Origin of the sequence: Allocatenococcus thiocycli (assembly GCF_921292965.1) — a bacterium.
Lineage (GTDB): Bacteria > Pseudomonadota > Gammaproteobacteria > Enterobacterales > Vibrionaceae > Vibrio > Vibrio natriegens.
In genome coordinates this window covers 1-51724 of the sequence record NZ_CAKLCK010000038.1, presented here as the reverse complement: position 1 = coordinate 51724, position 51724 = coordinate 1, and the positions used below count along the sequence as shown (strand labels likewise).

Genomic DNA, 51724 nt, shown 5'->3' with positions numbered 1-51724 from the left:
TGCGGTCTTAATCGATGCCGAAAATGCTCAATACTCCGTGTTAGATGCAGTATTAAAGGAGCTATCTAAACATGGGCACATACTCGTTAAAAAGGCTTATGGGGATTGGAGTTCTGAGTGCTTGAAAAATTGGAAGCAACCTTTAAATGAGCTGGCGATAAATCCGGTACAACAGTTTTCCTACACTCAAGGTAAAAACTCGTCTGATGCAGCAATGATTATTGATGCAATGGATCTCCTTTACTCCAACAAATATGACGCCTTTGCTTTAGTAAGTAGTGATAGTGATTTTACTAAACTGGCTTCAAGGCTAAAGGAGTCAGAGATATATGTTTTTGGCGTTGGTAAAAAAATGACGCCTGTGGCATTTCGCAATGCTTGTGATGATTTCATGTATACGGAGGTGCTCAAAGAAAGATATGCCCCTAAAGAAGAGCAGCCTTCAACCAATAGCACGAATGAAAAATCATCCCAGAATGACAGTAAATCCATTCGTAGGAAATTACGCCAAGACACTAAACTTCTCAATATCTTGCGAGGTGCTGCTAGTGAGTACCAAGATGAAGATGGTTGGTCGTTTTTAGGGCATTGTGGCAGTTTAATAAAGCGTCAGTATCCAGACTTCAGCTCAAAGAACTATGGTTTCACTACATTAAGTCAACTAGTTGAGGCAACTGAGTTGTTTGACATTTTGCGTAAGGAAACAGAGTCGGGGGCAGTGCATATCTTTATTAAAGATGCTCGAAAAAATGCCTAACAAACTGCTCAAGAGGGATTCACAACGCGTGGCATTTTTACTATGCGTTGCGTTTAGTTTAAGGTGGTATGCGGTGGCCTTTGTATTGCGTTGCTCTCACCTTAACAGGGCTATATGTACGAGGTAAGTATTGAGTTCAATTAATCATCACTATGTCCCACAGTTGTATTTACGAGGCTTTGTTGCTGAGTCTGGTCGTATTCAAGTGTTCGATAAGCAGTTGAATTTATTCAAGAAAGATAAGCAAACGCCTCGAACAATATTATTCGAAAAGCATAGGAATACAATCACACATCGAGGTGTACGAACGGATGCACTAGAAAAGCTCTACGGGACAATTGAAGCACCATTGGGGCAATTTTTCGATTTAGTTCGCAAGGGCTTGTCGGCGAATGAACTAATATCTAAAGAAGGCATTTATCTACTAAAGGTATTTGTAGCGTTTCAATTTTGGCGAATGCCTTTGTTAGATCCCTTTGTAGAACAGTACATTAAAACTCTAGACTTAAAACGGTTTGGAAACAGAATTACACTGAATGGTGTCAACATTGGCGATTGTGATCAAATCAAAAGCGCACTAGAAAATGACTCTGGGTTCAGACATTACTTTCGTAGCTTTATGCTACCTCTATTAACGTTTGATTTTAGGGTGCATGACAGTGATTACGAATCATGGAAAGTCCATCATGTTTCGCCAGAATACGGAGGTTGGAACAACTTTTTAACGGGAGATAACCCGCTACTTTTTGACGATTTGACCGAGATGTTCGCATTTAAGTCTAAGTTTATTATGCCTTTATCAAATAATCAGTTGATCACCTTTTCGCCAATACAAAATCTCGCTATGGATCTAGGGCCGCTTTTTACAACTTACTTAGCAATGGCTACATATAATCAGTGCCATCGATATGTAGTAGGGACTAATAAAGACTATATTGAGCAAATAAAGTTATTTTTGGGGTCGGAGGTAGAGCCTTCAGATTTGAGGGCGGAGTTATTTAAATACATATAACAAGCGTTTAAGGTTTCAAGATACTTTTACTAATCGGATATAAGCGATCTACCAAATTTCGCGTAACTCGCTTTTGTCCAGAAAGGTGTTTGAATGGGGCCGATCAATCTGTGGATGCTCAAGACAACCAGTATGAAACTTTATTCCTCTCCTACATTAGACACTTAACGTACAATATTTACCGAATCGTCGTGTGCCCCCTAGTAGTAGCCTTGACACTTAATAGAAAAAGAATCAAATTAGAATAGATAAATAATTTATTCTAAATGGTATAACAATGACAACAAGTGACAATGATAACGAAGAAAACATCGAGTTAGTGAGAGCGTTCATCGGCAGAATCAATAATCGAATAACTCACTTACTTGAAGAGAACAAGCCAATCCATCGCTACGCCGAAGAAAAGTGTTCTGGCGGCCATTACGCGCCTTATGTTCGCGCCACTTATAAGCCCAAAAGCGAATTAGAATACAATGAGTTAAAAGAAGAATTTAGGGAGCTAGAACTAGAATATTTTGATTTACTCGAAAAGCACGATAGAGAGCAAAAAGCGTATAAAAATTTTCCGATTTTCATCGATTCACCTGTTAGTAGCGTTTCGCTAAAGTCGAACACAGCTTACAAATCACGTCGATATAAGCCAGATGCGGGGATTGAAGTCGAGGTTGTAACTATTCGATATAGCGATCATAAAGAAGAGTTGTTGACGAAATCTCAAGCAGAGCAAGAAGCGCTTGATGTGCTTTCGAAGCTAAGTAAGTACATAGAGAGTGCAAGCATCGAAGACTCAGGTTATAACACGATTTATGTCACTGTGAAGCTGTCAGATTTAAGTGAATACGCAAAAGCTCAAGGTTTAGAACATTCTTCGATCACTTTAAGGACCGTTTCTGGCGTTAAGTACAACGCGAGAATTTTGACAGAGGCAGGAGAGTCTAGCGAGCATAAGTACGGTTTTATCATTGTTCACCCAGATTCTTCACTCAGTAAAAGTGGATTCTTCACCCCAACTCCACGGGCAAAATCTCACCGATCACTAGAGAGAACCTCTACACGACTAAATAAAATTGGGGAAGTTGAATTGGGGGAACAATTAGAGATTTGGCTCATTCCATGAAAGAATAGTTATTTTATCTATTCTAATATGGGGCGAAAAAATCCAAAAATCCTTCAGAATCGCGGGTAATCACCGTCGTTTCTTCAGCGCAGCTGAAAGCAATAAGCTCAAGCGTTTTTACGGCAAACTTGCCAACATCTAGGCAGAATAGTTACAGTTTGCTATAACAACAGAGTCACGAGTCGAGGGCTTAGGCTATGGAATTGAAAACCCAAGTTACAAAAGCGAAAGCCGCTAAGGTTGAGGCAATGAAGAAAATCAAGGCAGCTTACACGCAGGCTAAAAATGAAGGTAAGGTAAAAGCCTACCATATTTCATTTCGCCTGCCTCATAATATCATTCGAGATTAGTAGCCATGCGGCTTTAAGTCTAGAGTTGGCGAGACATAAAACGGGCCCAACTCCCTTTGTCTCTCTCTCTCGATTTCTAATCGCGTTTTTTGTAGCGGCTTGTTTTTAACCTCTTCAGTTATTGGCGACTCAGTTAACTCTTCCGCAACCACCACTTCTTTTGCCTCGGCTGACGGAGATGCTGTATCGCTTTGTTCAAGCTCGACTTGTCTAACGTGGCCTTTGGCCGCAGCTTGTTTTGCTTGTTGTATAAAATTATCAATGGTAGGGACGCTATCCAAGTGAGCCAACATCTCAATTTGAGCATCTTGATATGACAATTCACCTTCGTTTTGCGCCTGCTCTTGCTTTATTAGCATTAAACTAAATTGATCTTCTATCCATGCAAAGCCAGCCTCTTTTTCTGCATCAGACTCAAACAAGCTTCCAAACTTTTCTTTGATATAATTCGTTACATCGTCACGATTTGCTCTGTGTGTGAAGAGTATTGCAAACTGATTATATTGTTTGAAAAACCGCTCTCTTTGCATTAATGCTTGCTTAAATTTGTCGTGAATTTTTTTTTTGATTCGTCTGTTTTTCCAGTTTGTGCGACAGGTTTTACTATCTCGTTAACTGTTATGTCGTACAGAATTTTAGAAATAATTGCTTGATCCCGCTCTTTCGCAGGCTTGTCTTTGTGAAGCTTTCGCAGCCCATCTAGATAAATATTCTTTTGAGATTTTTCAGCCTTTTCAAACGGCGGGGTGAGAATTTGTCGGAGTTCATCTGGTGTTACCTCTTTTGATTTTTGGAGCTCTCGCTTGCTCAAATCCACAACTTTGTCGAGAGACATACCTTGTTTCTTCAATAAAAAATCAACGACGTTTAAAGCTTTCGAGCTTTCCCCTTCGACCTGAATAACGACATGGTCTTTGCTATTTCTAGAGAATTGAAGGTTGTTGATGTTGATATTGAGCTTCGTAGAAACAATAAGCCGCTTAACTCTGTCCTCGTTCAGATTTTCCTTAACCCTTTTCAGAATATCTTTGTTGTGTATGTTGCCCTTGTTTCTTCTGTTGATGCGAGCTCTAGCGCGAGTTTCAGTTCCAAATGTTCCAGAACAAACTCCATAACTTTTACTAGCAACAAGCCAATCGCTTTCATTCGTTAAGCTTGAAAAAGAAGACTCTTGAATATTTAATGTTGAAGCAATTTTCTCAACCTTCTCTTGCGCCATTTGGGCTCGGACTCTCTCAACGTTTTCTTTGAAATCATCTGTTCCAGATATATCGATATCCTCCAAAGCCCAACCTTTAGCTTGTGCAGTTTCAAGCATCAATCTGATCGCTGAATCTTTGTCATTAACTTTCTGATAAGAGCGCATACTTAAACAGTCTTCATCAGCATGATCTAGGATAGTTAAAGCAAGCTCTTTGGAGTGAATAACCTTTGTTCTCGGGTCATAGCGATCATCAAAAACCTTAGTATCTTTAATGATAGATTGGTTAATATTAGTTCTGTAGACTGCGAAGAAATTTCTTTGGCTTCTTGTGAGCTCTTCAAATGTTTGACCATATTTACTTGACCCCTTGTAGCTCTGCTTAAACTCCTGAAATTCTTCAAAATCCTGTTGCCTAGATAGCCTTTTTTGCTGGCGGTAAGTTTCGCTTTTTTCATCAAAAACTACTGACTCATCATCAATGAATTTAGATTTAGCATCTGTATAAATCTCTTCTCGCAATTTATAGTCAGATGCAATCTGAAAGCGACCAATTTGAGTTAGAGAAAGTATGTGTTTTTTGTTGTATTTTTTAATTAATTTATCTCTTAGCGCCTTCTCAGTAGCTGGGTCGTAGATGCTTTCTTTTTCCGTGATATCAAAGAATGATGCCTTGATTGCGCTCCTATCGTCTTTATGTGCATTTTGAAACAGGTCATAATATTTATCGTAGATTGGCTTTAATAGCTCGTCGAATCTCTCACCTCTTAGGTTTACAACTTTGCCATTTTTGTATCTTTGGTTTTTGTTGATAGCTGCTACAGCGTACACGCCGTTCTTCTTGCTAAAACGAACCGAAATGTCATCAACCAACCCGCTGTCTATCAGTGCTGACTTCAACTCACTTGGTGATTCAACCCGATTTTGAACAATAACTTTAGCGAGTTTATCTCCCAAAGAAAGGCCCTTTTTAGGGCCTTGAATGTTGGCGACAAACGCTGGATCATGGAGATTAAACGTAGTGCAAATATCACTTTGAATAGCATTAAGAACATCCTCATTTGATGAGATTTGTTCAAGCTTGTTTTGGGTAACTGGGTCCAGATTTGAAACAATCAAATGAATATGTAATAACCTTGCTTCCATTTTTTTTGTCCTAACCGAGTAGGCTTTATGATTGCCAATCGGCTCATGAGCTTCAGCTTGATAAATGAGATCAGCCGGATCTCGGTGAGGGAAGTATTTTTGAAGCATCAGTTGGCACATTTGGGCCATTTTTTGTTGCCTTTTTTCGAGCGGCATACTGAGCAAATCTTTATGCTCGTCAGCCGAAAAACTCAAGGTGAAGTGCCTGTAACTAGACTCCCACCCTTTATTTTCTTTAATGAAGTTGGTTGCGTCTAAAAGCGTGTTGTTGTCGCCCCCGAGATGGACTCTTCTATCGTATTCATCTCGATGCATCCCCATACTAGCTTTGCCGTTTACGAGGTACTCAGCTGCCCCCTCTTCAGCTTTATTGATTCTTATTATTGCCATCTTATTTCACCTGATTATTTTGTTGTTTTTGTTTTAAAAAGTCTTCGTAACGCTCCGACCTATCATCGACATACTCTTTGTCTGCACTAACTAATTTAAAGATGGGTGATGACAGATTGGCTTTGTAAATCCACTCGATATCACGCAGATTGCTGAGCAACTGGTAGTAGACGTCTAGGTTGATAATCGCCTTTATAAGTCTTAAATCTTCAGTTAATTGGGTAAGCTGATTTAAGTTATTCATTAGCTTTGAAATCAACAAAACCTCTTTGCACATAAACGAGTTTGATGTGTATCGAATCGGGCAATCGTTTTCAAAAATATCTCGTGCAAACTGACCGACTGAAGCATGACCAGCCAGTTGAGCGCTAAGAGAATCAACTGATGATTCAGGTAGTCTGAAACAGACCAATTTTGTTCTGAGTACACCCATATCTAGTTGCTCTTTTTCACCCATTCTCTTTCTTGTTTCTAAGAGCTCTTTTTTGTTATCTGATTCATTTATAGAGTTACTTGTAAGTGAGCTTAATTTGAACTTAAAGAAGCTCATTTCACCCTCTATATCAAGCTTGAAGTTCCGAAGATAAAGTAATAAATCTCTCACTTCTGATGAGTTTAATCTGCCATCAAATTTCATCTTTATATTACAAGCTTTGGTGAGTTGATTTATCTCTTTAGACTTATTTAATAGATACTTATATTTGATAACAGAAAACTTATCTATTTCCTTTATATCAACTTCCGCATTAATAAGTAATCTTCTAGCTAAAGAGTTAACACTATCACCGCCGTACTGGCGTAATCTATCTTCTGAAATTTCTGGGTAAGTATAAAACGAAATCACTCGTGATTTTGGTTTGTTCTTAGTCATAAATTAATTGTTGTTTTTAATCTTAGCGAAATTTATTTTGCATAAGATTCCGGATTTTTAAGGTGGAGACCTTAAAGCACTAGCAGACTTACAAAATTTTTAGCCGGATGGCGTTAAGAAAATTATGTAAAGGATGCGGTTCGTGCCTTACTATTATAATCTCGGATATTTTTGCCCCTTTTGCAAATTTAATGCTTTTGTCGGTTGAATGGGATTGGACGGAGCTTGCGAATTGTTGTGTAGAACCACCGAATAAGTTTTTCAGAAGTTTTAATTGAACTTGAATAGAAATGAAATTAGATTTGATATGAGAAAAATAAAAAACTAACTTATAGATATAGAAAAAATTAAATATAAAAATTTGTATATGAACCACTTAGATATTAGAATGAGAGATGAAGTCGAGCCCGAATATCAAACGGATAATTGGGATGAGGAACTTACTAAAGCTGAGGAAAGAGCCGCGCATGAGAACCTAGAAAAAAGTCAGCCAGTAACTAATACACAGATTTCGGCAGAAACGTACGTTGCCGAGTACAAAAAACTCGCGAAAGAAGGTGCGTTTGACGCAAAGACAAAGGCTGAGAGAACCCAAGAGAAGATTGGTGAGTATCATGAAATCATAGAAGACTTAGTTTTGAAACGAGGATATACGGTCCCTCAGGTGGCAAAAGTGTTTAAAGAAGGATTGAAACTTGGAGCGTTAACTTTGACATTAGATTTTAGCGAACAAAACTTCAGAACTTACGTTCAGAAGAATGTTAAAAAACCTAGAAGTAAAAAAATAAGTAAATAAAAATAATAACCATGTTTAAGAAGACAGATAGCACAGAAGAGGAGTTAACTTTAGTTGAAGAGCTAGGCTCAGTTAGCGATAAATTTGATAGTGAATTTGAAGACTTTGATGACTTCGATTTTGAAAGTAGCGATAGCGATGATGTAGATGAAGATTCTTTATCAGATATTGTAATCAACATTGATGAAGTTGAAAATATATCTATAAAAAAAACACCACAAGAATTGTTTGACTCATTAATTAAATCAACTAATTATGATGAAATAATTAGCCAATCAGATTTTAATCTATGTATAAAATCATATATAGACTTTGATTTTTATCATGATTTTGATTTTGACAAGTTGATAAGTAAAATCATAGAGAGTTTATATTTGTCAAGCAATCAAGATGAATACTTGAAAATAATTTTAGCCATTTACAAACTAAAAGAAAACTTACTTAAGGCTAAAATAATAAAATATTTAGATGAAAGTATTGATTATTTCTCTGAACAAGTGGATGAATGTATTAATTGTACAACTAGTATGAACAATGCTAGCAGAGAAACCGTTAAGCAATCATCAGAAATATTCTACAAGTTAGCTAAACTTAACCACAAGGATTTACTAACTACTCTCAAAGAATCTCTAAGACATTAGAATATAACTTTCTGATAACCGCCGTATGGCGGTTTTTTATTTTAAATAAAAAATAAAAATTTAATTAATTCACACAAATATTGTAAAGTATAAATAAAATTATATGAAAAAAGAAATAACAAAAGAGATGGTTGATTCAGAGAAACTTACTAAGTTTCATGATGAATTATCTAAAAAGGTTATCAATATAAATAAAAAGCACACTAAAGCTGAGTTGCTTATGTTTTTAAAACCGCTCCTTTTGAGGCTGAGGTATGAAAACAAAATGACTTATCGCCAGATCATCGAGTTCTTCGAGTCCGGCGCTGAAGTTGATGGAGATATTTACACACTTAACATTCAAATCACTGAGTTATCGAGATTCTACAGTGCTCACAAAAACAACGAAACGGAGAATGCTGTATAAATTCGTAAACGTAATCAAAAAAGGCACACTGTCACTTCTAGTGCTTTTTACCGCTTTTCATGCGCACGCTGAAACCAACAAGGTTTCAGTAGACTCTTGTGGCTATGACGGCGAAGGAAAGGTCGTCATTTCATCAACGATCTGTCCACAAAACAATAACATCAAACTTCTTTATCAAATTTTTCCTGACCTGACTCTTCGTGCACTAGATACCTTTGGCCTTGATTACTCAAAAGAGATGGTGTCCCGCCTATACGGAAAGAACGAAAAGATAACAAGGGAGGAGCGTAAGCTTCAGATAGTCTCTTATTATCTTCGTCAAATGGCCGTGTACATTTCAGCAGCCCTGATTATCTATGCGGCCTTCGCAGCAATTGGTCATGTTATGAAAATCGGCACGAACCCGAACAGACATGGTCGAGTGAGAGTGCCTGAGACTATTTTAGGCTTTTTAGTTGGTTCGATACTTATAGCTCAGATAAATGGGTTCTACGGCTTTCAGTGGCTAATCATGGGCGTTTCGTTCATGGGCATTGGCTTGTCTCAGATGGTGATCACATCAATTGCATGGATGTTCCAAGTGAACACATCGCCGAATTTGCTTGGTGATGAAGTTACTTTCGAATATGACGCAACAGATGAAGCAACGATGATGACTACACAAGAGGTTGAGATTGCGGTATGCATCTCTCAGCTCAATGCTAATGCTTTGCTGTTGAACAACGGTCAGGATTACATGACAAGGAATACTTCTCCGAGTTTTACTAATATAGATTGGTCTATGGATCAGGATGATCGTGTTAGCCCTATGGAGGTTTTTGACGATTCTGACAACCTTATCATTGCGTATGGATCGGGTGTTGCTTCTTCAAAAGCAACAAGTAGGGACTTAAATCCAAAACTTTGCGGGAAAGAGAGAGTTAATCAAGACAAGCAATTAACTGATGTTGTTGATGAAGTGGATGTTGATTACTCGAATGCAGTTGAAGTCTTTCAGAGGTACGCAGCTGAGCAATTGGGCAAGGATGAATTAACTACTGATAATGAGCTTGAAGTCACCAAAGTAGATCTGTTGAGAGCTCGTTTTTTTAGAGAGTTGATGTCTCGTTACAGAAACCCTTCAATGTCAGATGACAGAGCAGAATCATTTTTGATGAGTATGAGGATTGCGGAGAAAATTAGATCTTATAACTGCTTGGCTGGGGACCCACGTAGCAAATTTAGGAAAGGGAAATCGGCGGTTAGACTGATGAAAGATGGGGCAAACATCGGTGAAACCTCTCTTGCTTGTGTAACCAATCTTGATTCTGATAGGGATGGGTTTTCAGTGGGGATACCTAGAGTGTACTTTGATGATGAAGTCCTGAAGACCGCTGAAGAGACTCAGAAGGGAATTGAGGAAGAAATTATCACTGATATTCAAGATCTCATTGACTTCCACAGAGAAATGATTACGCCTATATACGAGGCATTCTTTGACGCTGGTCGATACAAGTCATCTGATACCCAAGATAGCTTAATCAAGAACATGATTCAGCAAGGCTTGATTAATGCAGCTGCGAACTACATCAAGCTTGCGATGTACACTGACGGGAAAGTGGTGGGTTCAACGCTGGTTAGTGAGATTAAACCGGATATTCAATCATTCCCCTTGGACAACTATTACTTACCAATTCGTAATGCTCTGCCAATCGGCGAAGTGCTTGTAAGTAAGATTAAATCTATTCCTAACTCGTATAACGAGAGCGTTAAAAAGGCTTATTCAGCGGTAGGCTTTGAGAATGATTTATCGCAAGTGCTGAATGCAAAAAGCCCACTTAACAAGTCTAATGACATCGTTTCGAAAATTGGTCATAAGATCAACAGTGTGATCGATGATGCAATCATGAGCGTTCAAACGGCTGTGGGCTTCGGATATACGCTTTCAGCTATGGAAGGCTCAAGATATCTCACAGAAGCTGTCGCAAAAGGCTGGAACGAACAGGCTATTGTTGAGCAATACATTTTGCGTTGCATTGGTTATGAATTGGAGACGTTTAATCTTGAGATGGCAAGCGAATGTCGAAATATGCAAAGAAACCCAGTGTCTTTGATGAGAGACATTGGTACACAAGTGTTCCAAGCTGGGGCTACTACAATGCAGTTTACGCTGGCTTCAAGTTTAACTCTAAGTTTGTTTCAAAACACAAGCGGGGCTTACGGGGGAATATCTACATCGAATAGTTCCGGGTTAAAAATAGGTAGTAGTTACGTTGACAAGGTTGGGGTTTTATTTAGTGCTATCAGGCCAACTCTATTTGCCATTTCAATTGGTATGATGGTTGTTGGGGCGATCTTTGCTCTTGTGTTGCCATTTATTCCCGTCTTCTACATGTTGATACTAAACACTGAGTTCGTCATTTTTGTTGCGATTGCTTTGGTTGCTGGTTCGTTGTTGATTCCGGTACTGTTTAAGCCTCGTATCGAAGATGGTCATGAAGAGATCGGTGAGTATGCGATTTTCAAAATGTGTCTACACATACTAATTAGACCTTTTGCAATGTTCACGGGTCTTGTGATGGCGTTCATTATGACTTCAGTAACCCTTAAGCTGGCTCTTTATATGACAGCTGGGCTCAATGAGCAAATGTTAACTCATGCATCAGGTGCGAACGTTATGTTCGTTGCGTTGTTACTGATGGCTATGACGATGTATGTGTACTACAAGTTGATTATGTCTTCGTTCAGTAAGATTCCTGAGCTTGCAAATATGATTACACGCCTTCTAAGAACCAGTGGTTTTGCTATTGCTAGTTCGTTCTCTGATAAAGCTGTGGCAGCTGTTGGGGCCTCAATATTGGGCGTAGATAAAGCTGGAGAGCAAGGGGCTCGTAAGATTGAAAACTTGGAGCGAGGCGCTAAGAGACTACTTAAAAAGCATAAGGCAAACAAAGCAGCTCGCGAAGGCGGTTCACCGCTTAGCAGAAAAGGCTCTCAAAACAGAGTTTCTAAAGGCAATAGTATTAGCCTTAAGAAAAAGCCTGAAGCTGAAGCTGGAACTGATGCAGAACCAAGCTCAGAAATGAATCCGCACCAACCACCAAAGAGTGAGTAAAAAATACCCACCAAACCTAAGCCCTGCATGAAATTTCGGGGCTTTTTATTAAGTAAAAAATTTCGGATTTGAGGGAAAAATTATTAAAATATAGATATAAAACAAAATTGAATCATGAAGATAGACAGAGATTTTAAAGAAAAATACCCGGAGTCAGTTAGAAACAAACTTAAAGATTTATTTAGAAAGCCAGAAGGCCGTGATCTGCTTATGAAACGGTATGGTAATAATGGTTTTGAAGAACTAAAGACGTTTCTAAAGGAAATTCTGACTGAAGAGCTCGGAGCAAAACAAAGAGAGATTGCAGAGATGTCTTCCAAGGCATCTGAGTTACTTAATAACAAGCAAACGATGGATGCGCTAGAGCTCTTAGAGACCATTGCTGACAGTAAGCGAGTCGAAGATGACTACAAAACTATTTTGAAAGACTCTGGTATTGAACTTGATGAAGCCGAAGTAGTGAAAGCGGCCAATCGTAACCCGAATGCTGATTTCGTTGAGCGATTAACGAATGCAATAGCTAAAAATGCAGGCGAAAGAGCTACTGTAGAACCAGAAACTAAGGTTGAGCAATCAGTAGAGGGAGTTAGCCCTGATGCGGATAAGAAGAAACCAGCGCACAAAGTTGGCTTCAAGATGTAGTTGAATTCAGATTCAAAAAAACCTGCTTTTGAGCAGGTTTTTTTTAATGTAATTAAGGTTAGTACCCTTGAATTTGTCTTTTTAGGTTTTCACGATAAGCTTTTTGCATCGCTACGAAATTTGTACTTTCTTCCATAGCTAAAGCTTTCGCTTCTTTTGTTCTGATAGAGCTATAGTACCTAACCAGTCTTCCGTAAGACTCGCCTGTGATATCCATATCCGCAGCTCTTTTGTAATACTTTTCTGCATCAGGGTCGATGCCGTGAGCCTTAACGCACTTCCAATTACCATCGCAAGTGAACTTCATTGATAAGCTGTAGTATTGAGCTAAAGCATAAGTTGCGGCCAAATCACCCTTATCAGAGAGAGCCTCAAGACCTTTTCTAGATTCACTGAAGTCTGTCTTTCCATCAGCTTGATACCAGCGCTCAATATCACCAATGTAGTATCTTTTTTTATCTTCTTCTGTTTTTAGATCGGACAGTTTGATTTTATCCAACTCTTCCAAACTAAAACCTTTATCAGTTTTAACCTGTCTCGGTCCGCTCTCGATGCTACGGTAATCGATATCTGGGTTGTACCCGTATGGATTTGATTTTACTGCTGCGAAAGCAACAGTGCTTGATAACAAGGTAGTTGCGATAGCGATTTTGATAGTTTTAGTTTTCATTCTGTACCTCATTATCATTAATTTTGTTTGAATTTGTTGAGCGCTGCTTGCTTATATTTTTCGTTTTTAGTTAGCGTGTTGTAATAAGCGTTTTGCAGACTATTTATTGTTGAATTCACTTTTGAGCCGCTGTCTAAATGCTGAATTGACTCTAGGCTATTCACAATATTTACGAACTTTTGTTTATTTGCTTCGAAGCAAGAAATATCGCCCTTACACTGCTCAGTTAATTCGCGGTATTCAGCTCTATTTAGGATATATGTCGATAGAGCGTCATGACGCTGAAGGTTAATGCCTTCAATCTCGTGTTTTACTCTTTTGTATTCATCACTTGAGTTAGAGCTGTGGCGATAACGATAAAGAGCAATATTTAACTTTGTTAGCTTGTCTTCGAAAGCAGTTCTGTTTATTGGTTCGCGTTGTATTGCGGCCCAGTCAACTGCATCGAAGTCGTATTTTTCTTTGAAAGAGAAATCAAACTCGTAAGCAAATTGAATCTCTTGGCTCTTAGCGCCGTTTTGCATCTCCTGAACCACTTCTATTGAAGAAGGTCCGGAGATGGCTTCAGCTGCTTGAACTTCTATCCAAGTACCCACGGCCAGAATGCTTAGTGCAACTACTGTTGCTCTGATTGTGCCCTTGTTTAACGTTACAGTATCACTCATAAATTATGTTAGTTTTTATAGTTTTTTTCGCTGACTTCGCTATTGTGATTGCCCTATATGCTAGTGCTCTATTTAAGCAAGCTAGAGGGAACCTGTCGTCGAAATCAGCTGAGTTTCTATAAGAGTCATCAGAAAGATATGTGTTGATAACTGAAGCGCTCTGACTAAGCTTTTCTGCTTCTTTCTGAAGTTCTTCATCTATGAGCGTTAATACATCCATAACCTTTTGAGACGGCTTGTACTCTCCAGTAAACCAATACTGAGCTGTGCGCTTGGTTACACTGAATAACTTTGATAACTCTTTCACATCGAGAAAAAGCCTCTCAAACAAAACCACTAATTCAACATTCTTGCTCATTTGCTGTTCTCTTTATTATAATTTACTTCGTTTTTGCGAAGTTTGCAACTTTTTTTCTTATTTTTCAGACTTATACAGAAATCGATATCTAGGATTTACCAAAGCTCACCGCTCTCGATTTTTTGCTCAAATTCCTCATCGGTCAATTCGTTTTTAATCTCCGCCTCCGATAAGAACTTACTGAAATCTTTACTTGCGTCATCCGTAGATGAGCTACCCTTAGTTGCCTTTGCTCCTTTTATGTCAGGAGGGCTCTGCAAATCCACAGATCCTTTACTCCCCATTGTTTCGACTTTAAACTTAAGGGCGAATATTGATTTGCCTCTCTTTACCCGTTCCTCTTTAATCTCTTCAATTTTTATCCCGCTATCAGCCTTATTAATTTCCTCGATTGATTTTTGAATGATTCGCTGATTAAACTTCTTAAACTCAAGTTCTGGATAACCACATAATGTCATTAGTTCTTCAACTTTGAAATCAACATAATCACTTCTTGATTTGATATATCTTCTTAGAATTACAGTTAGAAAAGTTGTTGCAATATCACTCTTGCCAAGCAACATACTTACAGGAATACTAGAGAACCCTTTTCTTTTAAAAATAGAGCTGTAATAAACAAAGAATTGCATCATCTGTGGGTTAATATCTACTCTTAACACCTGATTAGTTTGCGCTATGCCATCAACCTCAACATTAGTAGATATAACTGCTATATCAGCAAACAAGGGTTTGACGCCTTTTTTGATTGATCCGCTTGGCGTGATATATTCATAGCCATGAGTAGGAATTTTATTTCTGACCATAGGAACATATTTATCAACGGCCCTTTGAGCTTCTTTTCTCTTTTCCCAATCTTTTTTGTTTGTCTTTTTATCACGCCAAAATTCGAAGAAATCGACAATATCAAATTCAAACCTGCAATACTCCGAGTGCATTCCAAAGTACGCTGATATGCTATCTAGCCAGAGATCTTCTTTTTCATCACCATTTTCTGGCTTTGTTGCGTAATTCAGACGAGAAACCAAACCTCCTAAAGTTGAGCGACTTTTATACAATATACTGAGTTTCAGGCATACCAAGCCCTGTAAGTTTGTTCAGTGCTTTGATCATGGCGTAAGTCTCGCCAACCTGAGCGTTGTAATTTCTTAGACTTAATTTCCCACCTAGCAACTGTTTTACTCGGTACATTGCGGTCTCTGACAGAGAGCGCTTATGATAGCCATACCGCTTTTTCCACTTCTTGTTGGAGCCGTAGAGCTTCTGGCAACCTACCGCTAAGTTACGAGGATGCCCTTGTTCCCAGAAGGCTGCTCCTTCTCTTGGCGGGATGAGCGGAACAGCTCGCTTGATCCGTATGGCATCATGGCAATTCCTTGTGTCATAAGCGCCATCGCCTGATATCTCAATGATTTTACGACGTGTTTGCTTGAGTAAGTTGGGGAGCACTTCGGCATCAGTGACGTTAGATAAGCTCAGCTCTGCTGCGACTATTTCGTGGGTGCTTGTATCTACCGCGATATGCAGCTTACGCCAGACTCTTCGCTTCCCATCAGTTCCATGCTTCTTGACCTTCCATTCACCTTCGCCATAAACCTTGAGGCCAGTGGCATCAATGGCCAGATGTTGTATTGCTCCTCTGGTTTTGGTTTTAAATGAAACTTCAACTTCCTTAGCTCGGCGGCTTATACAGGTGTAGTGCGGGCAAACAAGCGGGATGTTAGCCAGCTTAAATACGGAGTCTAGAAAACCTTGCAGCGCTCTCAAGGGCATAGAGAAAACGCGTTTCACCATCAGTGCGGTAGTAATGGCTAAGTCGCTGAATCGGCGAGGTCTACCACGCTTGCCTTGTTTGTTTTGCTTCCACTCAGCTATCGCTTCCTCATCAATCCAAAAGGTCAGAGAACCACGGTTGATTAAGGATTTATTGTACTGCTTCCAGTTAGTTGTTTTGTAACGAGGTTTAGGCATGAGGCTACGACGATTGATGGGCGTAGCCGCTCAGATCGTAGTTTCTTGATTTAGTTCCATCGAATTACGCAACAAAGCCCCATTTTCTAGAAGTATTTGATTTGCTTTTTCTTTACCTTTTGCTTTTAGCTTTTCATAAAAGACTTTATTGCATCCGCTCTGAAACGCCTCGTTGTCAGCCTTCATGTTTGATAAAACACTCATCAAAATTCTTCTAGTTATAACTTGTCCGTCGTGATGTAAAACCGTCAAAGTGTTAGATAGGTTTGCTTTATTGTCTTTGTTTAGCTTCATTACTTTTAAATTTTCACTCATAACCGTTGTGTTTTTTATCAACCTAAGAATTCAGGTGACAAAAAGCAAATATAAAATGTCACCCAAAGATCAAAAAATAAGCAAGATTAATGCACGACACTGCTTTGGAAGGGAATATTTTTTTGGATATTTTTCTTAATGTTCTAACCGGATTACGGGGCCCTGAGAAGCTTACTCATTTATCAATTATAGCTAACCAATTGATACTAGGCGGGTATTTTGTGTCACCTGAAAATACTTTCCGTAAGTCATTGAATTAGGAAGTGGATTGATTAAAAACTGACCACTCTCAGATTTGAAGCAGTACAAAAATTAAACACCTCATTGCAACTTACTGATACTAGGCGGGTATTTTGTGTCACCTGAAAAGTTTAATATTTTGTAAAATTTATGCTTCAAAAATGTGGCAGTGGAGATTAAAATTCAACCAAAAAATCTAACAATTTGAAAGTAAAGAATATTATAGGTGACAAATGCGGACGGGAAATGTCACTTTTACGGGTTTTTTGTGTCACCTGAACGGGTTTTTTGTGTCACCTGAACGGGTTTTTTGTGTCACCTATGTTCTTCTAAATTGCTGAAATAGAATGTTTATTCAGGGCTACAATAAAAGATAACAATAAAACATAACAATACTATTATTAAAAATTGAATTTTTTAAAAACAAAAGAGCAAGATCTGTTCTAACAAACGATCTGAGGTAAATCTCTCCAACAGGTAGTGAAACGTGGAGACAAGAACAAACGCTTCATTTCCCACTCCCTCTCTCGACCACAACTTCCAAACTTCAGTGTATTTGAGCCGAACCTCAGGTTCGTCTTGTCGATAATGGACATGAGGTTAGATTTGTCAGGATTGGGTTCAAGAAGGTCCAGCTGTAAACCCTTTTCCGACAAAATATCTACAAGGCCAACCCCAACCTTGCTAAATGCGACTTTGTCGCTAAAAAGTTGATCAATGTTCTGATTAATGACTTTTGTGATTTTAGTTAGATCAGCTGTTGGTGATTCAAAACGATGAATAAATTTAGCGCTGTAAGCATCTGTGTCGTACAAAGAGCTGCTAGCAAAGACTATCATCGTCTTACACCTGCTTTGTTGCTCCCTGAGCTTTCTAGATGCTATATGAGCATGTTTAGATAGAGCTTCGCATAGAGAATCTTTCGAAAAGATCTTTTCGCCTAAAGTCCTTGAGCTAAAGATCTGTTTTTTGTCTGCTCTGATTTCATCATAAGATCTACAGCGCTCCCCATTCAATTCTCGCGCAATTCGTTCAATTTCGATGTTATACGTGCGTCTGAGTTCGGAAAATGAAGCTTCGGATAGCTGTAATGCATTCGTAATACCCTCAAATTTCAAACGTTGAGTGTATTTGCTACCGATCCCCCAGATTTGATCACAATTGCTCTCTATGAGCGTTTTACGCATGTTTTCTGATTTGCCGATCCTAAAAACACCACTGGGTTCGTTTTTGGCCCATCTGTTAGCAAGCTTCGCCAACGTCAAAGTGTCACCAAAACCGACCGACACGGGGATGCGACATTCACGCCAAACTGTTTTACGAATTTCCTCCCCGACCCTTTGCGGGTCTAGGTTAGGGAAAGAGTCAAAGCAGAGAAATTGCTCGTCAATTGAGTAAATATGGTGGTCAGGACTGAAGCGGCCAATGGTCTGCATCATGCGCTCAGATATGCTCGCGTAGAGCTCGTAGTTGCTCGAAAAAACGTTGATTCCGAGAGTTTCGATGGCTTTCTGGTGTTTAAAGAACGGGTCAAACTTCTTGATCCCGAATTTTTCTCCAAGCCGTTTGGCGCTGTTATTCATCGCAACAATACAGCCATCGTTATTCGACAAAACAACAATCGGGGCCAACTGCCCTTTTTGGCGCAAATCAGGTCTGAATACGGCTTCACACGATGCGTAAAACGCATTAGCATCAACTAAGCAATACATCTACAAATACCCCATCAGGTTCATGGATCTATGAGCTCTGATGCTAGAGATAACCACACCTTCAATAGCGAACGTATCAGCTTCAGAAATCTCTATATCATCTTGCTCACTGCACGACAGTAAACGCCGCCCTTTTTTGTCCAATTTTTTGCACACGAACTGGCCGTTGTAGTTGGCAACAATGACGTCCATGTGAGCAGCTGTGGTCCCTCGGTCAACAATGAGTATATCCCCGTCAAATATGCCTTCAGCAACCATAGACTCCCCTTTCGCTTGCCCCAAAAACGTTGAACTTGGCCGAGGAATTAGAAGCTGATCGAGGCTTAATTCGAGTTCTTTGTATTCTTGAGCTGGGCTTTCAAAGCCACCGATTCCACATTCTGCAAATATAGGTATTACTTTCATACACTTACCAAAAACATACTGTATGTGCATACAGTATAGAAAAAGGGGAATTGTTGTCAATTGGGTTTTGCGAAAAATAGATGTACAGAGATTGATACCCTATAATACGGAAAGCAAATATTTAGTTTCCATATTCTAGATTATACTTTCCAAAGATTATAATTAATGATTTTCTAGTGTTGAATATTTTATTTCCTTATTTATTCTATTTAAATTTAGGAAAGCACAATTTTGTATTTCAAATTGTTATGGGGTGAATTCCCTTTTTGGCAACCAATCTTTGTCATCCTCTTTGTGCAAATCGAATTACTGAGATCAACCATAAATATGTATTACTCGTGTAATACATATCTCCGTTGATCACCCGATTGCTAGGTTGGCTTTGAGGATCTTTGTCACGCCATCTGTGCAAATTAAAAAAGCCGGATTTTATGGTGATAGCTTATGGTCACATGAGGTGTTTTTCTGATGTGTCGTTAATAAATTTGAGGCTGGACTGAAAATAAAAATGTATATTAGTTAGTTGGAAAATTTATAGTCACGGAGACTGGGTGAAGTGTGTTATTAAGCTACCAAATCAGGTGACCATAAAGTTCGCTTGATTCGAATCTTTGTCACCTTCTTTGTGAAAGATTTATCAGAGCCTGAGTTTGTTGTACCCAAGCTGGGGATATAATAGGCTACAGAACGTCTCGCAATTTTTTTCTGTTTTCCTTGGTTTCTTCATCTTCAACAACTCCGGCAACGGTGATGTGTTCCGGTTCATCAAGCGAAAAGTCACGTTTGGCGGCCTTGGTTCGGGAAGAATAAACGTCAGGGTTTACGGTCAATCCATTCTTAACTTCGACAAAAAACTCTCTTTGCTCATTTTCAGAGAAATAGTTGCTCTTTAGGTAAGCGATGCACAACTTGTTATTTTGCCTTTTTAATGTGAAAAGACATTTTGTTAGACGCATGATTGATGTCAATCCAGCGCCTGAAGCCATTGTGATTTCTTGATTCCCTCTGATTTCCTCTTTGTTCACATGATGCACTAGTAAAATGCTGGCACCGGACTCTTTAGCAAGATGCTGAATGACATTCTTAATGTGCCTGTCATGCTTAACCTCTTCACATTCCCCTATTGCTTCTGTAACTGTATCAATGATGACAAGGTTGAATTGCTTGAAGATTTCAATGAGTTCAGATAGATATTTTCTGTGATCAACTTGTTCGATTGCTGATTGAGTTGGTGGCACAACAATCGGGTCAATGTCTGTCAGAAAGTGAAGATTTTCGTTAAGTTCTTTTTTAATCTTTTGAGTGCAGTTTTTTAACTTGTCTGTCATTCGAGATTGAATAACATCGAGGCTATCTTCTGAGCTCAAAACTAATGTTTTTTGTGGCTGTTTTTGCGCAGATATACCAAGGATCTGCATAGTTGAAGCGTGCTCCATTGCTATGCATAGCGAAAGGTGTGATTTGCCCACGTTTGGGGCCGCGATTAACATTCCAACGTGCCCTTTTATTAAGCCTTTTAGAGTGAAGTCCAGTGGCTTCTTGTTTTTGGGCTCCATTAAGCTCTGTAAATTGCAGGTATTCACGATCACTCTCCAACGTATTTGATCTTTACTTCTTTTGTGTTTTCTGAAGTTTCAAAATGTAAGCCAAAGTCCAATTCAATTTGCTCTGCGCTAGCGAGCAGGTCCTTTTTCAAATCCCACTTAAATGACTTACTAGTTTCGCTAGCAATTGACTGAATATACTTCTTGATCAGCCAATCAAGTGTTTTGTTATGTAGGTATGAGCTTTTGTGGGTTGTTGAGTACTTTAAAAATGATCTAACAGATGCTTTTGAGTAATTCCCCATTTTTTTCTGTTCGAGTCTGTAAAAGTATCCATGATCTCTAATAGATTCTAGCAACTCTGGGGATGGGACTATGAATACATGATTAGTTCTAGATTTGTCTGAACTCGAAGTTGCCTTGAACTTGCTCTCATCACAGTAAAAGCAATATTTACTGATAAATGAGACATTTTTGGTGCTTAGTATCTGGCCTTCATCATTTAGCTCATTGACTGCTAGGCTCGCTGTAGATAATTGTGTAATCCTTTTCTCAATCTGATCATAGTTTTGTCTAGATGTTGTCATCCCCATTTGCATAGCAAGATCATACATGCTCATTGATAGAACAGTGGCATCACTATCTAAAACATCGCTGAATACGGGGTTCTGTGAGCTTGATAGCTTCCCCTCATCGATGGTTTCAAAAACTTTAGACCATGTAAATTTTTTACCTGCTTCATATGAGTCATCATCAAGGCGGATGGTTTTACCAAACGCTAGTAGTGTTTCTAGTATGTCTCGATGACCTTGGAGTAAGTAGTTTACATGAAGATCAACTCTGTAATCTTTGCCGTAACTATTTATGTGTACAGATTCCAAAGGGTGTTTTGGATCTGGGCCTCCTAACTCAACAATTTGATGCATTTTGTTGACCATTGAGGGGGTTAACCTAATGGAAGGGTGAAAAATTGTTGCCCTTGAGAACAAGATGGAGGAGATAAACTTGTTCTTTCTGTCTTCTTCGTTGATGACACTTAAGCTTGTATTTTCAGTGAGACTCAAGTTTTCCTCCTACATTTTTCTCGGTCAATTATGATACCAAGTCTGCTAATTATGATATGAAATAGGTAAATAATGATACCTGTTCTGTCAATTATGACATGGCGTAGGTAAATAATGATATAGAAAAATCGATTGTGGCAATGTTGCTGAAAAATGGAAGAAAAATAGGTAAATAATGATATTGGTGTCACAAAAATAGGTAAATAATGATAAGATTCGTAGGTAAATAATGATATTTTATCGGTAAATAATGATATTTTATCGGTAAATAATGATATTTTATCGGTAAATAATGATATTTTTAGCACCTCTCTAAGAATGTAGAACTATAGAATATAGTTCTAAAAGAAATTACGAATTTCGCTGAGGCTCAAATCGTTGCTCAAAATCAAGCAAAAACCCTTAGGGGCTTTTTACTCGATTTTCGAGCTCAGAATGGATCGTACCCTACTTGGGAGATCATCTGGTCAAAATCTTACCTTATTGATCTAATTTAGATCTTTTTTGTCGTGCAAGGATCTGGTTTTCTGGAGGTTTTGTATTTATGTAGCTTAAATCACGCCTGTGTGGACCTCAGAGCTGCTGAAATGAAAAATCTGAGGAATTGTACTTGTTTGACTTTTTGCGCTGATGCGATGGCTTGTAGCTCTTTTTTAAAAATCAAAAAAGTACTTACTTTGTTTGTGTGTATGTGTGTAACTTCGCAGAAGTTATGCATCATATGCACAAATTTTTTTGTGTGGTTATGTGTGTCAACTCGAAGAGTTGTCCACATATCCATACTATGAGGTAAGAGTTCGCATTATCACATTTGTAAGAGTCGTCAAAAGGATGCCTTCAATTCTGCTTAACGACTAGTTTTTTGAGTGTTCAGATCTTAAGAGATGAGCAAAATAAAACCTCACCACTCCACCTTTGTTACAGCAGTGGTTTCGTTGAGGTGAGGCTAATCATGAACTAAATGGTATTTCTAGGTAAATGGCTCAAAGTCGTTAATATCGTTTGTCATCAAGAATAGTAAGCGGGTGTTGATAAACAAGGTTTCACGGCCTACTTGTTTTGACTCAAGAATGCCGATTTGCTCTAGCTTTTTCAGCGTTGTCATGGCTGCTTGTCTTGAGCCTAATATTCCTTTTTCTTTTAGGTTTCTTACTCGAACATATGGGTTTTCGAATAGAAGTGATACCAGTTCGTGCGAGTAATTTTTTGGGATCTCGGATTGAATGAAACTTTCCGTTTGCTTCTGTAACTCCACTACGGCGTTAACCTTATTGAAGGTCCAATCTGCCGTTATCTTTATAGCATCCAGCATGAAGCAAACCCAAGGTTCCCAATCCTGATTTCTGCTTACATCAAGCAACAGTTTGTAGTACTCGTCTTTGTTTTGAACAATGAATCGACTCAAATACAAGATTGGCTGAGAAAGCATCCCTTTCTCGATCAAGTAAAGGATATTCAAGATCCTTCCTGTCCTACCATTACCGTCCAAAAACGGGTGGATTGCCTCAAATTGATAGTGAGCAATAGCTAAAGCAATCAATGGATCTATTTCGCTGTAATGAGCATAGTGCTCCCAGTTTGAGAGCTTGTTTCGTATTACATCCTCACCAACTGGAGGAGTGTAGATAACTTCCCCTGTTCTTTGGTTCTTCAGGTTCGTTCCAGTGACCTTGCGAATATCGACATGGCTACCTGTTAATTCACTACACACTTGAATAGCAGTGCTTACGCACAAAGGTCGGTCTTGTAAAGATGCAAACCCGGTAAACAATGCCTGTTTGTATCTTAGTGTTTCTTTGGTAGCTGGATCAGCTTTTTCAACATCATTACTGTGTTTGAATAGTTCGTCCGTTGTAGTGACGATGTTTTCAATCTCAGAGCTCGATTTTGACTCAAGAATTGGTATTAGGTTTATTAGCAGATTTTGATCTGCTAGTAGCCTTGCTACTTGGTTGAGTGCAGCCAAAGATCTCGATGCACCAACTAGTCTTTTGAAGACCTCAACTGTTTCAATTTCAGCTGTTGGTGGTAAAGGTGGTAAATCGAATGGTGTATCAGGGTTGAAAATTGCTGGTTGGTCCATAGGTTAAAATTTCTTGATTTTTTTAACGTATGAAGAATGATAGGTTAATTCAGCTTACATGAAAATATATATAGGTTAAAATTTCCTTATTTTTTTAACCTATGAAGGATTGTAGGTTAATTCAGATAACATGAAAATTTGTATAGGTTAATTTTTCATGATTTTTTTAACGTATAGGTTGTTATCGGTTGATCCAATTAACGTGAAAAGGAAGACATGTTAATATTTATTGATTTTCTTAACATGTCCTGTAATTTGTAGGCGTTATATTATTTTGATTTTGATTTTGGTTGGCCGCTCAAGTTTGTAATCAATGGTGATCGGGGCATCGTAAACATCGTCTCGATAGCCCTTGTAGCCTTTCTCGTATGTAGTCACTCGTGCATCGAACTCCACTTCTAATCCGACTTTGCAGAGGTCCCATGACTTGCCTTTGGTGAACCATAAGTGATCAGTAACCTGCTTGCCTGTTTCGGCTATTCGAACATCGTTAAGCAAAATTGTTGGTATCGGCCCACCACGGAAAGCCGATTTCTCACCAAAACGCCCTACTCTAGCGACGAATCTCATCCGCTGGCCGTCGATAGCCTTAAGTTCTTTTCTCATGATGATGATCCCTTACGTTAGACGGAACGAGCCGTTATCTGTTGCTACAAGTACGTTGCGTTCTGCAAGTGCTTCTAAGTAGTTTTTGATTTCACGTTGTTTGATCATGCTTCCGAATTTTTGACGGATTTCTCGATGAGTTGGTTTGCATAAACCTGCAACCACTGCGCATTTTAATTCTTCTAAGATTTGCTCACGAACCTTAGCTGCAAAGACAATTTCCTTATCAGGTGTAATTAATGTTGTCTCGCCCTGCCCTGTGTTTTTAGAATTTTTTGTGCTCAACTTGTCTAGTGTCTCGGCTGTCTCGCCTTGTGAGATAGGGGTTTTTGATGGGTATTGTCTATTTGTGTCTAGCTCCGCCTCATGTGTATTGCCTGTGTAATACATCGTTGTCTTAAGGTTGTGTAGACATAGAGTCATCATTGCTGAGATAATCTCTAGAGAGATAGCAATAATGAATACAATTTCAGTTGAGAACTTAGCTAAAAATGAGTCGTCGTTTGCTCCATTGGTTTGGTCGAGTAGGGCATTAAGTTCTGAATTTTTGGTGTTGATTAATTTTTGTGTTGCATCAGCTTTAGTTACGAAGTTGATAGAAAGTTGCTTGGTTTTAAGTTCATTTAGCGACTTAATTTCTGCTTCAAGATTAGAAGCTTTTTTGGAAGCAATTTGAGCTGCATTAGAAGTGCGTAGTGCGTTGTTAACGCCGTTTTGTAGAGAAAATATGCTTGCAGCTGTACTAATCCCCATCAGCGTAAGTGTCAGAGATCCAAGGAGTAGGGTGGTGATCATGTTTTTGCTAACAAGGCGAGACATTAGAGATGGGGCAAATGTCTTTGTGATATCCAAGATAAGACCTGATACACCGAAGACGGCCCCAAGACCTGCTGCTGTTCCAAGTGAGAACATAAAGGTTACTGTTAGATATGCTGATGTTATTGCTGATGCTGCGAGTATTGTTGTGCAGAAGGCACGTATTCCTGTATTATTCATTGTGATTAATCCTAAATTTTTGCGAGTTTAGCGTTAGTTATGACCCCGTTTTGGTGCCAGCCTTGACGGGGTTTTTTATAAACTATGTGTGTATTACCTATGTATTACATTGTGGGTAATTTAACTCGAAAAGTCTAGTAATCCATTGAATAAACGGAAGTTATTGCATAATTTTTCCTAGCGTTCTCAATAGTGCTACTTCTCTTCGGACTTCAGCACTTTGAATAGGGCATCTTTATCAATTTGGTCATCTGAAATCTGAATAAGTGCTGATTCATATGATGGTTCGCATAGCTCCCATCTTGGGCCACGTTTTCTAATTAAGCCTTGCTGATCTAGATTTGTTAATGCGTGGTTGATTGATGTGGCCGAGAAGCCAACGAAAGATGTGAATTCAGCTGTTGTTACTTTAGTCGGTTTTATGTGAGCAATTGCGATTAGCAGCGCAATCTCTGTCTTTTTACTAGCAGCTTGTTTTTCTCGAATAATCGATTTCACTTCTCCGACAGTAAGTTCGGTCACATAGCTGTTCCAAGCTTTACCGACAATTTCTTCAGTAATGTGTTTGACCTGCGTTTCGTCAAAGGTGGCAATTTGAAATGAGGATAGGGCTAGTTGATTGAAGTCTCGCGGATGACCTTTTGATATTTCATAAATCCGTTCCAAAGCTCCATCATCGAAAGTGAATCCTGATTCTTTAGCAGCTTTCTTCAAGTGTTTAATGCAGTCATCAGCTGGTAGTTCATCAATAGACATACTGCTACACATGCCAAAAAGCGCTCGTGATTGGTCGGTGAACGCTTCAGTCATCATTCTTCGCTTTGAGCCAGCGAATATCATGCATACATTCTCTGCATGTTGTAGACCACCGCGAATATCCCATTCGATTTTTTCGCCCTTATTTTTGTCGATCTCCTGAAGAGTTTGAAACTCATCAATGATGATGCAGGCTTTTGCTTTGCATTTTGTCGCGAGCTCATCAAGTGACTTGATTGCTAAATCGATTGGGGATTCGATGCCAGAAGGTATTTTAAGCTTCATGGTTAGCTTTGCTAAATCTCTACCGCCAATAGCAAGTTCCGGGGTGAACTTGTTGAAAATTGATTTAGCAAGTTCAGCGATGTTCTTTTTGTTGTTGATGATTTGGCTCGTAGCTTCAGAGATCGAGTGCAAGATTTTTCGTTGAGCCGAGTCTAGCGTTGCACAAGATGATATATCGCAAATGTCCCAAGCGAATTCAGTTATCCCGTACATCTTTTTTGATTTGTGGATCTGATTACACGCATATGTAGCTATTGATGTTTTTCCAAAGCGCCTTTCGCCAGCCAGCCAAGTGTTGTTTGATGATGTGATATCGATGATTAGTCTTTGAGTTTCTTCTTTTCTGTCAAAGAATGATTTGTCTTTGGCAACCTTTTTCGAGAAGTAGTCTGAGTACATTGTTTATATCTCCAGAATCTATGATGTAGATACTATATCTTAGAAACTACAGCATAGAAACTATAATATAGTTGCTGTGTGAATTTTATGTAATACATATGTATTACACAGTGTTGGAGAGAGGATAATATTAGTTTTATCATAAGTTTAGATGGGCGAGGATTGGTCTTTGAGCGGGGGGCAATCATGATGAAAAACCGGACTGCTAAAAATAGATATTAGGCTCTGCAAATCTTTTGGTGAGATCTTAGTCGAGCCTTGGATAGAAAAGGCACTTCTAACGGTTAGTCGTTGGCCTTTGTATGGCGGGAGTAAGGTGTTTTGATATGAATTTGTTGAGTGTAATACATGTGTATTACACTTAATATTACATGTCATTTATGAGAGCTAATAGTTTATCTTGGTCGATCTCATCTTTCATTGCTGTTAACGCCCTCATTAGTTTGGCTGGAGATACCTTCCTTTTGGTATCTTCTTGAAGTTCATCAACCCAGTCATTAACAGCTTTTTTGTCAGAAAGAGATAGGCGCATTGTTAGCGGTGATACTTTATATGTCGTATCTACTCTTTCGTGAACAGTTGTTATGCGAGCTTTGTGGTCGCGATCTTGCGCTTTGTCTTTCTTTCCAAGACCAGCTAGTGAAGAGCTAGCTCCTTTTCCTTTTAGCGATGATTTCATAGTTTTTATATTTTGTTTAATTCGTTAAGTAGAGAGCTGTAGTCGTTATTTACAAGCGCGGCCTTGTTGAAGAGTCGAACTGGTGATGACACAGCATTTGCTTTAGAGATATCTTCCGACTTTCTAATAACCGTGTTCAACACAAAGTCTTTAATTACCGACAATTCTTCATTAATAAAATCATTAATAATAGAGTTGCGTTTATCTACCTCATTTCTAAGAATCCTGTAGTTCACATCGTCACCTTTAATTTCTTCGACGGCCTCAAGTAACGGAGCGATACCGTCAAGCGAGAATGCTCCTGAGTCGACAGGGATAATGATTAACTCGGATGCTTGGATTGCGTTAAGAGTTGTTAGAGATAAGTTTGGCGGGGTGTCCAACAAAACATAGTCGAAGTCATTTTTGATTTTGCTAAGTTGTCTCTCAAGAATACGCTCTCTATTGATTTTGGTTAGTGATGTCTCGATCACTCGTGATAACTGGTAGTCCGCTGGCACAATGAAAAGATTTTCCATTGGGGTTTCACTTCTAACCGTGTTTTGGATTAGGTCAGAAATGTTTACGACTTTAGGTTTGTCGAATAGATGAGCAACTGTCTCTTCAAACTCAAATGCTGTTTTGCCATCAAGTAAAGTTTTTGAACAGTTGCCTTGTGGGTCTAGGTCAATAACTAGAACTCGTTTCTTTCTTGCTAGCTCTGAAGCTAGATTGACTAGAGTTGTTGTCTTGCCAACTCCGCCTTTTTGATTTGCTAATGCTATGATTTTCATGTGATTCTCTTGTGTATTACTTATGTATTACATTTTAATTTAATTCCATGCAAAAGCAAATTTATTTATTGATTTGTTGCGTTATTTATCTTGTTTGTGATTCACGAATCATTCTTTGCTATAGCTTTTAGTACGTCTGTTGCTGCCAACGTATCAGCTGTCGCATCATGGGCACGGCCACGCCATTTAGAGCCTGAGTAGTGCATAGCATCAGCTAACGATATCGAGCCATAGCTATTAGTGGATCCATAAATTTCGGCTGCGAGCTTCATCAAACAATAATGTGAGCAATTTTCCGTAATCCATTTATAGCAATCAGCTTCTTTGTTGTGCCTGCTATTGAGCAGGGCATCGAGGTCGAATTGGATATTAAAAGATGCCCATTTGCGGTGGCCGATAGTCTCTCCAAGTTCTGTAGCAATTTGCTCGAAGGATGGTGCATCTTTGATGTCTTCATCGGAAAACCCATGTTTATCGAAAGCTCCTTGGGTAATAGGTTTTTCTGACTTTACTAGCGATTCGAAAATCACTTCTCCGGACCTACTAGAAGCTGCGCAAATTTGAATAACCTCGCCATCAAGATCAGTTGTTTCTGTATCAATCACGATCAAATCGTTCTCGATGTACTTCTTCGCCTCAGTCACTAACTTATATTTTTTAGACGACATCTTACTCGCCTTTGCTAGGTTCTCAACTGCTGCTATTTGAGCCTCGGTCCTAGGTTTTTTGCTAAGCTCGCGCATTGCTACGCATTGCTACGCATTGGTCGATGCGGTAGAGGTTTATTTCGTTTTTGTAGTCGTTAATGTAGCTGCCAGCTGGTACAGCGTTTTTAGACGGTTTTAACCGGAAAAGAGCTTTCAGTGTAGCTTTGGTGTGCATTTTTTTGTTATCAATGCCCTCGTGATCAACAGCGTCACGGCGCTGTGCAAAGTCCATCTCTTCGAAGCCTTTAATTGTATCTTTGTAAAAATCTATCGCTTTCATAATCTCAACCTTTTTCTTTCAAGATAGGCGGTGAAAACCCGGAGTGCAATAGTTAATTTTAAATGTAAGTAATTAATATATATAAATAAATTTATATATATTAAATAATGAAGGTGTTGATTTTGTGGCTTAATTTATTGGCAGGAGGGAGGTGTTGTTATAGAAACTATTCTGTAGTTTCTATAACATAGTTTCTATAACATAGTTTCTATATCGTAGTTGTTAATAAGACCTAGCTCGTTTCTCTGAGCTTTTGATGGTTTCAACTAGATTTGTTATTCGAGAATTTAACGTTTTTGTACTTTGCCAGTTCATCAACAGTGCTCATTGCAGACTCAACTGACTTGATAGCTTTAGCGACTGCCGAATCATAACTTGCACCAGCTTTGATTCTTGATTGCCTTTGACTTAAGCCTTCAATGAAGTAGAGGCGGAGAGCCTCTACGATTTCGGGTTTGCTGATGCGAGTTAGCTTGATGAGTAATTGCAGCTTCTCTTCTTGTTTAGTTTTCATAAAACCACTCACTACTTAAAGAATGCATAAGCCATTTTCTTACCTTTTTTCGCGTACTGCTTGCCGAATTTTAAGATCGGAGTTCCATCGATTAAGTCACCGATAGAAAAATCTTCGACACAAACTTCAACTTTTGCTTTTGATGAATCTCCGACGATTTCTTTGTGAACAGTGATAGAGTCAATCATATCTCCGCTTGCTTTGTAGTCACAAACGAGGAGGGTGCCAACGATGAAATCAATTTCTGGATAATCACGAGCAAAAACACGGAATGTTTCATTTGTTTTTGGATCTTTAAGTCTGTACGAATAGCCTTTCTTTTCAGAAATCATAAGTTTTTGATGGTTGTCTAGCTCACCATTTTCATCAGATTCCAACTCACATGCTTTAGTTACATTGAATAGCAAAATAGTGTCATTATAGATTTTGTATGAATCAGCGTTGCGCGGAGTTAAATCCGTTACGCTATCTACTTCGTAATTAACAGAATTGAAATCAATGATTAGTGGCCCGTTTGCCATATCCATCGGTTGTTTGCTTGATAGAAGATCTGCAATTTTAAAGAGGTCTTCTTCAGCCAATTTTGATGAATTGAACACTAAAAAGAGCTGATTCGTTTCTGGCAAAAATTGAGCATTCATATCGAGTTCTGTGATTAGTTCTTTACCGTCTTTGTCTTTGATAGTTAGCATTTTATAACCTTTAATGATTTCGTTTCGTTAAGTTAAATGTACACTTTAAAGTGTATTGGTGCAATACTGTATAAATGTACGGACTTTCTAAAAATCAATAACTTATATTGATCCCTCTTTCTAAGTGACAGACATGGAAGGGATAATTATTTTTAAAAAATCTGTAGTTGGTTTTGTGTGGTGGATGAACTTAAATGAGAAGCTCATGTGTATAAGCTAAAAATAGTTAAGCTAATTATTTTTAGCTTAACTTTTATTAGCTTAATTAGCTGGAGAGGGAGTTTTGTGGGTTAAATTAATGATTTTGCGAAAAATTTCAGATTAAAGCGGCTGTTTGACAATATTGTGTATGTAGGACGAAACGTATCAATAATGAATGAATCAAAACTAGAAAAGCTAACAAAGCTATCTGTGTTTACGACGACTGATGCAGTTAAGGTTGGAGTCACGCGAGCTGACCTAACTCGCGGTGTAAAGCAAAGATGCTTGGTGCGGTTGCAGCGTGGACTCTATGCCGTCAATGGCCGACAGATGTCTTATTTGTGGCCGTTCGCTGAAGCAAGCGTTCGTTCTAAAGGTTGTATTATTTGTCTTCAATCAGCACTCAGATATCACAAGATCATCGATGAGCCTTCTCGTGATGTGTGGGTTTGCATCAAGAAGGTAAATCCAAATAACAATTCTTGTTGTTCATTAAAGGTGTTAATTTCTATCATTGTATTTTTAATTTCACTGTTTTATAGGTTTCAAGTTTTTCAAATATCTCGTTGGCTTTTATGACAGATTTAGCCGCACGATGAACCGTTGAATCTGAGCTTGCTCCAGCCAGAATTGTTGCCTGAAGGTTGTTGTGACGTTCTATGAATCGGAGGCGTAGAGCCTCCTTGATTGCTGGGGTAACGATTCGCGTTGCGCTAATGAGTAAGTCTAGCTTTTCTTGCTGTAATTTTTTCACATTAGGTTCCATGCTTCTTCCTCTAGTTCTTTTTGATTTGTTAATTCACAATAGAGTGCAAAGCACATCATTCGCGGTGATACATAGCGAGCATTTGGTTTTAGTTTTTCAATCCAGTTGTTAGAGATGGTTTGATTAAATTCCAAGTTTAAGGCTTCGAAAATTTGCGTAGAAAACTCTTTTAAAAAAGCGAAAATATCCCCTTTATTACTAAGGCTGTATTTAGATGACGTGTTTTTTAGAGAAACCTCAAATGGATGTCCATTATTTAAATTGTTTTCTAATATTTCGTCTTCATATTTTTCAAATTTCGATACGCTATCATTCAATGCATCATTAATGATTGCTTCTGCTTCACCCATTTCTTGCTCTGTAAGATGTCTGTTGAGCATATGGTATGCACAATCTTGTACTTCAAACTCATTGAGTTCCAAAACATCTAATATAGTTTCAGGTATAATATTAATTAAGTCTTCATTAGATTTTATGCGCTCAATTACATCCATAAGTTTTATGTTTTGAATTTCTTCGAGTTCATTTTTTAATTTTAACGTGGTTTCTTTATCTACAATTATGTTGTTCATCTTTATTTCCAGTGGTTTGTTTATGTAACTATATTTGGCTATTAAAGGCCGGATTGCAACACTGTATAAATAAACGGTCTTACGCCAGAACAATGACTTATAATAAGGGTTAAACATAAGTTACTGTTAATGATCACTTTATTTTATTTAATTTTTTTCAAAAAAAAGTTTTCCAAGATAAAAGTTTGCATTTGGTTCAGAGATTTTCTTAATTATCAAAGTATAAGTTCGATAATTCAGAGGTTAGTATGCAGTGCAAGTGTGGCGGTGAAGTAGTAAATAGCGTTCATTCCGTGAAAACAGAAAAAGGTCTAGCAGGATGGCATGACAGTGCCTTCGTCAAAAGTAAGGCTCCGTATTCCATTGATCAATCAATTTGCAAAGCTTGCGGCAGAGTGGCTCACATCATTGTTACTGATTCGAGCGGTGACGAATTATTGCCAAGGTGGCCTGATGCCTAATGTTCATTATTAAACAAGGTTTTAGGCTTGAAAATGATTTTTTACTAGGTTAATTATTCTGCCCAAGGTCTATTTCACGCACTAATCTTTACTACCACAATTAGTAATTACTAAAATTGCTAGTAAAGTGTGGTTTTCATCATTAATTCATCAACTTAATGTGTCGTCATCAGTAAGTTCTGAATCTAAATCAATTTCCATTCCATCAGTTAACTCTAGCCCAACTGAATTGAGACCAGATAACGATTCAATTCGTTTGCCAGCTTCAATGTCTTCGTCAATCATTGCTAACTTACTTTTTAGATGATCAGGGCTCGCATCAAACAATTCTTCGCCAACTGGTTGCGCGTTATTCCATTCTGTCAATGCCACGCTCCTGACACATTTCTAAAAAGATGCGTAGAGACTTCGCCCCTTCCTCTTCCAGCTCTGCAATGCTTTCACCGTAGAAGTCAGCGCCACCATTTATCCCGACAAATTCACCACGAAACGTTTCAGCATCGGGATCGTAATCAATAAGAGCCTTAACTCCGCTGATAACCATTAAATTTTTCATGTCTTAACTCCGCGTTGCTAGTTTACTCAACTAAATAGTTTGTGATTGAGATATTTCACAACATCAGAAAATCCGTTTTGTTCAGAGGTGAGTAGATCAATTGGCCGTTTATTATCAAAGTCTCTGTTTCTCATCTTGATCCAGCCATACAGCAGCTCAGGATTTTTTGGATAAAGCAATCTCAAAGAACGGTGAATAGTGAGCAGTTGTCTTTGTCGTTCTACCGTTTCTACTTTGTCCCCAAGTAATATTCTGGCTTCTTCTTCATTGAGCTTCCAATGCCAAAACAACTTTCCAATCGCTTTTTCGACAACTTCTTGAGCATCTGTATCTGTCATTCGCTAAATTCTCTAACGCTGGTTTTATGTACAGTGGTTTTCAACTAGTCTATTTCAAAATAGGCTATTTCAAAATAGTCTATTTCAAAATATGTTAACTAAATTTGAGGTCAGCTTTCCTATCGCACTTGGGTGTACCTTTATGCGAGTGATGCTTGCTGGTTCAGAACTATTGTAAATGCGATAGTTAAATGCGAGTATAGTGTTTGCGATAATTAAATGCGATAGTTAAAGAAAAATGGACATATTCGGGTATCTAAGAGCGTCAACTGATGAGCAAGACGCTAATCGTGCAAAAAACGAGTTAGAGTTATTTGTACAGCAAAATGGTTATAAAATGCGTTATTGCTTTACTGAGAATGTTTCAGGTGCATCACTCAAAAGACCTGAACTTTTTAAGCTTTTAGATTTCGCTCAAGAGGGCGACTGTCTACTGGTCGAGGCTGTAGATCGGTTATCTCGGTTGAGTGAAGATGACTGGGTTAAACTCAAGCGTATAATCGACTCTAAATCTATCAAGATAATTAGTTTAGATTTACCAACCTCACACATGATTTTAAAGCCAATCTTCCCTGATGAGTTCATGAATAGCGTGTTTAAGGCATTCAACAATATGATGCTTGATACGTTGGCCGCTGTCGCTAGAAAAGATTACGTAGATCGCCGCCGCAGGGCTGCGCAAGGTATAAAGAAAGCCAAAGAGGCTGGTAAGTACAAAGGTCGCCAGTTTGATAAAGATCTCTATGAGACTATCTATAAGCTGAGAGTTGAGAATGATAACTCGATTGCTAAAACAGCTAAGCTAACAAGGGTTCACGCTAGCACTGTTTGTCGAGCTATTAACAAGATTAATGATCTTAAAGAGCGTGGTGAATGTTGGTTTTAGTAATTAGCTAACGTTATGATTGCTCAGCTTCACTTCTATTTCGCTTCAATGTCCAAGCATTCAGCTTATCTTCTTTCATAGCGCCATCAAATTTGTTGTATGCATCATGAATGCTTGTAACGATCTCTTTGTAGTCGTCGCCTATTTGATGCTTCAAATTGCCGTGATTAGCGTTAGCAGTAAGAACTAGTAATGCATTGGTGGCTTGCTCAGCAATTTCTCTCAGCTTTGTTTTTCGATAGTTCTTGTACATTTCATCGATGAACGAATCTAGAGTGTCTAAGCAACTGACTTCTACATCACCGCCTAGCAATTCACTTCTCTTTAATATTTCTTTTTTTCCTTCGAGTTCGCGGTGCGAATTGGCGTAACCTAGGTATCCATCAACATCAAAGTGCTTTATCTCAGATGCTTCTTTTTTAATAAAATCTACATCCATAGCAAAGTAGTACGTTTGACCATTCTCAATAGCAATATCAAATTTCTTAAAGAGGCTCTTGATATCAATCTCAAAGAGGTTAGCTAAAGTTTTTGATTTCTTACCGCTTCCATTTTCAATATAGATAGTTTGCTGTCCTAGTAGCTTGTTACCATTTCTTTTGATTTGCACGATAGACTCCTTTTGGTTCCTAGAAATTATAATATCATCTGTTTAAAATTAAATCTATGATATTTCGTGAATATAGTTATAGTTTTTGAGATTTATTATTTTAAGTTTTAGAAACTATACTAATAGTTTCCAGAATCCATTTGTTATGTTGCCTTTTAAAAGTTACGATGTAACTAACAAAAGGGGCAAAAATGAAAACAATTAATATAGAAGAGTACGAAAAATTTGAAGAAGCAGTTGAGGCTGGGCTTTCTGTTGCCGATGATCACTATTACGACCCGCTGCAAGCAAGAAAAGTGGCAGCGTTCCACGAGGCTAAAGAGAAACTGGGTGAATCTCTATATATCGATCTTCTTGAAGATGTGTTTGATGCATTAATTTCAGATAAAGAGGTGAGTCAATATCCATCATTCACTTCATTAGCTTCAGCAGCAAATAATATTCAGAATGCCATGAATAATTGGTCAAGCGTTGTTAAGAGAGGCGGATTAAAATATGGTTTAAAGCCGAATAAAAGAGGAGCCGCAAAAGCTCTCATTGATGAAATTAAAAGTCTCAATAAAGAATCATTTAGTCCCACAGAATTATTCAATATGCTTTCTTTGTGGCTCGCGCTAAAAAGTTATCTATAAAAAGTTGCATTTACGCTTCTGAGTTTGTATTAATTAAGAGTAAATGATGATTTCATTCAATTTACCAATGGTTAAAGTCCTCCTCTTCGGAGGGGGCATCAAAAAAAATACTCTGGTCATAGTTCTTTGACTTTCATTTTGTATAAAAAAACCAGCTTTCACAGAGCTGGTTTCTTTTTTTTCTAATTTATTAATGGTTTATGCGGCTTGCCTTTGTAGCCAAATCTCTCTCATGTAATCCGCTCCAAGAGCCTTTCTTAATTGTTCATCTAGTTGTTTTGCAGAACCAACAATAAAGCGTTTAAAGCCGCTCTTGTCAGTAAATAGAATGCTGTGAGTTTTGTTATCTAATTTGAAGTTAACTTTTGAGTATGTGGTTGGTATATCAATTAGTAGGTTCATAATATTCTTTTTCATTTTGTTTGTATCTATATATAAGTACATTTTTAACCATTGTGCAAATAAAATTAAATTTAATTTAATTCATGAAAAATTAGTTAAATAATTTTAATTTTGCGAAAATAAATACTAAAATATAAATAAAACGATGAGACGCATTTTAAAATCTATTTTTCTTATATTTTTCATCACTGCATCATTTCAAGTATTTGCAGCTGATTGCACGGATATATTAGATGACTCTTCTCAATCTGTAGCTGTAAAAGAAACGAATTACTATACGATTTGTGATGAGGATTTAGCTGCAAGAGTGACGAATCTTTTGTTTGCAGATGCATACAATAACGATGAGCTTATCAAAAAGCATTATGAGAAAATAGGTCTGCCAACCCCGCCAGCTTCTACTGGTACAGCCTCTATGCTGTCACAAACCGTATCGGCTGTTGGAATGTCTATTAACTACATATTTTTTAGATTTTCAATTGTAGTCATCATGGCCCTAGTTTTCGTCGGTGTTGTGTCAAAAGGGCTTGGGAAAAACTTCACTGATAGCATTAAAGACTCTGACAACTGGAAAGCACTAGCAATGATGGCGCTAGTGTTTGTGCTAGTTTGGCCTGCCAGTCAGTTTGCCATTGGTCAAACATTAGCTATTGCTGCCCTCGGAATCGGCCTTACTTTTTCAAATTATTTACTATCTGCAATTCTTCCGATTTTCTCATTTAGCGCTGAGCTTGATGAAAACTCAGTAACCGCTAATCAGTTTAAGTCTGACGGCCTCGGTTATGCTGCAAATATGACTACGCTGATGCTTGCATCTAAAATGACTCAAGCAACATTCAACAGAACCAATTCTCCTTACGTTAAAGGAGAGTTTAATGACGAACCTTCCGACCTATCTGATATAAGCAGCGACTCTACGGACGGAACTTTCGAATGGTTTAGCGGCACAACAAACCGCAAAGTGACCATAAATGATTACGTAAAGAACATGCTTACTCAGTCTTCTACTGAGATTATCTTTTCAGATATTTATCAGTTCGAGAATATATACGAGCAATTCAATCTTCAGCCAAACTCGACAATTAACGCTCGTGTAATCAGTGGGCAAGTTGTGTCGAACAAGAGTAATGCTGTAGCTACTAGCACGATTGACAGAAATTTAAGCTCAGTTGGTGAAATAAAAGAAATTGATGAGGACGGAGAACTTGTTGAGTCTTTCTTAGAGCTTGATTTGTTTGAAGAACAAGTCTTTGACTCCGTATTCTTTGCTGGCCTTTCCGCTGACCTTGCTACTGAAGATCCGGATATCATAAAGGCTCTCGTTGACAGCAAGCTTGTTAATGAGTTTGCCTCTTCTGTTTATGCAGAACCTCTTAACTCAAACAATCTAGAAAATTTGTCGCAAAAGTTGGTGTCGAAAGCGGAACAATTTGCGAGTAAGAACACAAAGTTAACTGATGAAGAAAAGCTTGAAATCAAAAAAGAGTATTTGAATGCGGCTCAAGCTTACTTTTTTGGTTACTACTCTTATCTATCTAAATCCTCTGATTTATCGAAAAAAGATGGTGCTGTCTTTGCTTTCAATGCGTTTAACACGAACGCAATCCCTCATTCTTCGACTAATCAATTTATTAATACTTTGGCTTATGCGAACGAGGCTGCTCAGCAATTTCTGAAGGTTCGTTGTTCAGAGTTGATGTTTGATATAAACGAAGCACCGAAAATGTACTCTCAATTGCGCTTGCTCAAGCTTTACGCAGAAGACAAATCATCTGCTGCTGCTTCCGCTTCAGCTAGCAAAGTCTTAGACAACTCGGGTCAATGTTTTGCCTATACTGGCAACACTCCGAAAGTGTTGGTTGTTGATTCACTTCGAGAGAAGTTTTATGAAGCTGATGAAGCGTTAGATAAAGATGATGGCAAAATTCGAGTAAAACTAAATAGCATCAAAGGTGATTACGAGAAAGATATTGCGGCACAAAAAGCCGTGCTTAATGAGCGCTTAGAGTCAATTTCAAATTACTACGCAAACATCATGGCGCTTACGGCTCGCGCTAAGCACAAGATTATCGTCGCTGATTCTGCTGATTCATTTTCGATATTGTCTGATTTGAGACGCAGCGGCGCGATGGCGATATCTAAGTACATGATAACGCTGTTTACTGTTGTGAGTGACTTATCCAACAGCGTTAAAGAATCCTCGGCATCAGACGCGACTTATTCGGCATCGACAAATAAAGGGACGTTGTCTCTTGATGTGAAGCAAGGCCCTGAAGCAGAAGAAATTCGTAAAAACACTGGGCAAACTCAAATGCAGCTCGGCGAAGGGGTAAACCTCTACCTCAACATCGACAACGACTTTACTGCTTATGCGTCCGCTCAACAGAGTCAGCTTGAGTCTGAAAGAAGCATTACAGAAGAGATCGTAAATAGCGTAATCGACAGTGTGATTCCGGGGTCTGACACGCTGAAAGAGGGCTTTGGCTTTGATGAAGATAAAACGCTCACTGATTCTCTGAATGAGTGCTCGCTTAACTCATCAAATTGTTTGAATTTCACTGAATCTCCGGTGATTACTCTCATTAAATACGGCAATGACTTGATGAACGTTGCTATCAACGTGTACATGATTGTTACCTTAATGGACACAGTTAGTGGCTTGGTCGAAGATGTTGATGATGTTGTTGATGCGGCGATTGGGTCACTTGGATCTAAAGATGGGGTCCTGAAGTCGATTGCAAAAGTTGTAACTAAGGCTGGTAAATTCTTAATCAAGTCAATTGTGTATGCAGTAAAAGCAGTAACTGATTTGATTGAGCCTCTTGTGTATTTACTGCTTGGAGCAGGTATTACACTGTTCTTTATTACTGCGTTGGCTCCACTTTTGGCTCATACGTTGGCTTGGCTAAACGTATTTTTGGAGGCGCTCGTAGTCTTTGCATTGTCACCACTTTTGTCCGCATTAGCGTTGATCAAAGTGAACAAAAGACCGTTGTTTTCAATTACTAAATTGGCAGGCATGTATGCCTCTTTGATTGCTAGGCCGCCTCTTTTAGTTGTAGCGTTCATCATCTATTACTTGTTCACATACATCGGTGTATTCATGCTGAATGTGATGGTTGGAGGACTGGTTGGTAACGCTACTAACACAGATATCGGGGCTGTTATCGATAACGGAACAGGTATTTCGAATATCGTTATGACAATCGTGATGCTGTGTATCTTTATCTTCTTGCTTTACAAAGTGCTTATGCACGTTAACAAAATCTCACTTGAAGCGGTCGATGCTTCACTAAAATACGTCGGTATAGATGGATTCTCTGTAAACACAATAACTTCAACCGAAGGCATGATCGGCGGTGCAGCGATAACAGGCGCTCTTTCTAAAGTCATGGGTAAAGCGAGTGGAGCGGCTAAGCAATTTGGCGGAAAAGCGAAAGAAATAAAACGTCAGCAAGCTGTTGGTGCTGAGAAGTACAAAAAGCAGCTACAGGCAAAACTAAACGAGAGCGGTCATGATATTGATTTAGACTCTTTCGACAAAGGGGGTAGATAATGAACAAGTTTATTTCTACTCTGCTTTCCTTAGTTCTGCTGCTAGCGTCGAATGTGGCGTTAGCTCAAGACCAAGGCTCATCGTGTGAAAGAGGGACCTCACTTTGTGCAACTTTATATCAGAATGATACTCTGTATATCGAAGCTGCTTCTCAAGCTTTTCCAGAGACAACAAAGTATTTACTGAGCGGCGATAATATATTTCAAAAAATCATAGAGGGATCGGCTCGCAGTTTTTACGTTACAGCAGAAATGCTAACTACGGCGCTATCAGATACAAAAATTCAATACACAGCGATAGATGTGTACTTTGATCACCCAGCTGACTACGACACGTTTATATCTGAGTACATCGCTGGAGAAAAATCTTTTGAAGTATACCGCTTTTTAGAGAAAACGATGGTCATGGTGCTCAACGCTGTGGGCTGGTTTGTAATTGGGCTTGTGATTCTATCTATCTCTTTGAAGATAATTAAGATTGCGTTTCAAGATCGAGGTTTTGAAAACATCGCGAACAACTTTTCTCTTCAATCAGTTGTGTTTGTCATTCTTCCGCCGCTTCTTATTTCTACGAACTCTGACACTTTGCCGCTATTGGCACTGTCTATCTACTCTGCATTCTTGATCGGGTGCTTCTTAGCGTCTTCAGCAGTGATGATGCTGGGCGGATTACTTTTAGAGTTGTTTGCAGCAGAGACAACGTATACACCCATTGCTATTAATGATAATCCGCAGTTTGAAAAGCAAACGATGGAGCTTATCGATAAAACGGCTGATGAAATCGCAGAATCTATTATCTTGATTGATTTAGAACTTGCTAATGTAATCGTAACTAAAGATGGTACGGAAAAAGTCTCTAATGAAGTGTTTCGAAGAGTATTTTCAGAAGATGAGGGGCTGGAGATTAATGAGAAATGCGTTAGCGGTAAATATTGGCACTTCAACATAACCACATCTGACAACTGTAAGTCGTTCAGAGAGTTTTTGAAGTTCAAAACATCAATAACAGAAAATGAGTTCGTTAACGATTGGAGATATAGCTTAAGGAAGCTTGTAAGAGGGCATATCAATGACGACTACTTTGCTGAATACTTTGATACTGAAGAAACAACTCTGCAAGTGATGCTCGACGATTTAATGAAAGAAGTTTATCGACGTGTTGAGTCTAGAAAGACTCAGATTTGCGCAATCAACATATATGGCTCACTTGATGACGGTAACAACAAGCAATCTTCGCTTTGGTTTTGTACAAAATTCGACTACGAAAATAGCAAGTGGAGTGCTGAAAATGGTGTGTCTTTCTTCTATGGAATGGATGTGCTTAGCTTTTACTGGGCCGATAAAAGTACGGACCTAAATATTTATATTCATCGCGTTCAGCAATGGGCCTTGATTGATGATGTGCAAAACTATAAAAAATCTCTTGAGGCAATTTCTTCAAGTATCGCGTCAAAAATTGAGATGGATGATGATTCAAACAGAATCATGATTGACACATCAAATATGGCGAAAGCGTTTTTCTCTGTGACTCATGAACTTGATGTTCGTTACAGGTATAGCTCAAAGATCACTGAGGAAGCATTTAAGCACTTAAATAGAATTTATACAGCGATACTAGAAGCCTCGCCACTTGTTGTTAAAAACGGGGCGGGGTTAGCTGAAACAGCTGATATCGATCACAGAGAACAAGATTGTGCTTTTTTTGGACTGATGTGTGAGCCAGTGTCGACTAAGCTCGATGAAAGTATAGAGGAAAATAATAAGTATCTTAAGGCGTCCGATAGCGGTAACGTAATTAAACTTTTGATGGACTATATTCATCAAAAAGAAAGTGTAGAGCAAAACATTTATTCATCCACAACTCGTTTTACAACAATGATTATGCCAGCTCTTCTCTCATCTAGAGTCGCAATTAGTTTTTATGAGTCTTATAAAAGAAATAATATTAAGGATAAGAATCCGTTGATGAGTGATGCTCAGTTAAATCAATTAGCATCAGCACCAAAATTAGTCAAGAATATATTGAATATATTAATTGTGGTAGTTCTGTGTTTTATAATTTACGGAATAATGCCGCTTGCTTATGTGGTAATTGTAAAATTACTTGAAATGATAGTAAGACTAATAATCCACATAATGTTATCCCCAGTCGCAGTAATAACGTTCCTCTGGACAGTTAATGACAGACAGCACGATGAAGATAACGTGTTTATGCCCGAAAAAATAAAGAACATTGTTGCTAGAACGCTGATAGACCCAGTTTCTATTACCGTTAGTTTTGCTGTCGGCATTATGATGAGTTTAATTACGTACAAATTGTCTAAAGTTATTGTTGCTGCAATTTCTGGATTGATGATTGATCAGTCCTCGATTTCACTGCCAATCGTTTTTGTGTTTGAGGTCTTGTTGAATGCGCTGTTGGCTGGATACATCATGATGAAAACAGCTTCTGTCATCGAGTATACCCACAAAAAAGTGGTAGAGTTTATCGAAGATAACTTGGGCGTAGACTCATCTATTACAGACGAAATGGATCAATTAAAACGCATATTAACACTAGGATTTAAATAAAATTAAAAATCGTTTAAATATTTTCAATATTAATTAAAATTTGTTAAAATATAATAAAAACAATGAAATCATTTAATTATTTATGGATAAAAATAAAAAATACAAATCCATTTATTCTCTATATAGAGATAATCGTTTGGTCTATGTTTTTGCTCTTATTGCTCCCGTGGGCTACATCGATATATGCATTAATAAATAAGATGATAATGGTAGAATCAATGCCAGTTAGCTCTATGGTTCAAATAACATTATTAGGTTGTCTATTTTCAGTTATTTACCTAGGCTCTTTGTTTGTCATCTACAAAATGTATAAGTGGTTTAGATTGAAAGTTGCATCGTTGTATATCTCTGCTACGCAAAATCTGAAAGCAAAAATGGATGAAAAGAAAGGAGAGCTTTTAAAGCGTTTAAAAAGAGAGGTTTAGTATGAAAAAAATACTAAGCCTGCTTGTCGTTCTCTTTACGTCTATCTCTGCGTATTCAGCTGAAGATACAGTTGAATACTCTAAAACATTCAATGTACCAGCGGTCACATCTTCCGCATTCACAACTGATTCAGTCAGTTTAGAAAGTAAAGAGTTGTACACTTCAGCAGATGAAGTGTTCGACGCTTATCACAATAAACTAATCGCGTCCGTGTTTGGGAAAGCTGGCCTGATCTGGTTTTTAAAGAGCGCAACTGATGATGTAACCGTGAAAGAGATAGAGGCGCTAGATGCAAGTTTGTATCAGCAATATCTTCTTCCATTCAATAAAACATCAACAAAGATCATCTCCGTAGCACTCATCGCCTTTACTATTATTTCAACGACTTATATCACGTTTATCGGTGTGAAATTTGCCCTTGAGAAATTGTTGATAACGGCGGGTCTTACAGAAAAAGCAAAATCTAACACCAAGTCAACTATTTCCAGCGTATTCTTCCGAGCGTTAATTTCGATTGGAGTTTTAAGCCCTTTACTAGTTTATGTCAGTGATTACGAGATTGATGAAGACGGGCTGAGTGATGTTGTTGGTTCAAGCTACATCAACAGATTTACCTTAATGCTGGTTGGCGCTTCAGCTGCGATGGCAGAAAGAATCACTCGCGAATTCTCATATGATGAATCTCTGTATAACCCTAATTACTTTGTGCCTTCGCCCGATTATCTCGGTGTCGAGTTTGATGAAATTACGAATTTTGCTTCGTGTATTGCTTCAGAAAGCGCGGGTGGAACGATTCAAGTTAAATCTCATGTGAACGGGATCCTTGGCGACTTAAGTTCGAAAGTGATGAATGATTTTAAGCTTGAGTACGTTGCAAGCTACAAAAACTGTAGTTTGAAAATAAGCACAGTTCATGACAGAGCAGCAATTATTAATCTATCTAATGCTGAGATCTCTAAAGCTATCGGACTGGATGCTAACAAGTTTGCGCAAGAAGTGGAGTCTGTATACAAATCTGAGTTTGACTCATATCTTAAGATTGCTCTTCCTGCTGCAATGCTTATTGCAAAAAAAGTACGTAGAGAAAAAGAGGAGGTGTCTAACGATGTGACTGTTGATATGAAAAGCTGGTTTAAGAAGTGTGATGAAACTTATGCGAGTGCGCAAAATGAATCACTAACTGTTGAAGAGAACCTCGTCGCTTATCAAAAACTACCGATGTGTTTTTCAAGATCATTCATTAAGCGCTTTTCATACCCAGTGAAAGCAGATGGGCAAGACTTTGATGCAGCATTAATGGGTGAAGATGACATACCAATAGGCAGTCGTTGGGTACAAATCTGCGAAAGTTCGTCAACCGACCCAACATCAGGTATTACAAAAACATCTGATCAGATAAAAAACTGTGCTGCACAAGTTTGTAATTTCGACTCCGCTAAGTCATCCATTTTTGCTTGCTCTGTGATGATTAACTCTGTTTCTTCATATCTGAATATTAACCAAGTTAACGATGGAGGATTTTTCTTAGCGCCAGTTGTCGCTCAGAAGCAACTAGAGCAAGAAATTTCTGATGATGCAAAAAGCTATCTAAAGAAAATTACCGCTTCAGCAGAACGGTATGTGGACAGTTCAGAGGGTAATTATGCTACTCGCGACAGTGGTGACATTATATTTAAATATCAACTGAAATTTAGCGAATCTGAGCTATTTAAGCTTGAGCAGATAAAAGAAGCAATTGAGAGCACTTTGTTTAAATCGGTTGACTCAGTGAATTACCCAAACTTTTACATCAATTCGCAAAGAACCTTGCCTGAGTTAATCTCTGGAAACGTCGCTAGATTCAGTTATTGCTTACAGCACAGAGGGCAGTACGCTGAAGATTTAGGTGTATGTGGCAACTCATATCAAGAAGCAAGTCGATTCGTACATTCGTATGTTACCTTGATTGCTATTAGCTACGCTATCACTCTTATACCAAGTATCAAAAAGGTTAAGAAAGACAAGGGCTTTGGTTCTGTATCATCAGAAAAAAACCTTTCTGGATCTTCTAAAAAAGTAGTTCTAGCTATGCTGGCCGCAGCTGGAGTAGGGGCCATTGTTGACTTTGTTATATCTGACGACGAAATCGACTCTCTTGTTGAGTATTTTATGCCAGCGCCCGATCCGTTTTCATCTGATGTGTATATCTATAATGTGGATCCGATCTCAAAAGGAGTTATAGCAGCAATTGTATTGTCATTTAATGACAATGGGGTTGTCGTGTCGGTGCTAAGAACGGCTTTAGGCTGGATATTCATCCTGTTTTCAGCATTCACATATCTTCCAGCCTTGCTGTTTGTTACAACGATCAGCATGGCGGTCTTGAACCTTGTTGTGTTTGTGATTACGTTGCCTTTTCAGTTGGCCCACGCATTCTCAGACTCAAGTCGTCAATCTGGACGTTACATCCGGGTTTTAATGGGTAAATGGATTCTGACGCTTTGTAGGTTCCCTTTGACGATCGCTGGGTTCTTTACGATGTTCGTTGTGTTTGATGCAATTCTTCCATCATTGATTGAAACGACACAAACGCTCGCAATCACTATGGATGTTGATGGTGCGTTTGCATTTATATTTTCAGCGCTATTTAGCTTTGTTTTGTATGGCGTGGCTGTGTTTCTTTTACTGTATATCTCTTTGAATACGATGAACCAATTTTATCAAATAGCTAAGTCTTACTTGGTAGAAGCTCACTCAGAAGATCAGAGAGCCGATGATTTAGATAGAGCACTATCGAGCCTTAATAAGGTTAAAAAATAAGGTTTGGAAATGGCTAAATTGCCCTGATTTGTCAGGGCAATTTTTATGCCTAAATCTGTGTTACAGTTCGAACAAAGGATGAGTTAAGATTGGGTTTTGCATCATTGTAATATTGGAAAATATCAATAATATTCATGAGGTTAGGTTGTTATGACTTAGGAAATTTAAGATTGTAACTTTTATAAGTTACAGTCAAAGACAAGTTCTGTGATTTTCGGATAACAAGCCAAATTAGAATAGATAAATAACCTATTCTTTTTATGTTTGGCTCAATTAAGGGGTCACACGACGATTCGGAAAATATTGTACGCTAAGAACGTAACTTTATATTTATAAAGGAATAATCGTTGTAAGAGAGTTAAAACTAAAAGGCATCAAGGTATTCCTCGCTGCCTTTGTTATTTAATTCTAGGAGAATAACGTTAGCTAATCTCAGGTTTGTTATTGTGTGGCCCAAGAAATCGGTCACCATTGAAGTGAATCATATGATCTGGATTATCAGCAATCCAAACCTCCGTCTCCCAAGCAATGTCTGCTGCATTTTTTCTAAACTCAACCCTATGGGGAAATGCGGTGACATAAACACGCCCTACAGAACAACCGTTCAAAGCTTTTTCAAGCTCTAGCCATCGTTTAGGGCTGACTGGTCCATGGCTCGTTACAGCTTCAATTAAAAACAACCATTGGCGTTTTTCATCATAAACAACAACGTCAGGCAACTTGTCGTGAGACATAGGAGGGACATTCAATGATTCGAGATATTCAGTTTCAAGAACCATATGTTTACCACCTTCATCACGGCTACTCGCTGTATCGCCGATATAGAGGACTTTACCACCTTCCCCCACAAATCTAGGACAAAATTCGTGAACAATATCAGCATGAAGTTGGTTATGAGCACCCGGGGACAGCTTGATTTCATTACCGTCAGGTAAGAGCACAGGAATCTTCTCTTTATTAAGAGTGCGTTCATACATCTCTTGAAGCGTTGGAACATCAGAAAGGAATTTCTTCACAAGCTCTTTCCAATTACCGTTAGGATAAGTGTGTAGAATCTCGATGATAGGCTGATTCAATGAGTAGTTATTGTCTTTGCTATTTGTAGCTCTAGCAGGATTATCACGGTTTCTATCAACGATTTGAGCTTGGTCGAACTGGTGGAGTGTTTGTCTTCTAATCGTTTCACGAGAGTTCGGTTGGTAATCTTTGCCATACTCTGAGCGTATAAAACTCATAATATCAACAGTCGGTAAAAGTGGCGCTGTCGCTACACTCCAATCGTCAGTTGGTTTTACATTAGCAAGAGCAAGAAAGACCCAAGCGGATCTGTCGTTGTATTGCTGTTTTGGCAAGCCTAAGGCTTTGAGAATTTCTTTAGCTTGTTCTAGTTTTTTATCTCTCATTTTTTTATTTATCAGCCACTAAACTAACAGATCCCACAATGTAACCTATGTGCAGGTTTTTTTCTTCCTTTTGTGCAGGTTTTTTGCGATACTGCCCGTCCAACACACAACTGTATAAAAAAACATGTATGACTGAATTGGCTCAAAATTTACCCCTTAACTTAAATGATATTGCGGATGTTAACCGAGTTGAGGCAAATGGAAAACTCGATGAAAAGCTTAGAGGGAAATTAGGTCAGTTTATGTCATCTTCTGCTGTATCTAAGCTTCTTGCTGAAATGTTTGAAAATGTAGATGGTGAACACCGTCTGCTTGATGCAGGAGCAGGAGTAGGATCGTTAACGGCTGCGTTTGTTGAGCGAGTTAAGAACGATGCAACAAGCATTGATTCAACTTGCTTCGAACTATCAAACGTAATGAATCATTACCTGTCTGATACATTAAAGCATTGTTCAAATACGTGTGAATCATATGGTATCCAGTGGGATCAAACCGTAGTTGAAGATGATTTTATTCAACACTCAGTTGAACAGCTCTTAAACGACAATTTCAAACCTACATATAACAAAGCCATTCTTAACCCACCTTACTTAAAAATTTCTTCAAAAGGCACAGAGCGAGCAGCACTAAGAAAGGTTAGTTTTGAAACTGGAAATCTATACTCAGCGTTTGTAGGGTTAGCGATAAAATTATTAGAAAAGGGCGGTGAACTTGTCGCAATCACTCCCCGTTCATTCTGTAACGGTCCATACTTCAACGATTTCCGTAGATTGTTATTAGACTCTTGCTCAATCAACAAAATTCATGTTTTTAATAGCCGTAAATCAGCATTCAAGGCTGATAAAGTGCTGCAGGAAAACGTTATTTATCACTTAACAAAAGGTGAACCACAAAGAGACACGGTTATTGTCACTTCTAGCTCTTGTGCAGAAGATCCAAGCCCGTATGTTTATGAAGTGCCTTTTGACAGAGTAGTAAGTGAAAACAATCCAGAGCGTTTTATTCATATCATCACTGATGAAGAAGAACAGAGCGTAGCAACTAGAGCAGGTGGTTTACCGTGTTCACTTGAAGATCTTGGTATTCAGGCAAGCACAGGTAAAGTTGTAGATTTTCGCACTAGAGAAAATTTAAGCACCGACTTTGTTGATGGTTCAGTGCCTTTAATCTTTCCACAACATTTACAAAAATGTGCGATTGAATGGCCAGTAGAAAATGCCAAAAAGCCGAACGCACTTTTAAACAACGAAAGCACAGCTAACCTAATGGTTAAAAACGGAACTTATGTTCTAACTCGCAGACTGACCGCTAAAGAAGAGAAACGTAGAATCGTTGCGTCAATCTACACAGCTGATATTGCTGATGTTGAAGTTGTGGGTTTTGAAAATAAAACAAATTACTTTCATGCATTGGGTGAGCCGTTAGATGATGGTCTTGCAAAAGGTCTATGGGTATTCCTTAACAGCACGTTAGTAGATAAGTATTTCCGTCAGATGAACGGTCATACTCAAGTAAATGCTACAGACCTAAGAACATTACGTTACCCAACCAGAGAACAGCTTATTTCTATGGGTGAAGCAGTTGATTTTGCAGAGTTTAATCAAGCATATGTAGACCAGATTATTGAGAGTTTCCTTTGATCTGTGTTTGTAGCTGTAGGAAAGTATGATGATTTTATAGGGGTAAGAAGCTTAGCGTACGTTTTCGTTCCATTGGGCTTCAGACTTCAAAAAGAGCCGATTTTTGTCGGCTCTTTTCATTTCAGCTTACTCTTGTGGCTGATTCTTGGTTCAGACATATGTGTCTTAACCAACTTTGTGGCTGATTCTTGGTTCAGACATATGTGTCTTAACCAACTTTGTGGCTGATTCTTGGTTTAGACATATGTGTCTTAACCAACTTTTTGACTGATTCTTGGAAAAGACATATGTGTCTTTTCCTCAATTAAATAGTGCAATAATTGTTAATCAGGATTGCCCCGCAGCGAGTTACAGATCTATCACGAAGTCTGCGTGACGCACGATGCGTGATGAGCTCATCTTTGCCCCAAAATGATTCAGAGCTGTTCCTCATTCATATTCTGCTAATGCTACTTTCCGATACCAGAGGTTATCCGAATGTGCTTGCGCTATGCTCTCGTGTACTAAATGACCATCTTCAATTTAACAGCTCGATATGAGAACTAATTTTCTGATTTGCAATTGAGATTGAGCAAAGAAGATTGCACTATAAGATCAAGAAAAGCGACTCTGCGCAACCTAATATACGTCTATTTAGAGGATGAAATGAACGAGTATCAAGAGTTATATAAACAAGCAATGTTGAGATCAGAAGAGATTTTTGGTTCGAAATATCTACCTAACAAAATGAGCATAGACCTTTCTCTTAAAGATTACAGCACAGATGTTATTAAAAACGCTTTGATTGCAGATTTTCAAGAGTTCATTCCAAGTACAAACGCGTTGGTAGGTAGCTGTTTCAAGGTGGTAAGAGAGGCTTCATACGTGTTGAATGAGCTAGGTGTTCCACACTACTTAACCATAGGAGATGTAACATATAAAGGTAAGCCATATTACCGTACAACAGTGGGAAGTATCTTCAAGGAAATTAAGCAAGGATATGTACCCCATGCACCAGCGAATGCACATGCTTGGCTAACCCTTGAATCTGGTCAAGTAGTTGATTTAACGATCTTGTCTTCAGTTAACAAGAGAGAACACCCTGAAAGTGAGCTTCCATGGTCTCAAGCTATTTATGTGTCGTCTTCTGAGGACAGTTCGGAATTATCTCACACACCAATACTGCAAGGCTTTGGTTATCACCTAAATGTAGTTAGCCATCCTTTTGAAATGAACTATAGTATTTACGTTCAATGGATAAATGATTTTCCACATTTTAACAAAACACAAAACGTTTAAGGCTTCAAGACACTTTTTCTAACCTAAGGTGAGCGCGTTAGTGCTATAAATCTAACGCGTTTCTGTCCAGATTTGTTTTACGTCACCGTATTTAAGCCGTATCACCGTATCACCGTATCACCGTATTTAAGCCGTATCACCGTATTTAAGCCGCTCCCTAGAACATCCACCTAAAACATGTATACCCCAATACGTTTGCTAGGGGCACGAAAGAGGCTAATGATTCAGCCTCTTTCGGTCGGCTCAGCTACCTGATCGACAACAGGTGAACGACTGGCTTACCACACGCTCAGGAACAGAAGCTCCTTAGGTTCTTCCACAAATGAGTTCTGCTCCAACGTGGGTCAATACTGAACCTTGGCCAAATTGCAATACCCGATTTTGGCTTAATTGTTTTGGTTCAGACATATGTGTCTTTTCCTCAATTAAATAGTGCAATAATTGTTAATCAGGATTGCCCCAAAACGTGGTAGCAACTACTAAGAAATGCTTATCTGTTGCTTTCCAACTCATAAGCATTTCTTAGTACATCTGTTCCCGGTCACTGTAACAAGCCTCTGCCCCATTCCTTAGCGCGAAAGTTTACTCACAATCTGTGATTGTACGTTTGCCTTACCTGTAGTTATCCGAGGGAGTGTCGAAGTAAGCTTTTTAAAAATTATCCGTCATTTTTGCAGTCTAATACCCAATGCCTCTCATTAACCTATTGATTATAAATTGAACTGTGATTGGAAAGGCTGCATGATAGGAGTATGAAAGGCGGCTAAAAGACGGCGTTTTTCAAGGTAGTTGTCATCATTTGCTTGCTTATTAAGCAGCTTCTCTTTCTGGATTTAGGTGAACTTCACCGACTGGTTCACAGTTCCTGATATCACTAGGCCAACGCTCAGGTTTTCGCTGCTTTGCTGCGAGCAATACCTCAGCTCGGCGCTTCAAGATCTCTTCATCTTGTCCATTATGACGCTCTGAAGGCGTGACATAATTTAGCTTACTGTGCTTGTGTTCAGTGTTGTACCAGCGCACGAAGGCTTCAACCCAACTGCGACTACTGTCAAGAGTTTCAAAGCCCTTTGTCGGCCAGTTTGGCACGTACTTAACCGTGCGGAACAACGATTCAACATACGGGTTGTCATCACTGACTCTTGGGCGGCTATACGATGAGGTAATGCCTAATTCATCCATCTTCGCTTTGAACGTCAGCGATTTCATGGGCGCACCGTTATCCGAGTGAAGTACCAGCGGTTGATTGAAGCACTGTTCTCGCATCAACGTCCGTTGCAGGAGTTGTGACGCTAACTCACCGCACTCACGTTCATACACCTCATAACCCACGATTTTTCGGCTGTAGATGTCCTCAATGACGTACAGATAATAGTGTTGGCCTCGAACCTTTGAAGGCAAGTAAGTGATATCCCATGTGTAGATTTGATTCGAGCCTGTCGCCGTATAACTCGTTGGCTTCGCTTGCTTTTGTCTACTCCGCTGACGGCCTCGATTATGAAGTTGTCCTTGTGCACTCAGTATCCGATAATAGCTCGACTCTGAGGCGATATATTCACCTTTATCAAGCAATGTTGGTACGATTTGAGTCGGAGGTAAGCTCGCAAACTCAGGGCGGTTACATACCTCGATAATCGCATCACGCTCTTGCTGCGAGAGCTTGTTAGCTGGCTCTGCTCTGGCACAGGTCGGTCTTTTATCCGCCTGAACCTCTCCTTGTCGATACCATCGACGATACGTTCTCACGTCAATTTGAACCTCATGACAAGCTCGTTCTAAGCGGCAACCGCTTTGCTTGGCATCGTGGATAAGAGCAATCAGGTACTGCCTTTCATCGGTTGAGGTTAGTCGTCCTCTGGCTCTTCCCCGTAAAAGGCTCTGAGCTTTTTTCGTAGAACCAACAGGGCAGCAGTTTCAGCCAGTGCCTTTTCTTTGTGGCGTAATTCCTTCTTAAGCTCTTTGATTTCAAGCTTATCCGCTTTGGCCTGCTTCTTTGCTTCCGCTTCCCGCTCTTTACTCGACATAAACCCCTGCATACATTCGCTGCGCCAGCTTTGGACTTGCTCAGGAAACAGACCTTTTTCACGACAATATTGGCTGAGTTCATTCTCGGTCATCGAGTAAGTCTCGGCGACGATGGCAAGTTTAGTTTGAGCAGACCACTGCTCTGTTGAAGTGTTGCTGTTTGGCACTGCGGCTCCTGAATGTCTTAGTTGCTGTCGCCAATGATACAGGGTCGCGGTGCTAATGCCTTCTTCTTTTGATAATTGGCTTACTGACATGGAGTATGGAGGCAGTAGCTTCTTCAATATGGCTTCTTTTCTTTCTGCTGGAATACGAGACAAGGTTCACTCATTACCACCCATACTGGTTAAATTTTAACAGTGACAACTATCCTGCCAGAGGGGGAGACATATAAAAAGCGTTAGGCATCAGGGTATCTCAGCATACCTAAGGAAAAGAGATTGATAGATATAAATTCAGAGAAAAAAAT

The 51724-nt window shown here is 38.8% G+C and carries 49 protein-coding genes; 17 read left to right on the top strand and 32 right to left on the bottom strand.

Annotation, left to right across the window (positions count from 1 at the left end; all coding sequences use genetic code 11):
* From L9Q40_RS15325 to L9Q40_RS15310, 4 genes are all read left to right on the top strand, one after another.
* Positions 1 to 757, top strand: a 757-nt coding sequence (locus L9Q40_RS15325; protein WP_498793815.1) for an NYN domain-containing protein, incomplete at its 5' end; no start/stop codon positions are given.
* A gap of 130 nt (positions 758 to 887) precedes the next feature.
* Positions 888 to 1769 (top strand): DUF4238 domain-containing protein, encoded by an 882-nt coding sequence (locus L9Q40_RS15320; protein ID WP_498793814.1) that lies wholly within the window; start codon positions 888 to 890, stop codon positions 1767 to 1769.
* A 277-nt stretch (positions 1770 to 2046) separates the two neighbouring features.
* On the top strand, positions 2047 to 2886 hold the full coding sequence (locus L9Q40_RS15315; protein WP_498793813.1) for a hypothetical protein: 840 nt from the start codon (positions 2047 to 2049) through the stop codon (positions 2884 to 2886).
* Positions 2887 to 3083: 197 nt separating this feature from the next.
* Positions 3084 to 3236 (top strand): hypothetical protein, encoded by a 153-nt coding sequence (locus L9Q40_RS15310; protein ID WP_498793812.1) that lies wholly within the window; start codon positions 3084 to 3086, stop codon positions 3234 to 3236.
* On the opposite strand, the gene L9Q40_RS15305 is transcribed toward L9Q40_RS15310, so the two are convergent.
* The 3 genes from L9Q40_RS15305 to L9Q40_RS15295 form a co-directional block, all read right to left on the bottom strand.
* Positions 3233 to 3658 (bottom strand): hypothetical protein, encoded by a 426-nt coding sequence (locus L9Q40_RS15305; RefSeq protein WP_498793811.1) that lies wholly within the window; start codon positions 3656 to 3658, stop codon positions 3233 to 3235. The genes L9Q40_RS15310 and L9Q40_RS15305 overlap by 4 nt on opposite strands.
* 107 nt (positions 3659 to 3765) lie before the next feature.
* The gene (locus tag L9Q40_RS15300; protein WP_498793809.1) at positions 3766 to 5973 is read right to left on the bottom strand and encodes an LPD7 domain-containing protein; all 2208 of its coding nucleotides are present in this window, start codon (positions 5971 to 5973) and stop codon (positions 3766 to 3768) included.
* Position 5974: 1 nt separating this feature from the next.
* Complete coding sequence (locus tag L9Q40_RS15295; protein ID WP_498793808.1) at positions 5975 to 6844, bottom strand: hypothetical protein; 870 nt, start codon at positions 6842 to 6844, stop codon at positions 5975 to 5977.
* 388 nt (positions 6845 to 7232) lie between these two features.
* On the opposite strand from L9Q40_RS15295, the gene L9Q40_RS15290 reads away from it, so the two are divergent.
* From L9Q40_RS15290 to L9Q40_RS15270, 5 genes are all read left to right on the top strand, one after another.
* Positions 7233 to 7640 (top strand): hypothetical protein, encoded by a 408-nt coding sequence (locus L9Q40_RS15290; RefSeq protein ID WP_498793807.1) that lies wholly within the window; start codon positions 7233 to 7235, stop codon positions 7638 to 7640.
* 11 nt (positions 7641 to 7651) lie between these two features.
* Entirely contained in the window at positions 7652 to 8281 is a 630-nt protein-coding gene (locus L9Q40_RS15285; RefSeq protein WP_498793806.1) for a hypothetical protein, read from the top strand.
* Between the two features lie 103 nt (positions 8282 to 8384).
* Positions 8385 to 8687: a hypothetical protein gene (locus L9Q40_RS15280; RefSeq protein ID WP_498793805.1), complete on the top strand. Its 303-nt coding sequence runs from the start codon at positions 8385 to 8387 to the stop codon at positions 8685 to 8687.
* Positions 8677 to 11781 carry a hypothetical protein gene (locus L9Q40_RS15275; RefSeq protein ID WP_498793804.1) on the top strand — a complete coding sequence of 1035 codons (3105 nt, stop codon included), beginning with the start codon at positions 8677 to 8679 and terminating at the stop codon, positions 11779 to 11781. Before L9Q40_RS15280 ends, L9Q40_RS15275 begins: the two co-directional genes overlap by 11 nt.
* A 114-nt stretch (positions 11782 to 11895) precedes the next feature.
* Positions 11896 to 12423, top strand: coding sequence for a hypothetical protein (locus L9Q40_RS15270; RefSeq protein ID WP_498793803.1), 528 nt, complete (start codon positions 11896 to 11898; stop codon positions 12421 to 12423).
* A 58-nt stretch (positions 12424 to 12481) separates the two neighbouring features.
* On the opposite strand, the gene L9Q40_RS15265 is transcribed toward L9Q40_RS15270, so the two are convergent.
* The 20 genes from L9Q40_RS15265 to L9Q40_RS15170 form a co-directional block, all read right to left on the bottom strand.
* The gene (locus L9Q40_RS15265) at positions 12482 to 13093 is read right to left on the bottom strand and encodes a hypothetical protein (RefSeq protein WP_498793802.1); all 612 of its coding nucleotides are present in this window, start codon (positions 13091 to 13093) and stop codon (positions 12482 to 12484) included.
* 17 nt (positions 13094 to 13110) lie between these two features.
* A complete protein-coding gene (locus L9Q40_RS15260) occupies positions 13111 to 13758 on the bottom strand; it encodes a hypothetical protein (protein ID WP_498793801.1) in 648 nt (215 codons plus the stop codon).
* Positions 13751 to 14116 (bottom strand): hypothetical protein, encoded by a 366-nt coding sequence (locus tag L9Q40_RS15255; RefSeq protein WP_498793800.1) that lies wholly within the window; start codon positions 14114 to 14116, stop codon positions 13751 to 13753. The genes L9Q40_RS15260 and L9Q40_RS15255 overlap by 8 nt, the downstream gene beginning before the upstream one ends.
* A 95-nt stretch (positions 14117 to 14211) precedes the next feature.
* Entirely contained in the window at positions 14212 to 15141 is a 930-nt protein-coding gene (locus L9Q40_RS15250; protein ID WP_498793799.1) for a hypothetical protein, read from the bottom strand.
* Between the two features lie 22 nt (positions 15142 to 15163).
* Positions 15164 to 16084, bottom strand: coding sequence for an IS5-like element ISVa2 family transposase (locus L9Q40_RS15245; protein WP_010446562.1), 921 nt, complete (start codon positions 16082 to 16084; stop codon positions 15164 to 15166).
* Between the two features lie 30 nt (positions 16085 to 16114).
* Positions 16115 to 16399, bottom strand: a complete 285-nt coding sequence (locus tag L9Q40_RS15240; RefSeq protein WP_498793797.1) for a hypothetical protein — start codon at positions 16397 to 16399, stop codon at positions 16115 to 16117.
* Between the two features lie 683 nt (positions 16400 to 17082).
* On the bottom strand, positions 17083 to 18351 hold the full coding sequence (locus L9Q40_RS15235; RefSeq protein ID WP_498793796.1) for a Y-family DNA polymerase: 1269 nt from the start codon (positions 18349 to 18351) through the stop codon (positions 17083 to 17085).
* The gene (locus L9Q40_RS15230; RefSeq protein WP_498793795.1) at positions 18352 to 18756 is read right to left on the bottom strand and encodes a LexA family protein; all 405 of its coding nucleotides are present in this window, start codon (positions 18754 to 18756) and stop codon (positions 18352 to 18354) included.
* A gap of 680 nt (positions 18757 to 19436) precedes the next feature.
* Positions 19437 to 20312, bottom strand: coding sequence for an AAA family ATPase (locus tag L9Q40_RS15225; RefSeq protein WP_498793816.1), 876 nt, complete (start codon positions 20310 to 20312; stop codon positions 19437 to 19439).
* Between the two features lie 29 nt (positions 20313 to 20341).
* The gene (locus tag L9Q40_RS15220) at positions 20342 to 21364 is read right to left on the bottom strand and encodes a DNA mismatch repair protein (protein ID WP_498793794.1); all 1023 of its coding nucleotides are present in this window, start codon (positions 21362 to 21364) and stop codon (positions 20342 to 20344) included.
* A 970-nt stretch (positions 21365 to 22334) separates the two neighbouring features.
* Positions 22335 to 23447 (bottom strand): Fic family protein, encoded by a 1113-nt coding sequence (locus L9Q40_RS15215; protein ID WP_498793793.1) that lies wholly within the window; start codon positions 23445 to 23447, stop codon positions 22335 to 22337.
* A gap of 264 nt (positions 23448 to 23711) precedes the next feature.
* Positions 23712 to 24053, bottom strand: coding sequence for a hypothetical protein (locus L9Q40_RS15210; RefSeq protein ID WP_498793792.1), 342 nt, complete (start codon positions 24051 to 24053; stop codon positions 23712 to 23714).
* A 12-nt stretch (positions 24054 to 24065) separates the two neighbouring features.
* Positions 24066 to 25049, bottom strand: coding sequence for a hypothetical protein (locus L9Q40_RS15205; protein ID WP_498793791.1), 984 nt, complete (start codon positions 25047 to 25049; stop codon positions 24066 to 24068).
* 195 nt (positions 25050 to 25244) lie between these two features.
* Entirely contained in the window at positions 25245 to 26489 is a 1245-nt protein-coding gene (locus L9Q40_RS15200; protein WP_498793790.1) for an AAA family ATPase, read from the bottom strand.
* 367 nt (positions 26490 to 26856) lie between these two features.
* Positions 26857 to 27168 (bottom strand): hypothetical protein, encoded by a 312-nt coding sequence (locus L9Q40_RS15195; protein ID WP_498793789.1) that lies wholly within the window; start codon positions 27166 to 27168, stop codon positions 26857 to 26859.
* A gap of 5 nt (positions 27169 to 27173) precedes the next feature.
* Positions 27174 to 27941 carry a ParA family protein gene (locus tag L9Q40_RS15190; RefSeq protein WP_498793788.1) on the bottom strand — a complete coding sequence of 256 codons (768 nt, stop codon included), beginning with the start codon at positions 27939 to 27941 and terminating at the stop codon, positions 27174 to 27176.
* 101 nt (positions 27942 to 28042) lie between these two features.
* Entirely contained in the window at positions 28043 to 28609 is a 567-nt protein-coding gene (locus L9Q40_RS15185) for a 3'-5' exonuclease (protein ID WP_498793787.1), read from the bottom strand.
* A 61-nt stretch (positions 28610 to 28670) separates the two neighbouring features.
* A complete protein-coding gene (locus tag L9Q40_RS15180; protein ID WP_498793786.1) occupies positions 28671 to 28928 on the bottom strand; it encodes a hypothetical protein in 258 nt (85 codons plus the stop codon).
* A 262-nt stretch (positions 28929 to 29190) separates the two neighbouring features.
* Positions 29191 to 29442, bottom strand: a complete 252-nt coding sequence (locus L9Q40_RS15175; protein WP_498793785.1) for a hypothetical protein — start codon at positions 29440 to 29442, stop codon at positions 29191 to 29193.
* An 11-nt stretch (positions 29443 to 29453) separates the two neighbouring features.
* Positions 29454 to 30134: a hypothetical protein gene (locus L9Q40_RS15170; RefSeq protein WP_498793784.1), complete on the bottom strand. Its 681-nt coding sequence runs from the start codon at positions 30132 to 30134 to the stop codon at positions 29454 to 29456.
* A gap of 372 nt (positions 30135 to 30506) precedes the next feature.
* Here L9Q40_RS15170 and L9Q40_RS15165 point away from each other — a divergent pair, with 372 nt between their 5' ends.
* Positions 30507 to 30914 carry a type IV toxin-antitoxin system AbiEi family antitoxin domain-containing protein gene (locus tag L9Q40_RS15165; protein ID WP_498793783.1) on the top strand — a complete coding sequence of 136 codons (408 nt, stop codon included), beginning with the start codon at positions 30507 to 30509 and terminating at the stop codon, positions 30912 to 30914.
* On the opposite strand, the gene L9Q40_RS15160 is transcribed toward L9Q40_RS15165, so the two are convergent.
* The 5 genes from L9Q40_RS15160 to L9Q40_RS15140 all read right to left on the bottom strand — a co-directional run bounded on the left by L9Q40_RS15160 (position 30847) and on the right by L9Q40_RS15140 (position 33028).
* Positions 30847 to 31101, bottom strand: a complete 255-nt coding sequence (locus L9Q40_RS15160; protein WP_498793817.1) for a hypothetical protein — start codon at positions 31099 to 31101, stop codon at positions 30847 to 30849. The genes L9Q40_RS15165 and L9Q40_RS15160 overlap by 68 nt on opposite strands.
* A complete protein-coding gene (locus L9Q40_RS15155; protein ID WP_498793782.1) occupies positions 31086 to 31673 on the bottom strand; it encodes a hypothetical protein in 588 nt (195 codons plus the stop codon). The genes L9Q40_RS15160 and L9Q40_RS15155 overlap by 16 nt, the downstream gene beginning before the upstream one ends.
* Before the next feature lie 611 nt (positions 31674 to 32284).
* The gene (locus L9Q40_RS15150) at positions 32285 to 32500 is read right to left on the bottom strand and encodes a hypothetical protein (RefSeq protein WP_498793780.1); all 216 of its coding nucleotides are present in this window, start codon (positions 32498 to 32500) and stop codon (positions 32285 to 32287) included.
* On the bottom strand, positions 32484 to 32690 hold the full coding sequence (locus tag L9Q40_RS15145) for a hypothetical protein (protein ID WP_498793779.1): 207 nt from the start codon (positions 32688 to 32690) through the stop codon (positions 32484 to 32486). Before L9Q40_RS15145 ends, L9Q40_RS15150 begins: the two co-directional genes overlap by 17 nt.
* A gap of 26 nt (positions 32691 to 32716) precedes the next feature.
* Positions 32717 to 33028: an MbcA/ParS/Xre antitoxin family protein gene (locus tag L9Q40_RS15140; RefSeq protein WP_498793778.1), complete on the bottom strand. Its 312-nt coding sequence runs from the start codon at positions 33026 to 33028 to the stop codon at positions 32717 to 32719.
* Between the two features lie 238 nt (positions 33029 to 33266).
* On the opposite strand from L9Q40_RS15140, the gene L9Q40_RS15135 reads away from it, so the two are divergent.
* Entirely contained in the window at positions 33267 to 33914 is a 648-nt protein-coding gene (locus tag L9Q40_RS15135; protein ID WP_498793777.1) for a recombinase family protein, read from the top strand.
* A gap of 13 nt (positions 33915 to 33927) precedes the next feature.
* Here the strand turns inward: L9Q40_RS15135 and L9Q40_RS15130 are convergent, their stop codons facing one another.
* A complete protein-coding gene (locus L9Q40_RS15130) occupies positions 33928 to 34524 on the bottom strand; it encodes a hypothetical protein (RefSeq protein ID WP_498793776.1) in 597 nt (198 codons plus the stop codon).
* A 191-nt stretch (positions 34525 to 34715) separates the two neighbouring features.
* Here L9Q40_RS15130 and L9Q40_RS15125 point away from each other — a divergent pair, with 191 nt between their 5' ends.
* Positions 34716 to 35156 (top strand): hypothetical protein, encoded by a 441-nt coding sequence (locus tag L9Q40_RS15125; protein WP_498793775.1) that lies wholly within the window; start codon positions 34716 to 34718, stop codon positions 35154 to 35156.
* A gap of 198 nt (positions 35157 to 35354) precedes the next feature.
* Here L9Q40_RS15125 and L9Q40_RS15120 read toward each other — a convergent pair whose 3' ends face one another.
* Positions 35355 to 35558 (bottom strand): hypothetical protein, encoded by a 204-nt coding sequence (locus tag L9Q40_RS15120; RefSeq protein WP_498793774.1) that lies wholly within the window; start codon positions 35556 to 35558, stop codon positions 35355 to 35357.
* Positions 35559 to 36048: 490 nt separating this feature from the next.
* Between L9Q40_RS15120 and L9Q40_RS15115 the strand changes: the two genes are divergently transcribed.
* The 3 genes from L9Q40_RS15115 (at position 36049) to L9Q40_RS15105 (ending at position 44909) form a co-directional block, all read left to right on the top strand.
* Entirely contained in the window at positions 36049 to 39114 is a 3066-nt protein-coding gene (locus L9Q40_RS15115; RefSeq protein ID WP_498793772.1) for a hypothetical protein, read from the top strand.
* Complete coding sequence (locus L9Q40_RS15110) at positions 39114 to 41684, top strand: hypothetical protein (RefSeq protein WP_498793770.1); 2571 nt, start codon at positions 39114 to 39116, stop codon at positions 41682 to 41684. Before L9Q40_RS15115 ends, L9Q40_RS15110 begins: the two co-directional genes overlap by 1 nt.
* Positions 41685 to 42110: 426 nt before the next feature.
* A complete protein-coding gene (locus L9Q40_RS15105; RefSeq protein ID WP_498793769.1) occupies positions 42111 to 44909 on the top strand; it encodes a hypothetical protein in 2799 nt (932 codons plus the stop codon).
* 422 nt (positions 44910 to 45331) lie between these two features.
* On the opposite strand, the gene L9Q40_RS15100 is transcribed toward L9Q40_RS15105, so the two are convergent.
* A complete protein-coding gene (locus L9Q40_RS15100; protein ID WP_498793768.1) occupies positions 45332 to 46312 on the bottom strand; it encodes a BsuBI/PstI family type II restriction endonuclease in 981 nt (326 codons plus the stop codon).
* Positions 46313 to 46440: 128 nt separating this feature from the next.
* Here L9Q40_RS15100 and L9Q40_RS15095 point away from each other — a divergent pair, with 128 nt between their 5' ends.
* Together L9Q40_RS15095 and L9Q40_RS15090 are read left to right on the top strand one after the other, a co-directional pair.
* Positions 46441 to 47952, top strand: coding sequence for an Eco57I restriction-modification methylase domain-containing protein (locus L9Q40_RS15095; protein WP_498793767.1), 1512 nt, complete (start codon positions 46441 to 46443; stop codon positions 47950 to 47952).
* Positions 47953 to 48597: 645 nt separating this feature from the next.
* Positions 48598 to 49230: a hypothetical protein gene (locus tag L9Q40_RS15090; RefSeq protein WP_498793766.1), complete on the top strand. Its 633-nt coding sequence runs from the start codon at positions 48598 to 48600 to the stop codon at positions 49228 to 49230.
* A gap of 810 nt (positions 49231 to 50040) precedes the next feature.
* Here L9Q40_RS15090 and L9Q40_RS15085 read toward each other — a convergent pair.
* Positions 50041 to 51575, bottom strand: a protein-coding gene (locus L9Q40_RS15085) for an IS3 family transposase (RefSeq protein ID WP_498793765.1) whose coding sequence is annotated in 2 segments (ribosomal slippage) — positions 50041 to 51122 and positions 51122 to 51575 — 1536 coding nt in all. Because the reading frame shifts where the segments join, the coding sequence is not laid out codon by codon here.
* Positions 51576 to 51724 lie beyond the last annotated feature (149 nt).

Excerpts from the sequence above, each read along its gene's own strand:
- L9Q40_RS15300 (WP_498793809.1), bottom strand. The coding sequence starts at position 5,973 with ATGGCAATAATAAGAATCAATAAAGCTGAAGAGGGGGCAGCTGAGTAC.
- L9Q40_RS15255 (WP_498793800.1), bottom strand. The coding sequence starts at position 14,116 with ATGAGCAAGAATGTTGAATTAGTGGTTTTGTTTGAGAGGCTTTTTCTC.
- L9Q40_RS15195 (WP_498793789.1), bottom strand. The coding sequence starts at position 27,168 with ATGAAATCATCGCTAAAAGGAAAAGGAGCTAGCTCTTCACTAGCTGGT.
- L9Q40_RS15125 (WP_498793775.1), top strand. The coding sequence starts at position 34,716 with ATGAAAACAATTAATATAGAAGAGTACGAAAAATTTGAAGAAGCAGTT.
- L9Q40_RS15160 (WP_498793817.1), bottom strand. The coding sequence starts at position 31,101 with ATGGAACCTAATGTGAAAAAATTACAGCAAGAAAAGCTAGACTTACTC.
- L9Q40_RS15180 (WP_498793786.1), bottom strand. The coding sequence starts at position 28,928 with ATGAAAGCGATAGATTTTTACAAAGATACAATTAAAGGCTTCGAAGAG.
- L9Q40_RS15200 (WP_498793790.1), bottom strand. The coding sequence starts at position 26,489 with ATGTACTCAGACTACTTCTCGAAAAAGGTTGCCAAAGACAAATCATTC.
- L9Q40_RS15235 (WP_498793796.1), bottom strand. The coding sequence starts at position 18,351 with ATGTATTGCTTAGTTGATGCTAATGCGTTTTACGCATCGTGTGAAGCC.
- L9Q40_RS15275 (WP_498793804.1), top strand. The coding sequence starts at position 8,677 with ATGCTGTATAAATTCGTAAACGTAATCAAAAAAGGCACACTGTCACTT.
- L9Q40_RS15120 (WP_498793774.1), bottom strand. The coding sequence starts at position 35,558 with ATGAACCTACTAATTGATATACCAACCACATACTCAAAAGTTAACTTC.
- L9Q40_RS15115 (WP_498793772.1), top strand. The coding sequence starts at position 36,049 with ATGGCCCTAGTTTTCGTCGGTGTTGTGTCAAAAGGGCTTGGGAAAAAC.
- L9Q40_RS15225 (WP_498793816.1), bottom strand. The coding sequence starts at position 20,312 with ATGGAGCCCAAAAACAAGAAGCCACTGGACTTCACTCTAAAAGGCTTA.
- L9Q40_RS15310 (WP_498793812.1), top strand. The coding sequence starts at position 3,084 with ATGGAATTGAAAACCCAAGTTACAAAAGCGAAAGCCGCTAAGGTTGAG.
- L9Q40_RS15090 (WP_498793766.1), top strand. The coding sequence starts at position 48,598 with ATGAACGAGTATCAAGAGTTATATAAACAAGCAATGTTGAGATCAGAA.
- L9Q40_RS15295 (WP_498793808.1), bottom strand. The coding sequence starts at position 6,844 with ATGACTAAGAACAAACCAAAATCACGAGTGATTTCGTTTTATACTTAC.
- L9Q40_RS15210 (WP_498793792.1), bottom strand. The coding sequence starts at position 24,053 with ATGAGAAAAGAACTTAAGGCTATCGACGGCCAGCGGATGAGATTCGTC.
- L9Q40_RS15265 (WP_498793802.1), bottom strand. The coding sequence starts at position 13,093 with ATGAAAACTAAAACTATCAAAATCGCTATCGCAACTACCTTGTTATCA.
- L9Q40_RS15155 (WP_498793782.1), bottom strand. The coding sequence starts at position 31,673 with ATGAACAACATAATTGTAGATAAAGAAACCACGTTAAAATTAAAAAAT.
- L9Q40_RS15280 (WP_498793805.1), top strand. The coding sequence starts at position 8,385 with ATGAAAAAAGAAATAACAAAAGAGATGGTTGATTCAGAGAAACTTACT.
- L9Q40_RS15290 (WP_498793807.1), top strand. The coding sequence starts at position 7,233 with ATGAGAGATGAAGTCGAGCCCGAATATCAAACGGATAATTGGGATGAG.
- L9Q40_RS15190 (WP_498793788.1), bottom strand. The coding sequence starts at position 27,941 with ATGAAAATCATAGCATTAGCAAATCAAAAAGGCGGAGTTGGCAAGACA.
- L9Q40_RS15100 (WP_498793768.1), bottom strand. The coding sequence starts at position 46,312 with ATGAGAGATAAAAAACTAGAACAAGCTAAAGAAATTCTCAAAGCCTTA.
- L9Q40_RS15135 (WP_498793777.1), top strand. The coding sequence starts at position 33,267 with ATGGACATATTCGGGTATCTAAGAGCGTCAACTGATGAGCAAGACGCT.
- L9Q40_RS15170 (WP_498793784.1), bottom strand. The coding sequence starts at position 30,134 with ATGCTAACTATCAAAGACAAAGACGGTAAAGAACTAATCACAGAACTC.
- L9Q40_RS15240 (WP_498793797.1), bottom strand. The coding sequence starts at position 16,399 with ATGAGTGAAAATTTAAAAGTAATGAAGCTAAACAAAGACAATAAAGCA.
- L9Q40_RS15315 (WP_498793813.1), top strand. The coding sequence starts at position 2,047 with ATGACAACAAGTGACAATGATAACGAAGAAAACATCGAGTTAGTGAGA.
- L9Q40_RS15185 (WP_498793787.1), bottom strand. The coding sequence starts at position 28,609 with ATGTCGTCTAAAAAATATAAGTTAGTGACTGAGGCGAAGAAGTACATC.
- L9Q40_RS15175 (WP_498793785.1), bottom strand. The coding sequence starts at position 29,442 with ATGAAAACTAAACAAGAAGAGAAGCTGCAATTACTCATCAAGCTAACT.
- L9Q40_RS15260 (WP_498793801.1), bottom strand. The coding sequence starts at position 13,758 with ATGAGTGATACTGTAACGTTAAACAAGGGCACAATCAGAGCAACAGTA.
- L9Q40_RS15145 (WP_498793779.1), bottom strand. The coding sequence starts at position 32,690 with ATGAAAAATTTAATGGTTATCAGCGGAGTTAAGGCTCTTATTGATTAC.
- L9Q40_RS15245 (WP_010446562.1), bottom strand. The coding sequence starts at position 16,084 with ATGCCTAAACCTCGTTACAAAACAACTAACTGGAAGCAGTACAATAAA.
- L9Q40_RS15205 (WP_498793791.1), bottom strand. The coding sequence starts at position 25,049 with ATGAATAATACAGGAATACGTGCCTTCTGCACAACAATACTCGCAGCA.
- L9Q40_RS15270 (WP_498793803.1), top strand. The coding sequence starts at position 11,896 with ATGAAGATAGACAGAGATTTTAAAGAAAAATACCCGGAGTCAGTTAGA.
- L9Q40_RS15140 (WP_498793778.1), bottom strand. The coding sequence starts at position 33,028 with ATGACAGATACAGATGCTCAAGAAGTTGTCGAAAAAGCGATTGGAAAG.
- L9Q40_RS15230 (WP_498793795.1), bottom strand. The coding sequence starts at position 18,756 with ATGAAAGTAATACCTATATTTGCAGAATGTGGAATCGGTGGCTTTGAA.
- L9Q40_RS15095 (WP_498793767.1), top strand. The coding sequence starts at position 46,441 with ATGACTGAATTGGCTCAAAATTTACCCCTTAACTTAAATGATATTGCG.
- L9Q40_RS15110 (WP_498793770.1), top strand. The coding sequence starts at position 39,114 with ATGAACAAGTTTATTTCTACTCTGCTTTCCTTAGTTCTGCTGCTAGCG.
- L9Q40_RS15215 (WP_498793793.1), bottom strand. The coding sequence starts at position 23,447 with ATGGACCAACCAGCAATTTTCAACCCTGATACACCATTCGATTTACCA.
- L9Q40_RS15165 (WP_498793783.1), top strand. The coding sequence starts at position 30,507 with ATGAATGAATCAAAACTAGAAAAGCTAACAAAGCTATCTGTGTTTACG.
- L9Q40_RS15285 (WP_498793806.1), top strand. The coding sequence starts at position 7,652 with ATGTTTAAGAAGACAGATAGCACAGAAGAGGAGTTAACTTTAGTTGAA.
- L9Q40_RS15105 (WP_498793769.1), top strand. The coding sequence starts at position 42,111 with ATGAAAAAAATACTAAGCCTGCTTGTCGTTCTCTTTACGTCTATCTCT.